We start from the raw sequence: 57,064 nt of genomic DNA, 5'->3' as shown, positions 1-57,064 counted from the left end.
CGGACCGCTCGACGAAGACCTTCTTCACCTGCCGTTCGGCCTCGGCGACGCCGTCGAGACGACGCAGCTCGTCGATCTCCCGCTCGAGATCCGGCACCGTGGCCACGACGGCAGGTCGCACGTCGCCGGCGTCCTTGTCGAACTGCGCGAGGAACCTCTGGACGAATCGCTCCTCCAACGTCAGGGCCATGCCGTCGTCGTCGGCGGCGGTGATCCTCCCGCCGCGGTTGCGCGAGAACTTCCACAGGAACTCCTCGCCCGACTTCAGGGCGTAGTGGTGCAGGGCCGCGTGCCCGGTGGTCGGGCGGTCCGACTGCGCCTGCTGGAGGTGCGGTGCGAGGTCCGAGGTGAACCAGGTGTGGGCCTCCCCGGTCGCCTCCCGGAACGCGAGCCGCTCCCGCTCGGTCGTGTACGGGAAGTGGGGCTGCGAACCCAGGATGCGCCCCGGCCGGGAGATCGACTTGACGTGTGCGTCGACGGCGGCGATGCGGGCCGGGAAGCGTCGCGTGACCAGGTCGTCGTCCCAGCGCGTCAGGCCGCTGGGGCCGACAATCACCCAGTTGACGCCGATCACGTCCGTCTGGCGTCTCGCGTGCCAGTCGAGGAAGTCAGGGAGGCCGTCGAAGGTCACCGAGTCGAGCACCAGGAACTCGTCGAGGTCGACGGTCATCGCCCACTCGAAGTCGAGCACGTCCGGCAGCACCGAGTATGCGTGGGCGTAGGCCTTGGCCTGCGCCTTCGTCCGCGGGCCCACCGTGCTGTCCAGCCAGCGGATCGCCCCGGCGTCGGCCAGGGCCCGGAGCAGCGCGTCTGACCCGTCCTCGTTGTTGTTGCTGTAGACGAAGAACTCGTCGACGCCGAGCGCCCGGTAGTAGGCCAGCCACTCCAGGAGGTAGACCCCCTCGTTCCGCGCGGTCGCCACCACGCAGACGCGCCGGTGTGGCCGTACCGTGGCGCGCGCGGCGAAGGCGACGACCTCGCTCGACGACGCGGCCACGTCTCCTGGGCCCGCACGCCACAGCACGTCGAGGTCGGTGCCGACCTGGCGCGTGTGCCAGCGGGTGTCCCGGTGCTCCAGCCACTCGCGCAGCTCCGGCATCGACCGGGACGCCCACGGGTCGGACGGGAAGAGCGCGGCGAGGGCCGAGGTGCGGTCTGCGCCCGCCAGGATCGCGCGGGCGACCTCGGCCAGTGAGTCGTACGAGAGCAGCGGGAGCAGGGTCGAGAACCGCACCCGCGCCCGGGCCAGGTCCGGGTCATCGAGGGCGGCCAGGACGTCGTCGGCGTGCGCGCCGCCCGTGCCGTGCAGGCGCCGGGCCTCCGCGTAGGCGGCGGCGGCGGTCTCCAGGAGCGGGTCCGCGGCCGCCGTGCTCCGCGATTCCGGGGTGAGCGTCTCCTCCGGGCCGACCGTCGTGACCCCGGTGCGAAGCCGCGGGGACCCGGGCTCGACGTCGTCGACGGGGGCCGGTGACAGCCAGGTTCGCGACCACAGGTCGGCGATCGCCACGGTCGTCTCCGACGGCCATGTCAGGCGTACGAGATGCCCGAGCGCGCGGGGAGTGCTCGGGCCCAGCCCGAACTCGCGGTCGAGGTCGTCGCCGACCAGCAGCCCGAGGTCGGCGCCCGGCTCCCACAGGAGCCGCGCGCGGGACCGTCCCCGTCGCGCCTGATCGAGCTGGCTTCCCTTCACGGCGAGGAACGTGTCGTGCGCCGTCGCGAGGGTGGCGACGCGGATCCCCGCGGGATCGATGTCGGGCGGGGCCGGAACCCGTGCCGGAGCAGTCGGTGTCGGGCTGTTCGGCGTGGTTGTCTCGGGCTTCCGGCGGCGCCACCGGTCGAGCGTGCTCATGCGATCCGCTCCTCGGGCGACTTGCCGATCCCGTGCGCCTCCGCCAGGTCGCGGACGTGCTCCACCACTCGCGCGGAGCTCTGGTCGTCGACGTGGTCGAAGAAGAGGCGGCGCCGGAACTCGTAAGCCTCGTCCAGGGTCCGGGAGAAGAGCCCGTCGAGCGCGGTCTGGAGCTCGTCGTAGGTCGTGCAGATCGGGCCCGGGAAGGCGAGGTCGAGGTCGTAGAAGCCCCCGCGTTCGAGCTGGTAGGCCTCGTAGTCGTACGCGAAGCTCACCGCCGGCTTGCCCGTCAGCATGTAGTCGATGAAGGCGCTCGAGTAGTCGGTGATCAGTGCCGCGGACACGCGATACAGCATCTCGACGTCCGGGAACTCGTCGTCGGACAGGTTGAGGGTCGGTAGGCCGGAGAGCTGCGTGCCGTACATGCCGCCCGCGTCGGCCATGTGCTCGCGCACGCCGAGCACCGACCCGGTGCTCTCCAGCCACGCGCCGAGCCGGGCGAGCTCCTCGGGCGCGAACCGGTAGGCGCCCCCGTCGTGGGCGTTGCGGAAGGTGGGCATGAAAAGCACGAGCCGGCGCCCGTCGACGAGGGTGCGGAGCCTCGCGAGCTCGTCCCGGAGGTCAGCCGGCAGCCGCTCCTCGTCGCGCAGGATGAAGTCGTTGCGGGGCAGGCCCGTGTTCCACACCTGGTGGAACGTGAGCGGGTAGAAGGCGGCCGTCATCGCCAGCGCGTCGACCTTCGACGAGGCGATCACCGCGCGGTACTGCGACTGCTCGAGGTCGACCCGGTCGAGCCGGCCGAGATAGTCCGCCGAGGCATAGCCGATCCGCTTGAACGGGATGCCGTGCCACACCTGGATCAGGTTGTGCAGCGAGCTCGACACGGGGTACCCGACGTTGCGGTACCGCGTGTGCTTGATGAAGATCGTGCCGGCACGCATCAGCCTGTGCTGACCCTCCGGGCTCTCCAGCGGCAGCACCTCGACGTTCACACCGTCGACGACGACCTCCTTGTCGCGGGTCAGGACGATCTTGCGGATCGTCGGGTCGTCCTTCACCTCCTCGAAGACCGCGCGCTCGTTGCCTGAGAACACGTGCGTGTACCCGCACACGGGGAAGGCCCACCAGGAGGCGTGCTTGGGGCTCAGGCGGTCGCCCTCGGCGAACTCGTCCGCGGTGAGGAGCTCTTCGGGCACGGGCCCGTCCACCGTTCCGGCCTCGCTGCCGAGGGAGAGGTTGCGGCGCAGCGTCTCCGGGTCGGCGACGCGGGCGAGGTTGCGCTCGAAGGTGGCGATGTCGGCGTCCGGCACCTTCTCCCGGACGCGGTCCGCCCAGTCGGCGAGGTGCGGCACCTGGTAGTGGTTGCTGGTGAGGAAGTACCGCTTGAACAGCGGGAACCCCTCGTCGAGGAGCCGGAAGTACCACGGCGTGTACACCGGGTGCAGCGGGTACAGCTTCGTGACGAACGTGTCGAAGGGGTGGCCGAGCTGGATGAGCCACCGGGTGAGCCCGACCTCGTACTTCTGGACGATCGCGTGCTTCTTCTCCTGGCGCGCCACGGAGGCTAGGTAGCGCCGGAACTCGGGGTCCTCGATGACGGGCCCGCGGTAGGCGAGGAAGTAGGAGCCGACCAGGAAGTCGTAGGTGTAGTCCTGCTCGAAGCGGTCGAGCAGGGGGCCGCGGACCGATTCCATGGGGATCGGTTCGTGGAACCGGTTGACCGGCACGTTGCGGGTCCGGTAGATGCCCTTCGTCGCCTGCAGACCCCACCAGTCGCAGGCCTTGGCGTCCATGCGCGCGAAGACGTCGTCGAGCGGGCGTAGCAGGTAGCCGCTGTCGTTGACGAGCAAAAGCTCGTCGTACTCCTCGATGGCGGACCAGCCGACGCGGTCGATCAGCCGGGAGTAGGAGCCGAAGTCGTACTCCCCGTGCCGCTGGGCCCACGCGCCTTGGGTGTGGTCGGCAAGCTTGGCGAGCTCGGCGGGCGACATGTCGCCGTCGGCCATGTAGTAGACGTCGGCGTGCCGGGCCAGCTCGCGCACGTAGTCCACGACGTAGTCGTCGACGATCCCCTCCGGGTCGTAGCCCGCGAACAGGCACACGCGCCGCACGGGCTGCCCGGCGGCGAAGCGGTGGCCGGTGCCCAGACGGCGGGATGGCGACGGCAGCGGCCGGGTCGAGAGGCCCTCGCGGCGGCCGGTCGTGCGGTAGTGGGTCAGCGGGTTGACGCTGTCGTCACCGGGGTCGAGATGCTTCGACCAGTACCACCACGTGTCGAAGTCCGGGGACGGGTTGCGCAGCTCCCGCCAGCCGTGCTCGCAGTAGTGCGCCAGCGGGTTGCGGCGCACCGCCGGGTTCATCCGCTGGTAGTAGCGGGTGTCGAACATGGGCGACGGGTCGAGGCCTAGGGCGGCGCCCTTGGCGACGTAGTGCTCGATCGGGTCCATGTCCGCGGGCAGCTCGTCCACACCGGCCCCCCCCGCGAGCTGCCCGCGGTAGTGGTCGACGTCGAAGGCGCCCGACTCGGCGATCGCCTCCGCCGCCTTCTGGCGTCGCAGGCTGACGTTGCCCTCGACCGTGCTGTACCAGCGGCGCGGCGAGCCGGGCGCGGAGGACGGCTCCAGGTCCACCCCGGAGGCGATCCGCCGGCGCCGGTTCGAGCTGCCGCCGGCCGGCGCGAGGTAGAGGTCGACCGTCTCTCCCTCGAGCACGTCGAGGTCGGCGTCCACGACATGCGCGGTCCACCCCTGCGGGTCGCCGGCCACCGGGAGGCGCACCTCGAGGCCGGTCGTGCGGCCCACCAGAAGTACCACCGGCATGCCCTCGTCGTCGCGTGCGGAGATCGTCAGGCGCGCGTCGGAGGCGTCGCCGTCGAAGCCGACGAGCGTCGGGGGATGGGCTAATTTTCCGGGCACGACACGACGGGCGATCCGGCCGACGATTCGCTTGATCGGTACCACGGGGCCACCCAGAGGACGTCGGGACAGGGAACGGACCCTTGATGATGGCGCAGTTTTCGTCCGGATGTGAAGTGAGTCACCCTGGCGTGTCCTGCGTCTCCGGGACCTGGGGTGGGCTCTCCGAGGTGCGCGAAGGTGCATGGGTGCTCGATTTCGGTGATGCGATCATGACAGCGCTTTGAGAAAGCTCGGGGGAGCCAACGGTGGCTCCCGCGCAACGACGGCCGAGCGGACCGGACGAATCGGTAGGCGCCGACCGCCGACCTCGGCATCGCCAACCTCGCTCAGGCCTGCCCGAGCTCTGCGCGCCGCCGCACGACGGCCGCGGCGACGTCCGGGTCGACGCCGTCCAGGGCCACGTCGTACCGGGCGTGGTATCCGATGCGCGACTCGCGCACGTGCGCGGCCATGAGAGACCCGGCGCGTTCGCCGTCCCCGGCGTCGATGGCCGCGACGATGATCCGGTGCTCGGGCCAGAGGCGCTTGCCGCGCGGCAGCTCGCCGGCCGCGTAGAGCCACTCGATCTTCCAGGAGAGCTGGCGCAACAGCCGGAGCAGCGTGGCGCTGCCGGCGAGGCGGGCGATGCCGAGATGGAAGAGGTCGTTGAGCTCCACCAGGGGCTCCAGGTCGTCGCGCGCGACGCACGCGTCGCCCTCGTCGAGGAGCGCCGCGATCTGGCGGCGCTGCTCCCACCACTCGGCCGGGCTCTCGTCGGAGGACCACAGCGCCGCGGCGCGCCGGGCGGCCCGGCGCGACGTCGCGACCTCGAGGGTCTCGCGGACCGCGAACAGGTCGTCCGCGTCGTCGACCGGGATGGCCGCCACGCGGGAGCCGGCGTGCGGGCGCGACTCGACGAAGCCCTCGCTCTCCAGGCCCCGCAACGCCTCGCGCACCGGCACCCGGGAGACGCCGTACCGGTCGGCCAGCATGGTCTCGGTGATCCGCGACCCGGGGACCAGGCCACCGGTGATGATGTCGCGACGCACCGCGTCCTGCACGGACGAGGAGACCCCGCCCGAGGGATACGTCGGGGTGCGCGGCGGCTGGGGTTCGGCGGGTACGGCGGGATCGAGCGGTTCATCAGAGGGCAGCGGCACCGGGGATGGCTCCTAGCAGCTCGCGGGTGTACTCGGCCCGCGGGTTGCGGAAGACCTCGTCGACCGGACCGGTCTCCTCGACGCGCCCGTGGCGCAGGACGACGACATTATCCGCGACCTCACGCACGACGGCGAGGTCGTGCGTGATGAAGAGGTAGGAGACCGCGAGGCGGTCGCGCAGGTCGGCGAGCAGCTGCAGCACCTGTTCCTGGACCAGCACGTCGAGCGCCGACACGGCCTCGTCCAGCACCAGCACCTCCGGCCCCGGGGCCAGCGCCCGCGCGATCGCCACGCGCTGGCGCTGCCCGCCCGAGAGCTCGCCGGGTCGCCGGTGGGCCGTGTCGGCCGGCATCGCGACCTGCTCCAGGAGCTCGGCGACGCGGGCGCGGCGGCTCGCGCGGTCCCCGATGCCGAACACGCGCAGGGGCTCGTCGATGATCCGTTCGACCGTGTGGGTCGGGTCGAGCGAGCCGTAGGGATCCTGGAAGACCGGCTGCACCCGTCGGCGCAGCGCGCGTCGCCCGGCCCGCGTGGACCCGACGATGCTGGCGCCGTCGACCAGCGCGGCGCCGCTCGTCGGGGTCTCCAGGCCGAGCAGGATGCGCGAGATCGTCGTCTTCCCGGAGCCCGACTCGCCGACCAGCGCGGTCGCCGTGCCGCGGGGGACGCCGAACGACACGCCGTCCAGGGCGCGGAGCACGCCCCCGTGGCGCCCGCGCACCCGGAACTCCTTGACGAGGTCGCGCACGGTGACGACGTCGTCGGCCGGGGCGGGTGCGTCGGCGACGGGCTGGTCTGGGCCGGACGCTGGGCCGGATGCTGGGCCGGACGTCAGGACGGCCGCGGCGGCCACGCCGGGCGCGGCCGCGACGAGCCTGCGGGTGTACTCGTGCTCGGGCTGGCGCAGCACCTGGGCCGGCCGGCCGGCCTCGACGATCCGGCCGTCGAGCATGACGACGACGCGGTCGGCGCGGTCGGCCGCGATGCCGAGGTCGTGGGTGACGAGCAGGAGGGTGGTGCCGTGCGCCCGCGCCAGCTCCTCGAGATGGTCGAGGATCCGGCGCTGCACGGTGACGTCCAGGGCGGAGGTCGGCTCGTCGGCGACGAGCAGCTCGGGCTCGCGGGCCAGAGCACGGGCGATGAGCACGCGCTGGCGCATGCCGCCCGAGAACTCGTGCGGGTACTGCTTGGCGCGCTTCGCGGCGTCGGGGATCCCCGCCTCGTCGAGCAGCTCCACGACCCGGCGCTGCACGTCCGCGCCCCGGCAGCCGTCCCGGCGCAGGGCGTCGGCGACGTGGTCGCCGACCCGCATCGTCGGGTTGAGGTTGGTCAGCGGGTCCTGCGGGACCAGCCCGATCAGGCTGCCGCGCACGTCGCTCGGGTCGTCGGCGACGAGGTCGCGCCCGTCGAGCAGGATCTGGCCACCGGTGACCCGCCCGGCGCCGGGCAGCAGCCCGAGCAGGGCGTTCACCAGCGTCGACTTGCCGGAGCCGGACTGGCCGACGACGGCGACGCGCTCGCCGCGGCGGATCTCGAGGTCGATCTGGTGCAGCACCGGGGTCGAGCCGTACGACACCTCGAGCCCACGCACCGCGAGCAGCGGCGCGGCCTCGTCGGTGGCCGGCGGCACCGTGGCGGGGTCAGCGACCGGCCGCATAGCCCTGCGCCCCCCTCGGGTTGGCGGCGGCGCCGAGGACGCCGGTGGCGGGGTCGCGGGTGACGGCGGACAGCCGTCCGAGCGCCCAGTCGCCGGCCCGGGTGAGCACGTGGCCGCGCTCGGCGAGTCCGCGCAGCACGTCCTCGCCGAGCCGGTCCTCGACGACCGCCCCGCCCGGCGTCCAGGTGCGCGGCCAGAACGACCCCGGGAACGACGTGGTGTGCAGCGCGGGCGCGTCGACCGCCTCCTGCGGCGTGTACCCGCCGACGAGGACGCGCAGGATCATGAGGAGCTGCCACTGGTCCTGCTGGTCGCCGCCGGGGGAGCCGAGCGCCATGACGGGCTCGCCGTCCCGCAGCACCAGCGTCGGGGTGAGGGTCGTGCGCGGCCGGCGACCCGGCTCGAGCCGCGACGGGGAGGCCTCGTCGAGCCACGTCATCTGCAGTCGGGTGCCGAGGCAGAACCCGAGCCCGGGGATCGTCGGGGACGACTGCAGCCAGCCGCCGGACGGCGTCGCCGAGACGATGTTGCCCCAGCGGTCGACGACGTCGAGATGGCAGGTGTCGCCGCGGGTGCTTCCCAGCGCGTCCGGGACCGGCTCGACCTCCACGGTGGGCTCGCCCACCCCCGCGCTGCCCGGCGCGCCGGGCAGGGAGCCCGCCGGGGCCGAGCTGGCGTAGGTCGTGCGCAGCGGCGGCGCCGCGGGCGTCGTCCGCCCGGGCACGTCGCCGGGGCGCACGTCGTGCGACGCGTGCTCGGTGATCAGCTGCCGGCGGGCCGCCGCGTACTGCGGCGACAGCAGGTACGCGAGCGTCTCGGCGTCGGCGGCACCCTCGGAGTCCCCGTACCAGGTGTCCCGGTCGGCGAGCGCGAGCTTGAGGGTCTCGAGCACGGTGTGGGCGCCCAGCTCGGTGCTCGGGTCGAGCCGCTCGTCGGGGAGGCCGTCGAGGACGGCGAGCGCCTGCAGCAGCGCCGGGCCCTGCCCCCACGGGCCGGTCTTCGCGACGACGTGGCCGCGGAACGCCACTGTCGTGGGCTCCTCGTAGCCGGCATCGAAGGCGGACACGTCGGCGGCCGTCATGACGCCCGCGTGGTCGGCGCCGTCGGCGTGCCGGTGCGGCGTGGCGACGAACTCCTCGACGGCGGGGCCCACGACGTCGCGCCACGCGGCGCGGGCGGCGTCGACCTGGGCGGCCCTGTCGGCGCCGGCGGCGGCGGCCTCCTCGGCCGCCCTCGAGACCCGGTCCAGCACGTCGGCGTACGCGGGGTTGCGCACCAGTGCACCGGGCGCGGGCGCCTCGCCCGCGGGCAGCCAGTGCGCGGCGGAGGTGGGCCAGTGCTCGCGGAAGAGGTCCGCGATCCCGGCGATGGTGCGGCTCACGCGCTCCAGGACCGGGTGCCCGTCGCGGGCGTAGCCGACGGCGGTGGCGAGCACGTCGGGCACGCTCCACGTCCCGTGATCGCGCAGCAGCAGGAGCCACGCGTCGACGGCGCCGGGCACCGCCGCGGCGAGCGCGCCCGAGCCGGGGACGAGGTCCAGGCCCTCGACGTCGCGGTAGTGCGCGATCGTCGCGGCCGCGGGCGCGGGCCCCTGGCCCATGAGCACCCGGGGGCGTCCCGGCTCGGCGGCGGTGGCGAAGACGCCGGTCATGTCGCCGCCCGGCCCGTTGAGATGCGGCTCGACGAGGTGCAGCACGAACGCGCCCGCCACGGCGGCGTCGAACGCGTTGCCGCCGCGCTCGAGCACGGCCTGGGCGCTCGCGGACGCCAGCCAGTGCGTCGAGGCGACCATGCCGAAGGTGCCCTGCAGGTCGGGGCGGGTGCGGACGGGGGACGGCGGGACGAAGGCGGGGTGGCCCATGAGACGACTCACTTGCTGTCGGAGGTGGTGGGGTCGACGGCGTCGCGCAGGGCGTCGCCGAGCAGGTTGAACCCGAGGCAGATCACCACGATGGCCAGGCCGGGGAACAGCGCGGGCCAGGGGGTGCGGGACAGGTACTGCTGGGCGTCGGAGAGCATGATGCCCAGGCTCGGGGTGGGCGGCTGGATGCCCAGGCCGAGGAACGAGAGCACGGCCTCGCCGAGCACGGCGACCGGCATGATGACCGTGGCCTGGATGATCACGGCGGACAGGCAGTTGGGCAGGATGTGCTGCGCGAGGATCCGGGCCCCGGAGGCATCCATCGCGGTCGCGGCCTGCACGAACTCGCTCCCGCGCAGCCGCAGGGTCTCGCCCCGCACCACGCGGATCATCGTCGGGATCTGCGCGATGCCGAGGGCCAGGGCGGCGTTGGTGAGGCTCGGCCCGCTGATGGCTGCCAGGCCGACGGCGAGCACGAGGAACGGGAACGCCAGGGTGACGTCCGTGAGCCGGGAGATCGGGCCGTCCAGCGCCCGCCACCACCCGGCCGCGAGGCCGAGCGGGGTGCCGACCACGACGGCCAGCACCACCGACAGCACGCCGACGACGAGGGAGACGCGGATGCCGTAGAGCATCCGCGACAGGATGTCGCGGCCGAGGTCGTCGGTGCCCAGGGGGAAGCCGATCGTGCCGGGGAGCTGGAACGGCGCGTCGAAGTGCACCTGGGTGGGCGGGTACGGGGCGAGCACCGGGGCGAGCACGCCGGCCAGCACGGAGACGACCAGCATGATCAGGCCGGTCATGCCGAGCGGGGAGCGCGCGAACTGCGCCAGCACGCGGAACCGGGGTCGCTCGAGGGTGGGGCCCGCGCCCGCCGGCGCACCGGGGCTGTCGGTCGAGACGACGAGGGTCATGAGCGGCCTCCCACGCGGATCCGCGGGTTGACGACGGAGTACAGGGCGTCGACCGCCAGGTTGATGAGGACGTAGCCCACGGTGGTGAGCAGCACGACGGCCTGGATCACGGGGTAGTCGCGGGTGAACACGGCGTCGAGGGTGAGCTTGCCGAAGCCGGGCAGCGCGAAGATCTGCTCGGTCACGACGGCCCCGGAGATGAGGCCGCCCAGCTGGAGCCCCGCGATGGTGACCACCACGATGAGCGAGTTGCGCAGCCCGTAGCGCATCAGCACGCGGCCCCGGCCGAGGCCGGTGGCACGGGCGCTGCGGACGTAGTCGGCACGCATGGACTCGATCATGGACGCGCGCGTCTGTCGCATGATGACGGCGGCGAGCCCCGTGCCGAGCACGAGCGCCGGCAGGATCAGGTGCAGCAGCCACCCGGCCGGGTCCGCGGACAGCTCCACGTAGCCCGACGCCGGGAAGAGGCCCAGGCCGATGCAGAGCCACAGGATGGCGAGCATGCCGAGCCAGAAGTTCGGCACGGAGAGGCTCGTCAGGGCGACGGCGTTGGCGATCCACTCGGGCCACCGGCCCTTGAAGCGCTCGGCGAGCACACCGAGCGCGACCCCGACGACGACCGCGACGATGATTGCGAGGAGCGCCAGCCAGAGCGTCACGGGCAGGGTGGTCGCGATCATGCTGGTGACGGGCGCCCCGGTCCGGGTGGACTCGCCGAGGTCGCCGGTGACGACCTGGCGCAGGAACTCGAGGTACTGGACCGGGAGCGGCTCGTCGAGGCCCAGATCCGAGCGGATCGCGGCGACCCGTTCGGGGCTGGCCTCCTCACCCGCCATCGCGAGCGCGGGGTCGCCCGGGAGCAGGCGTACGCCGACGAAGATCACGATCGAGGCGAGCAGGAGCGTGACGACCGACTGGCCGAGACGGGTGAGGAGGAAGCGACCCACCGCCGATCAGCCCGCCTCGACGAACGCGGCCTGGCCCAGGTGCACGACGCCGTCGGCGTACGTCGCGACCCCGGCGACCTCGTCCGCGTACCCGGTGAGGTTGCGCTGCCGGTACAGGTAGATGATCGGGTTGTCCTGGAGCACCTGGGTGATGGCCTGCCCGTAGAGCTCGGCCCGCTCGGCGGCGTCGCCGGCGCTCGCGGCGTCCGTGAGCAGGGCGTCCACGTCCGGGTTGGCGTAGCCCGAGTAGTTGTTGCCGGCGCCCGTGGTGAGGAAGTTGGAGGTGTTCCCGTGCGGGTCCACGCGCCCCGACCAGCCGAGCTGCAGCAGGTCGAAGTCGCCCGCGGTCTGCGTGTCGAGCAGGGTCGAGTACTCGACCGGGGTGATCTCGATCTCGAAGCCCGCGTCGGCGACGGCGGCCTGGAGGGCCTGGGCGAGCCGGAGGGTGTCGGGGTTGTTCGAGACCTTCATCTCCACCTGGTACGGGGCCTCGACGCCGGCCTCCTCGAGCAGGGCCTTGGCGCCCTCGGGGTCGTACTCGGGGCAGGTCTCGCTGGCGGGGCTCGTGAACGGGCTCGACGGGGCGATCGGGGAGCAGGCCGGGTCGTAGGCGTCGTTGAACACCGACTTCACGAGCTGCTCGCGGTCGACCGCCATCGACAGCGCCTGGCGGACCCGCGGGTCCTGCGCGAGCGGGGTGTCGATCGTGCCGGGCTTCGCCCCCACGCCGTCGGTGTTGCCGACGTTGACCGTCATGGCCTGGTAGCCCAGCGACCCGGTCTGCAGGATCCCGACGCCCTCGGTCTCCTCGAGCTCGGCGAGGTCCTGTGGCGAGATCGAGTCCGCGACCTGGACGTCGCCGGAGCGGAGGTTGGCGGCGCGGATGGAGGCGTCGGTGATGATCCGGTACGTGATCGTGTCGAGGTGGACGTCGTCGGCGTCGTAGTACTCCGGGTCCCGCTCGACGGTGATGGACGTCTGCGGCACGCGCTCGACGAACTTGAACGGGCCGACGCAGACGGGGTGCTCGGCGAAGTCGTCGCCCAGCTCGTCCAGGGCCTGCGGGGACATGATCATCCCGGCCCGGTCGGCCAGGACGGCGGCCAGGGGAGCGAAGGGCTCGGAGTACGTGATCTCGACGGTGAGATCTTCGGCGGCGGTCACGTCGGTGATCGGGCCCAGCTCGCTGGCCCGCGACGAGTCCTCCTTGGTGAGGTGGCGCTCGAGGGTCGTGACGACGGCCTCGGCGTCGAACGGCGTGCCGTCGGCGAAGACGACGTCCTCGCGCAGCGGGATCGTCACCGTGAGGCCGTCGTCGGAGACCGTCGGGAGCTCGGTCGCGAGCATGGGGACGACGGTGCCGTCGGCGTCGAGGTCGTAGAGCTTCTCGCACATCGTCTGCATGACGTAGCGCGTGTAGAGCGAGGAGGACGTCGTCGGGTCGAGCAGGTCGGGCTCGGCCGAGAGCGCCATGACGAGGTCGCCGCCCTCGACGACGGTCTTGCCGTCGAGGGAGACGGAGGTGACGTCCGAGGGCGTCGCGGACGACGCGGCGTCGCCGCCCGTCGACTGGACCTCCTGGCAGCCCGAGAGCGCGAGCGCGGCGCTCAGGGCGAGAGCTGAGCCGATGGCGGGGCCGCTGCGGTGCGGCCAGTTCGAGATGCGCACAGTGATGTGTCCAATCCGGTGTCAATAGGGACGGATTGCATGCAATCACGACACAGGATGGCGGAAGGTAGGCGATGTGTCACTAGTGCGTGAAATATCCGTGACATCCCCGGTGCAGTCTCGACAGGTGGTCAGATGCCGGTCAGGCGCGCCGTCAGGCACGCGCGTCAGGCACGCGCGTCAGGCGCGCCGCCACGGGGGTGCCCGAGGAGGGCGACGACGAGCGTGAGGACGGCGCTTACGCCGACGCCCCAGGCCAGGTGGGCCTGCAGCAGCAGGGCGCCCGTGGCGGCGCCGGCGCAGATGAGGGCGATCGCGGCGATGCGTCTCCCGGCATACTTGCCCGAGCCGCCCGCGAGCCGGGAGTCGGCGGCCAGGCCGGTGATGGTCGAGGTGACGACCACGGTGGTGACGTCCTTGACCGACAGGTGCCGCGCCGTCGCGGCCTGCGCCCCCATCGCGAGGGCCAGCAGCCCGGTCACGACGAGCCGCACGGCGGTCGGCAGGTCGTCGTCGGACACGCCGAGCAGCACGGCGATCGCCGCCAGCACCAGACCCACCGCCGAGATCAGGCCCGTGGTGCGCGGGGTCCAGCCCACCTGCACCGGCCGCAGCACCATCCCGGCGATCGCCGCCCCGACCATGAACGTGCCGAGCGCGAGCAGCGGCCCGACGACGGGCAGGTCGTCGCCGCCCGCCAGCGCCATCCCGAGGATGACGACGTTGCCGGTCATGTTGCCGGTGAACACGCGGTCCAGGCCGAGGTAGCCCACGGCGTCGGCGATGCCGGTCGAGAACGTGAGGGCGAGCATGAGGACGAGGTGCAGCCGGTCGCGGTCGCGGCGGAGTGGTCCGAGGAGGGAGCGAGGCACCAGGTCACCGTACCGACCCCGCCGAGATAGAGAACCCCGGACGCCGAGATAGAGAAGGCGGACCCGCGAGATAGAGAGGTCCGGACGAGGCCCCAGCCTGCTGGGGTCCCGTCCGGACCTCTCTATNNNNCCCCCCCCAAACCCCATCCCCCCCCCCCCCCCCCCCCCCCCCCCCCCCCCCCCCCCCCCCCCCCCCCCCCCCGGGTCCGCCTTCTCTATCTCGGCGAGGGGTCGGTCACTCGGTGGAGCTGCCGCCGGTCACCTGGTCGATGAAGTCGGGGTTCGCCTCGAGCCACGCGTCGGCGGCGGCCTCCGGGTCGTCCGCGTACTGCTCGTCGTTGAACATGAGGTTCTCCAGGGAGAACAGCTGCTCGTCGTCGAGGGTGAAGTTCTTCAGCCAGCCCGCCAGCTCCGGGTAGCGGTCGGCGAAGTCGGCGGTGCCGTAGGTGTGGATCTCCTCGGCGTCGCCCATCACGCCCTCGGGGTCCTCGAGGTCGCGGACCGGGTACTCGTCGTAGGCCCAGTGCGGGCGCCACAGCGTGACGGCGATGTTGTCGCCGCTCTCGACGGCGCCCTTCAGCTCGGCGAGCATGGCGGGCGTCGAGGAGATCGTGTAGTCCAGACCCTCCAGACCGTAGGTCGGGATGGCCTCCTCCGTCGTCACCTTGGTGAGGCCCGCGCCCGCCTCGATGCCGACCAGCTTGTTGCCGTAGTCGTCGGCCATCGTGGCCAGGTCGCCGATGGTCTGGGCCGGCGAGTCCTCGTTCACCGCGATGGTGAGCTTGGCGTCGTCGTACCAGGTGCCCAGGTCGGAGATGTCGTCGCCGAACTTCTCGACGTACGAGGCGTGCGTGAGCGGCAGCCAGGTGTCGAACAGCACGTCCATGTCGCCGCCCGCGAGGCCGGTGAAGACCACGCCGATGTCGGCGGTCTTGGTCTCGACGTCGTAGCCCTTCTCCTCGAGCACGGCGGCCCAGAGGTTGGAGACGGCGATGCCTTCGTCCCAACCGGTCGGGATGCCGATCGTGATCTCCTTCTCGTCACCCGAGGCGTTGCTGCCACCGCCGTCGTCGTCGCCCGACGCGCAGGCGGCGAGAGAGACGGCGAGGGCGAGGGTGCCGCCGGCGGCGGCGAATCGACGGGTGTTGCGTCCGAGATTCATAGGGATGTCCTTCCTGAGGGGGTCGTGCGGTGGCCGGGGCCGCAGCACGGAAGCGTGAGAGTCAGCGAGCGGCCCTGAGGGCCCTTGCCACGGGGGAGCGGTCGGCAAGGGCCGACGTGACCCGGTCGAGATAGATCGCGAGGAACACGACCGCGAGGCCGGCCTCGAAACCGAGCGAGATGTTGACGCTCGACAGGGCGCCTACGACGTCGCCACCGAGACCGCCGGCGCCGACCATGCCCGAGATCACGACCATCGACAGCGCGAGCATGATCACCTGGTTGACGCCCGCCATGAGAGTGGGCATCGCCAGCGGGATCTGGATCTGCCGCAGGATGCGTCGGTCGGTGGCGCCGAACGCGCGCCCGGCCTCGACCACCTCGGCGTCGACCTGCCGGATGCCCAGCTCGGTGAAGCGCACGCCCGGGGCGAGCGCGAAGACGATGGTCGCGATGATGCCGGGCACGGGCCCGGTAAGGAAGATGACGACCGTCGGGATCAGGTAGACGAAGGCTGGCATCGTCTGCATGAAGTCGAGGATCGGGCGGACGACGCGCGACACGTGCTCGTTGCGCGCCGACCAGATCCCGAGCGGGATGCCGATCACCAGCGCAACCACCGAGGCCAGCAGCACGAGTGCCAGCGAGTCCATGGCATTGGTCCACTGGTCCATCGCGGCGATGATGACGAAGCCGGCCAGCGTGCCGAGAGCGAGCTTCCAGCCCTTGGCCCAGAAGGCGATCGCGGCGAGCACGAGGGCGACGACCCAGAACGGCGGGGTGCTGAGCGCCCAGTCGAGACTGTCGTAGATCGCCTCGAAGAAGGCCTTGACCCCGTCGAAGAAGGGATCGAACGTGTCGGTGACCCAGTCGATCGCGGTCTCGATCCAGTCACCGACCGCGACGCGGGGGACCAGCGTGTCGGTATCCGTGGCGGCGGAGATCATGCCGAGGCTCCTTCCGTCGTCGCGGCGGGGCCGGCGTCGATGTGGTCGCCCTCGAGGGGCGTGTCCGAGTTGCCGTTGGTGACCGTCTCGCCGGGAACCATCGCCTCCAGCAGGGTCACGCGGGGGATCACGCCGACGAGGCGCCCCTCGTCGTCGACCACGGCCATCGGGACGGCGGACTCGGTGGCCGGCGCGAACAGCTCGGCGAGCGGGGTGTCCTGGTGCACGGAGGTCACGTCGGTCACGACGATGCCTTCGAGCTTCTCGACGCCCTCCTTCGCGGCCCGTACGGCGTCGTCCGCGCGGACGAGCCCCTTGAGCCGGCGCCCGCGGTCCACCACGTAGGCGCCCGACGCCTCGGCGTCGCGCATCTCGCGTGCGGCCAGGCGCGGCCCGCCGCCGATCGCGACCGTGACGTGCGGGCGCTGCATGACGGCTGAGGCCGTGAGGACCCGGGAGCGGTCGACGTCGGCGACGAACTTCTCGACGTACTCGTTCGCCGGGTCGGACAGGATCTGCTCGGACGTGCCGATCTGCACGATCTCGCCGTCACGCATGACGGCGATCCGGTCGCCGAGGTGCATGGCCTCGTTGAGGTCGTGCGTGATGAAGATGATCGTCTTGCCCAGCTTCTCCTGGAGCTCCAGGAGCTGCTCCTGCATCTCCGAGCGGATCAGCGGGTCGAGGGCGCTGAACGCCTCGTCCATGAGCAGCACGTCGGTGTCGGCGGCGAGCGCGCGGGCGAGGCCGACGCGCTGGCGCATTCCGCCCGACAGCTGGGACGGCAGGGAGTTCTCCCAGCCGCTGAGCCCGACCATGTCGAGCGCGTGGCCGGCCTTCTCCTGCCGTTCGATCTTGCCGATGCCCTGGATCTCCAGCGGGTACGCGGCGTTGTCGAGCACCGTGCGGTGCGGCAGCAGCGCGAAGTGTTGGAACACCATGCTCACGCGGGTGCGGCGCAGTTCGCGCAGTCGTTTGCCGTCGACCGTGGCCAGGTTGGCGTCACCGAGGAGGACGTCGCCCGCGCTCGGAGTCCACAGACCGTTGAGCATGCGGATCAGCGTCGACTTGCCCGAGCCGGAGAGGCCCATGACGACGAAGGTCTCGCCGGGGGCGACGTCGAAGTTCGCGTCGATGACTGCGGCGGTGCCGAGGTCCTTGACGTCGTCGCGGGTCGCGCCGGCCTTGAGCCGGCGGACCGCCTCGGTGGGCTTGGGGCCGAAAACCTTGTAGACGCCGCGCACCGACACCGCGGGGGTCACCGCGGGGCTGTCGGCGGGCGTTGTGGTGGTACTGCTGTCTCCCGTCATTCGGGCAGGGCTCGCCACCTTCCATCAAAGTCGGATGCACCCACGGTTCACCGTGCCGTCGTCGAGCGTCGGTCACGGGTTGCCGTGCTACCGGGAACCGGTGGGCACAAGGGCGTCTTTCACCATGCCTTGGTCGAGGGGCACATGGCGAACCGGGAACCTGGGTCCGTTCCGCGGCTTCAATCCCCGTTGTCCTGGGGATTTGACAAGAAACGGGGGTCGAACTTGCCCGTTCGATCGTTATTCGACTGTGATCTACGGCGTGATCCGGCTCACGACCTGCGCCTTCGCTGCCATCCGCCGCCCCCCGCCCGGACGGCGCTAGGTGGGGTGAGGGTCAAGGCCGGATCTACGGGTGTTCAGCAAGCGGCTCTCCGGATGTTCAGCGAGCGGGTGAAAACGCGGCCTTCTGCCCGCACGGCCTGACACGATCCCCGGAGGTTCCGTGGAACCTGTCCCGTCGCCGCGCCCGCGTCACCGCGGGCGGGTCACGGCGCTCGTCGCCACCCTGTCGTTGGTCCTCACGCCCTTGCCGGTCGTGCCCGCGGCCGCGTCCACCGAGCCGGGTGCGGAATCGGCGGTCTCCGTCCAACCGACCGCCGACCCGACCTCCGCCGTGGTGGTGGTCGTCGTCGCGCCGGCCGCCGAGCTGCTCGCCGCCACGGGGACCGCCCGGGTGGGGGAGCTCGCGGTCGACCCGCAGCCGGCCCTGTGGGCCCCGGCCGACGTCGCGCTCACCTTCACCTACCGGTGGCTCGCCGACTGCGCCGAGATAGAGGGAGCCCACGACGCCTCGCTCGTCGTGGCTGCTGCGACCGCGGCCGCTCGGTGAGTGTGGAGATCGCGGGGACCGCACCTGACGGCTACGAGTTCGCGGTGGTGGAAGCCGTCACCGCTCGCTGCTGCTCCCGGGTCTGACCGTCCGGCTCCGACCTGGCGTTCCGGCGGTCCGTCTCGGGAGAGCACGGCTCGTTCGCGGCGATCCCGAAGCGGCTCCACGCTCACGGTGAGCAGCGTGGGGACGTGGAGCCCGAAGCCGTCGTCGTGGCGCGGCGACGTTCGGGGTAAAGATCACCCCGAACAGCGGGTGAAGTCGGCCATCGGCAGGCCGTTCGCGGCCGATCGCGCCGCATGCTTGTCGGGCGACATCGGTGCACCGCCCGGGGGAGGGGCGCGTCCGCAGGGTGGTCGCGGACCTTCGACCTCGCTGTCGGGCCTACCACCCTGGAGAATCCTGTGACCTTCACCCTGCCCGCGCGCCGCCCCGGCCGCCTCGTCGCCCTCGTGACGGCCGCGACGCTGCTGGCCGCACCGCTCGCCGTCGTCCCGGCGACCGCGGCCGCCCCGACGGCCGCCGCCGCGACGTCCGCGACCTCACTGACGATCAAGAAGATCGGCACGAAGACCGCCCCCTACGCGAAGAAGGCGACGGTCAAGCCGAGCGTCACCGCCAAGGGCAAGATCTCGGTGAGGTCCAAGACCCTCACGGTGAAGAAGTCGGGCAAGACGGTCGCGAAGAACAAGAAGAAGGTCAGCCTCAAGGCGGGCACCTACCAGGTGACGACGAAGGTCACCTACAAGACCCACAAGCTCACGTCGGTCAAGAAGAAGGTCTGGTCCGCCCCGAAGGTGAAGACCAAGTCGCAGACGCTCGTCGTCAAGCAGGGCAAGAAGCCCTCGCGCACGACTCCGGTCAGCAAGTACAACTGCCCGAGCTGGGCGCCCGTGAAGGGCAACCAGTCCGGCATCTACCACGTGCCCGGCGGCCGGTACTACAAGGTCACCACGCCGGAGGAGTGCTTCACCACCGCGGCCGCTGCCCGCAAGGCCGGCTACCGAGCCTCCAAGAACGGCTGACCTGACCGACCACGACGAGGCCGGCACCCCCACTGGGTGCCGGCCTCCCTGCGTCTCCGGCACCCTGCGGGCTACCCTGGGTGCTGGCCCGCGCCGGCGACGGCGCGCCACGCGCAGACGGGAGCCCCCAGCGCACTCGGCTCAAACCGCAGACACCCAGGAGGCGACCATGTCCACGACCGTTGAGGCACCCGGGACCACCGGATTCGACGAGGCCCCAGACCGCTACAAGGTGCGCTCGCTCGCGCTGGCGGAGGCCGGGCGCCACCAGATCCGGCTCGCCGAGCACGAGATGCCGGGCCTTATGACGCTGCGTTCCGAGTTCGGCGAGTCGCAGCCGCTCGCGGGCGCCCGCATCGCCGGCTCCCTGCACATGACGGTGCAGACCGCCGTCCTGATCGAGACGCTCGTGGCGCTCGGCGCCGAGGTCCGCTGGGCGAGCTGCAACATCTTCAGCACGCAGGACGAGGCGGCGGCCGCGATCGTCGTCGGCCCGCACGGCACCCCCGCCGACCCGCAGGGCGTGCCCGTATTCGCCTGGAAGGGCGAGAGCCTCGAGGAGTACTGGGACTGCGCCGAGCAGATCCTCGTGTGGCCGGGTGCCGGCGAGAACGGTCAGGGCGGCCCCAACCTCATCCTCGACGACGGCGGCGACGCCACGATGCTCGTGCACCTGGGGCTGCAGTACGAGCGGGCGGGCGTGGTGCCGCCCGACACGCTGCCCGGCGAGCCGGACCACGCCCATGAGATGAACGTCGTGCGGGGCTTGCTGCGCCGGGCGCTGGAGTCCGACCCGCTGCGCTGGACCACGGTCGCGCAGGGCATCGGGGGCGTCACCGAGGAGACGACGACTGGCGTGCACCGCCTGTACCACCTCGCCGAGGCGGGCGAGCTGATCTTCCCGGCGATCAACGTCAACGACTCCGTCACCAAGTCGAAGTTCGACAACAAGTACGGCATCCGGCACTCGCTGCCCGACGGCATCAACCGCGCCACCGACATCCTCATCGGCGGCAAGGTCGCGTTCGTCGCGGGCTACGGCGACGTCGGCAAGGGCGCCGCCGAGGCGTTCCGCGGCCAGGGCGCGCGCGTCATCGTCTCCGAGGTGGACCCCATCTGCGCGCTGCAGGCCGCGATGGACGGCTTCCAGGTGGCGACGCTCGAGGACGCGATCGGCGCCGCCGACTTCGTCATCACCACGACCGGCAACAAGGACGTCGTGCGCGTCGAGCACATGCTCGCGCTCAAGGACAAGGCCGTCGTCGGCAACATCGGACACTTCGACAACGAGATCGACATGGACGGCCTCGCCGCCGTGCCGGGCGTCGTCAAGACCGAGATCAAGCCGCAGGTGCACGAGTGGACGCTGCCCGCGGACGGCGACCGCCGCGAGAGGTCGATCATCGTGCTGTCCGAGGGCCGCCTGCTCAACCTGGGCAACGCGACCGGACACCCGTCGTTCGTCATGTCGAACTCGTTCGCCAACCAGGTGATCGGGCAGATCGAGCTGTTCGTGGACATGGCCCGGCCGGCCGAGGAGCGGCAGTACGAGCGCCAGGTCTACCGCCTGCCCAAGGTGCTCGACGAGAAGGTCGCGCGCCTGCACCTTGACGCCCTCGGCGTCCGGCTCACCGAGCTGAGCAAGGATCAGGCCGAGTACCTCGGCGTGCCCGTCGAGGGCCCGTACAAGCCGGAGCACTACCGCTACTGAGAAACGCCGCCGGTTGAGCGCAGGCTCGACCGGCGACAACGGGGGATGTCCCCCCGCCGGTCCGGGCGGCGGGCCGGGTACCGGGGGGGACGTCCGGGCGGCCAGGCTGGGAGCATGTCCCGCATGACCTCCACCGACGGCCCGCGGCTCGCCGCCCGCCCGCCGTTCCTCCTCGCACCTTTCCACCGCGACACCTGGCGCGCGTACGGGTTCCTGTGGCTCGCGCTGCTGCTGGCACCGTTCGCGCTCGCGTACGCGCTGTTCACGATCTCGTTCATGGCCGGCGTCGCGGTCACGGTGGTCGGCCTGTTCGTGGCGGGCGGCATCCTGGTCGGCGCACGGGGCTGGGGCTCGATGTACCGGCGGATGGCGGTGCGGTACCTCGGCGTGGAGATCGCGGAGCCGATGCCGCGGATACCACGGAAGGGTTTCTGGCGCCGCCTCGGCGGGATGCTCGGCGACGCGACGGCCTGGCGTGCACTGCTCTACATGTTCGTCACGTTCCCGCTGGCGATCGCGGGGTTCGTCGTAAGCACGGTCTCCCTCGCCGTGGCCCTCGGGGGCATGACGCACTGGTTCTGGACGCGCTGGTTGCCGCTGCAGCAGGCGTCCGACGGCACGTGGCACCGGGGCGCGGCGGTCGGCACCGACTGGTTCGTCGACACCCCGCCGCGCCAGCTGCTGCTCGTCGCCGTCGGCGTGATCCTGCTGTACCTGTGGCCGCAGCTGCAGGCCCTGTTCGCTGGGCTGTTCCGCCTGCTGGCAGTCGGGCTGCTCAGCCCGACGCGCGCCAGCATGCGGGTGGCGTACGCGGAGCGGGCCCGCGCCGTCACGGTCAAGGACGCCGACGCGCGCCTGCGCCGCATCGAGCGCGACCTGCACGACGGCACCCAGGCGCACCTGGTGGCCGTCGCCATGCAGATCGGCGAGGCGCGCGAGCTGCTGCGCGACGGCGCCGACACGGACGAGCTGGGGTCGGTGCTGGAGACGGCGCACTCGAGCACCAAGGACACGCTGGCCGAGCTGCGCGAGCTGGCCCGCGGCATCCGGCCGCCCGCGCTCGACGCCGGCCTCGCCGTCGCCCTGGAGACCCTCGCGGCGCGTGCCGCCCTGCCCGTGCGGGTGCACGCCGTCGGGCTGGACTCGGCCGACCTGCCGTCCAGCGTCACCGCGATCTCCTACTTCGCCGTCGCGGAGCTCGTCGCCAACGCCACCAAGCACGCGCGCGCGACCGGTATGGACGTCGTCGCCGGCGTCGAGCCCGTCCCTGACGCCGCCACGGGCACGGCCCTGCGCGCCCTCGTGCTGCGCGTGCACGACGACGGCGTGGGCGGGGCCGCCGTGCGCGCGCCCGACGCCTCCGGCCGGGGCAGCGGGCTGGCCGGGCTCACGGACCGCCTCTCCGGCGTCGAGGGCGCCCTGCGGGTGGTCAGCCCTCCGGGAGGGCCTACGGTGATCACCGTGACGATCCCGCTGCCCACCGCCAAGGACACTGCCAAGGAGACGGCCAAGGGCACTGCGAGGGACGCCCGCTGATGCCCGTTGAACCGACGCCGGGCCTGCGCGTCGTGGTCGCCGAGGACTCCGCGATCCTGCGGGACGGACTCGTCGCGCTCCTCGCCCGCCGTGGCCACGACGTCGTCGCTGCGGTGCCCGACGGCGAGGCCCTGGTGCGCGAGGTCACGAGGCTCGCGGCCGCGGACGCCCTGCCCGACGTGCTCGTCGCCGACATCCGCATGCCGCCCACGCACACCGACGAGGGCCTGCGCGCCGCTGAGGCCCTGCGGGCCGCCTACCCGGGCCTGCCCGTGCTGGTGTTCTCGCAGTGGGTCGAAACGCGGTACGCGTCGCGGTTGCTCGAGGGCGACCCGCGCGGCGTCGGCTATCTGCTCAAGGACCGTGTGGCCGACGTCGGGGACTTCATCGCCGCCCTCGCCCGCGTCGCGGCGGGGGAGACCGTCCTCGACCCGGAGGTGGTGCGCCAGCTCATGGGCGCGCACCGCTCGCCCGAGGACGGCGTCGCCCGCCTGACCCCCCGCGAGCGCGAAGTGCTCGAGCTCATGGCACAGGGGCGCTCCAACGGGGCGATCGCCGAGGGGCTGTACCTGTCCTACGGGGCGGTGGAGAAGAACGTGGCCTCGATCTTCACCAAGCTCGATCTGGCGCAGGACTCCGCCGACCACCGCCGCGTCCGCGCCGTCCTGCGCTACCTGGGCGTCGACGCCTGACGGCCGTCGCACCACCCTGCCGGTCGAGCCTGTCGAGATCCGCTGGTTGAGCCTGTCGAGATCCGCTGGTTGAGCCTGTCGAGATCCGCTGGTTGAGCCTGTCGAAACCCGGTGAGGTCTCGACAGGCTCAACCGACGACATCTCACGGCCACCAAGGGGGAGGTCCCCCGCATCGGCACGGGGGGGAAGCCGCCGGGAGAGCGGGGGGTCAGGCCCCTGTCCGGCAACGCTGCAGGTCACGAGGCTGTAGGGGTCCTCATCGACCTCTCCCAGGAGTAATCATCGTGGCCGTCATCGACGCCCCTTCACCGACTGCCGTCCGACCCCGCTCCGGCGCGCCGGATCGCACCGCACCGGACCGCAGCACCGCTCCGCGCCGAGCACCCGCTTCCCCGGCCCGGCCGCGACCGCCGCGCGACGGCTTCGTCGACGTCGTGCGGGCGGTAGGGACCGTCGGGGTCGTGCTGCTGCACTGGCTGATGGCCGAGGCCGCGTGGGACGGCAGCACCCTGCAGGTCGGCAACGCCCTCGGACACGGCGCCGGGTGGGTCGCCACCTGGCTGCAGCCGCTGGCCCTGCTGTTCTTCGCCGCCGGGGCGTCCGCGGGTTACCAGCGCACGATCACGTCGGCTGCCGGTCGGGGCTGGGCCGGGGTCGTCGGGTCCCGGCTGGGCGCGACGGCGCGGCCGGTCGCGGCGTTCGCCGGCGCGTGGGCCCTGGCGGTCGCGGCGCTCCTCGCGCTCGGCGTGCCCGACGAGGCGGTGTGGCGCCTGGCCAGGATGGCGCCGCAGCTCCTGTGGTTCCTCGGCGTGTGGGTGCTGCTCATGGTCGCCGCGCCTGCGCTGCAGGCGGCCTGGCGGCGCTGGCGTTGGGGCGCGCTCGGCGTCGTCGTCGCGCTGCCGCTGGCGCTCGACGCGCTGCGGTTCGGACTCCCGGGCGACTTCACCGCCGGGCTCGCGGGCGCCAACGTGGTGCTCGCGTGGGCCGTGCCGTTCCTCGCGGGGATCGCATACGCCGCCGAGCGCAGCGCGCCGCGCCGTCCGGCGTCGTCCGGGTCGGCGGGGCACGGGCGGACCGGGCGCCTGCTGCTCGCGGCCGGCGCCGTCGCGGCGTTGGTGACCATGGCCGTGCTCGTCGCGGTCGGCCCGTACCCGCTGAGCATGATCGGCATGCCGGGCGACGAGATCTCCAACCTCGGCCCGCCGACGGCCCCGGTCGTCGCGCTGGCGGTGGCGCAGGTGTGCCTGGTGCTGCTGGCCCGCGAGACCCTGGTCCGCGCCGCCGCGACCGAGGTGGGCTCCCACGTGGTCGGCGCCCTGGCCCGCCGGTCGATGACCGTCTACCTCTGGCACCTCACCGCGATGTTCGCCGTCGTCGGCGTGGCCCTGCTCGGCTTCGGGCAGGAGCTGCCCGCCGCGTGGGGCGCGGACTGGTGGGCCTCGCGGCCCGTGTGGTTCGCCGCCTACCTGCTGGTGTTGCTCGGCCTGGTGCGCGCCTTCGGCCGGTTCGAGGTCCGCCGCCGACGATGACCCGTCGCCGCTGTGAGCATGCTTCCGCGCGAAACAGGGCCAGAAGCATGCTCACGGCGAACGCCGTGCTCAGCGCGGCGGGTCGGGGATGGCGTAGGGCAGCCGGTGCAGCGTCGCGGCGCGGGCCTCGGCCCGCTCCTGCTCGGCCCGGCCGCGGGTCAGCTCGCGGTCGCGGCGCTCGTGCAGGACGGCGTGCAGGAACGCCTCGGCGGGCGTGCCGGGCGGCGGGCCGGGCGCGACGTACGGCTCGATCCGGCCGGCCAGCTCGTCGGCCAGGCCGGCCCGCGAGGCGGGCGCGAGCCGCGGGGCGCGGTCGAGCAGCTGGCGGGCGGACAGCGCCAGCCCGTCAGGGAGGCGCCGGATGTCGGCCGTGCGTGCCCACCCGGCCAGCTCGGGCGGCATCGCGAGCGGCACCGACCAGCCGCGCCCGCCCCGTACCCGGATCACGTAGGTGCCGGCCAGGATGTCGCCGAGCCGCTTGCCGCGCGAGTTCGCCAGCGACGTGACGAGCGCGACGCTGCCGAACGTCAGCCACAGCTCGCCGACACCCACCAGCGCACGGACGAACGCGTGCCGGAACCGCACCGGCCCGCCGTCGTCGCGCACCACGCGCAGGCCCGTGGCGAGCTTGCCCACCGAGCGGCCGCGGCTGAGCGTCTCGACCGTCACCGGCACCACGACCATCACCACGACCGCCGCGACCACGGACAGCACCCGCAGCCACTGCTCGTCGATCGAGACGTCCTGCGCGGCGGCCACCACGAGGAGGGCGAGCACCACGATCCCGATCACGGCGAGGTCCAGCAGCGCCGCCAGCGCACGGCTCACGAACGACGCGGGGCGGGCGTCGAGCACCACGCCCTCGCCGATCAGGATCCCGTCGTGCATGTGCATCCCCCGCTCGTCGCACCGGTGTCGTGTGGAAGGCTATCGGCCGTGGACCTTGACGCCTTCTCCGCCGTGCACAGCCCCCAGTGGGACCGGCTGCAGCAGCTCACGCGGCGCCGGCGGCTCGACGGGGCGGAGGCCGACGAGCTGGTGCGGCTGTACCAGGCGGTGGCCACCCACCTGTCCACCGTGCGGTCCGCCGCGCCCGACCCGGTGCTCGTCACCCGCCTGTCGGACCTGCTGACCCGCGCGCGCGTGCGCATCGCCGGCACCCACGAGCCCGCGTGGGCCGACGTCGCGCGGTTCGTCGTGGTGACCGTCCCGGCCGCCCTGTACCGGGTGCGGTGGTGGACCCTCGGCGTCGTCGTCGTGTGCCTGGCGCTCGCGGTGGTGGCGGGGGTCCGCGTCGCCACCGACCCGGACGTGCTCGCCCTCATGGGCACGCCGTCCCAGCGCGAGGCGTACGTCGAGGACGCGTTCGCCTCGTACTACGACCCCGGGGCGTCGTTCGCCGCGATGGTGTGGACCAACAACGCGTGGATCGCGGCGCAGTGCGTGGGTCTCGGCATCACCGGCGTGTGGCCCGTGTACATGCTGGTGCAGAACGCGGTCGGGGTCGGCGCCACCGGAGGCATGATGGCGGCCTACGGTGAGCTGGACCTGTTCCTGCAGCTCATCGCGCCGCACGGGCTGCTCGAGCTCACCGCGGTCTTCGTCGCCGGCGCGGCCGGGCTCAAGATCTTCTGGACCGTGATCGACCCCGGGCCGCGCACCCGCTCCGTCGCCCTGGCGCAGGAGGGCCGCGCTCTGATCACAGTCGCCATCGGGCTCGCGGGCGCGCTGGCGCTGTCCGGGCTCGTCGAGGGCTTCGTCACCGGCTCCGCGCTGCCGTGGTGGCTCAAGATCGTCATCGGCGCCCTCGCGCTCGCCGCGTTCTGGGCCTACGTCCTCGTCCTGGGCCGCCGGGCCACCGACGCCGGGCTCACCGGCGACCTCGACGCCGACCGCGCCGGCGAGGTCGTGCCGACCGCCGGCTGACGCTGTCGATACCGCTCCGCTGGTCGAGCTTGTCGAAACCGCTCCGCTGGTCGAGCTTGTCGATACCGTTCCGCTGGTTGAGCTTGTCGATACCGCTCCGCTGGTTGAGCTTGTCGAAACCCGGTTCGTGGTCTCGACGGGCTCGACCGACGAGGTGTCGTCGAGCTTGTCGAAACCCGGTTCGTGGTCTCGAAGGCTCGACCGACGCGGATTCGTCAGAGCCGGCCGGCGGCCTTGAGGGCGAGGTAGGTGTCGGCGAGCCGGGGGGCGAGGTCGTCGGGTAGGGCCTCGACGACCTCTGCGCCATGCTGGCGCAGGACGGTGGAGACGGCGGAGCGCTCCAGGTCCGCGCGGGCCGCCGCGGCGGCGTCGTAGACGGCGGCCGACGACGAGCGGTCGGAACGCAGCCGCGCGGCGTCCGCGTCGGCCACCGCCGCGACGACCACCTGGTGCGTGCCGGACAGACGGTCGATCACGGGCAGCAGGCCCGTCTCGACGGCCGCCGGGTCGAGAGCGGTCAGCAGCACGACGAGCGACCGCTGCGAGACGCGGCTGCGCACCTGGCCCACCAGCCCCGGCCAGTCCGTCTCCAGCAGCGCGGGCTCGACGACCGCGAGCGACTCGGCGAGGGCCGGGAGCAGGCGCGGCCCCGACGCCCCGGCGACGCGGGCACGCAGCACGCGGTCGTAGGCGAGCACCTGGACGCGGTCGCCCGCACGGTCGGCCAGTGCTCCCAGCAGCAGGGCTGCCTCGATGCTCGCCTCCAGCCGGGTGCCGCCGAGCGTGGACTCCGGGGACTCGGCTTCCGCGGTGCCGTCGGTGCCGGCGCCGGTGGCCGGGTCGAGGGCGCCCGGGGTGCCGGTGCCGATCCGCGCAGCGGACGTACGCCCGGTGTCGAGCACGATCACCACCCGCCGGTCGCGCTCGGGCCGCCACGTGCGCACGACGACGTCGCCGCGGCGCGCGGTGGCCCGCCAGTCGATCGAGCGCACGTCGTCGCCCACCACGTACTCGCGCAGCGAGTCGAACTCCGTGCCCTCGCCGCGTACCTGCACCGTGGCCCGCCCGTCCATCTCCCGCAGCCGGGCCAGCCGCGACGGCAGGTGCCGCCGGCTGGCGAACTCGGGCAGCACCCGCAGGTGGCCGGGGACGGGGATCGAGGCCTGGCGACCGGCGACGCGCAGGGGCCCGAACGACCGGATCGTCACGGGCCCGGAGGTGCGGTCGCCGCGCCGGGTGGGTCGCAGCGGCGTCCGGACGCGGACGGACTCGCCCGCGGGCAGGTCGACGTCGTGCCGGGCCGAGCGGGCCACGAGCGGCTCGCCGGCCGCGGCGCCGTCGGTGCGAACGGGGGCATCGACCACGAACGACGGCGGCCATGCGTCGCGCACGACAGCGCGCAGCCGCCGGCGGGCCGTGTTCGTGAGCACCAGCTCGGAGCGGGCGGTGGTCCCCAGCCGCACCGACCGGGGCACCCGGCGCTGGATCGCGACCTCGCGCGGGGACGCGGCGAGGGCGACGTCCACGGCACACACCGCCCCCACGACCAGCGCCCACAGCACGACCGTCCCCGGCACCGGGAACAGCGCCACCGGCACCACCCCGAGCGCCGCCAGGACGACGGCACGCCACGTCAGCGCCATCTCACCACCCCGTCAACGCCGGCTGTCGGCATCCTTGTCGCCGGCCGCTCAGCGGGGGACGGGAACGGTCGCGAGGACGGTGGTCAGCACGCTCTCCGCCGTGACGCCCTCCAGCTCGGCCTCCGGCCGCAGCTGGACGCGGTGCCGCAGTGTCGGGTGCGCCAGGGCCTTGACGTCGTCGGGGGTGACGTACGGCCGCCCGGAAAGCCACGCCCACGCGCGGGACGTCGCCAGCAGCGCGGTCGCGCCGCGCGGGGAGACGCCGAGCGACAGCGAGGGCGAGCGGCGGGTGGCGCGGCACAGGTCCACGGTGTACCCGAGCACCTCGGGCGCCACCTGGACGCGCCGCACCTCGGCGCGGGCCGCGGCGAGCTCCGCGGCCCCGGCGACCGCGCGCACGCCGGCGGCCTCCAGGTCGCGCGGGTCGAACCCCGCGGCGTGGCGGGCCAGCACCTCGATCTCCTTGTCGCGCTCCGGCACGGGCAGCACCACCTTGAGCAGGAAGCGGTCGAGCTGGGCTTCCGGCAGGGGATACGTGCCCTCGTGCTCCACGGGGTTCTGCGTCGCGATGACCACGAACGGCTCCGGCAGGGGGCGCGGGGTACCGTCCACCGACACCTGCCGCTCCTCCATAGCCTCCAGGAGCGACGCCTGCGTCTTGGGCGGCGTTCGGTTGATCTCGTCCGCGAGCAGCAGGTTCGTGAAGACCGGGCCCTCGCGGAACGAGAACTCCGCCGTCCGGGCGTCGTAGACCAGGGAGCCGGTGACATCGCCCGGCATGAGGTCCGGGGTGAACTGGACGCGCTTGGTGGACAGGTCGAGCGACGCCCCGAGCGCCCGCACCAGCAGCGTCTTCGCGACGCCGGGCACGCCCTCGAGCAGCACGTGCCCGGAGCACAGCAGCGCGATGAGCAGGCTCGTGACCGCCGAGTCCTGGCCGACCACGGCCTTGCCGACCTCGGTGCGCACGGCCGCGAGCGAGCCGCGCAGCGCGCGCGACGGGGCGTCGTCCGATCCGCCGGTCGAGCTGGTCGAGACCCGATGCTCGTTGCTCGGCGCGGTGTCGACAGACTCAACCACCGGGGTGGGTGGGACCTGCGGGTTCTCGTCGGGGGTCGTCACGATCGGTGGACCTCGCTCTCCAGGATGTCGAGCCGGCGCGCGAGCTGGGCCAGCGCGTCGTCGTCGGTGGGTGGTGGGCCGTACAGCAGGTCGGCCACGTCGTGCGGGCCGCGGCCGGTGGCGCGCGAGACGGCGTCGGTGAGGGTCGTCGGGTCCGCGGAGCGGGGGACGCCGAGCCGGCGCGCGACGTTCTCCGCCGTGGTGGCGCGCAGACCGGCGGCCGCGTGGCCCCGGGATCGCGCCCGCCGGTAGAGGCGCCCGCGGCCGCGGGTGGTCTCGGCGGCGCGGACCACCACGGGCAGGTCCTCGGCCATCAGCGGGCCGAGCCGTCGGGCCCGCCACATCGCGGCGACCACCACGACGAGCAACGCCCAGAGCCCGACGACGCCGGCCCACGGGGGCAGTACCGCCCCGGCCGGCGCGGGGGCGTCGCCGCCCGAGACGCTGGTGTCCAGCGGATCCTGCACCAGCCACACGAGCCTCTCGTGCGCGCCGAGCAGCCCCAGCGCGAGGGCGGCGTTCCCGTCGTCGAGCACGGTGTCGTTGACGACGAACGAGGTGTCGTCGACGGCGGTCACCCGTCGTCCCGACTCCGTGCCCGGCGTGCCCGGCGTGTCCGTCACCTGCGCGAGCGCCGCGCCCTCCTGCCCCGTCCAGCAGAGCGTGACGTCGCGCCCGGCGCCGGCGTCCGGCTCGGCGCTCAGGCCGGCGGCGAGCCGCAGCGGGCCCGCCGCCCGCGCCACGGGCAGGTCGCAGCCGGGCTCGACCGGGCTCGCGGCGTCCGCGCCCACGGGGGAGCGGCCCACGGCGCCGTCGGTCGCGGTGCCGACCAGGTAGTCGTCCGCGCTCAGGAGCACCAGGTCGGCGTCCGACGCCGCCAGCGCGTCCGCCTGCTCGGGGAGCAGGTACGGTGCCGGCGTCACGAGCAGGGTGGTGCCGGGCCCGGCGGCGGCGAGGGCGTCGTCCACCCGCGTGACGTGGTCGACGACCACCCCCTGCCGCTCGAGTACCTGCGCGACGGCGCGGGCGCCGTCGGGGCCGGCGTTGTCAGGGGCGTACGGCGTGCTCGACGACGTGGGTCGGAACACGGCGAGGATCGCCACCACGAGCACGATCGCGCCGATCACCAGCACCGCCCATCGGGCGCGGCGCCAGCGGCTCGCCGCCCGGCCGCCCGCGGTGGTGCCGTCGCCCATGACTCCGGACAGCGTGACCGTGTCGCGGGACGGGTCCACGCCGGGGGAGACGGGGGCGGGGGCGCCGGGCGGCGTCTCGACGCTCATGCGCCCGCCCCCCCGCCCGGCCGTCCCGCCGCCGCGAGGGGCTCGGGCCGCGTGCCCTGCATGCGCTCGTCGAGGGCGCGCAGCTGGCGGTCGTCCTCGGGGCGAGCCGGCAGCGTGCCGTAGCAGACGTCGTCGAACAGTCCGGCCGCCCGGTGGAGGTCCGCGGCGACGGCCGGGAGCCGCAGGGCCGCGTCCGTCGAGGCCTCCTGCGCGGTCCGCCCCGGGCGCTCGTCGAGCACGGCGCGTTCCTCGAGCGACCGCACGAGGGCGCGGAAGCGGTCGAGCACCGCCGCGGACCAGTCTCCCCGGGCGGACGCCGCGTCGGCGGCGGCGCGCAGCTCGGCGGCGGAGCGCTCGTCGTCCTCGAGCACGACGGCCGACCGCCGCCCCCGCCGGGTGAGCCGGACGGGACCGGCCACCCACCACGCCACGGCCGCCACGACCACCAGGACGACGACGATCACCAGCGCGAGCGGGAACCGGCCCTCGCCGAGCGTCAGACCGTCGAAGAGGCCGCCGAACCACCGCAGCAGGCGCTCCAGCAGGGTCGGGGACGTGGAGTACTCCGGCCGGGAGAGCTCCTCGAGGAGCCAGCGGTGCGCCGTCTCCCGATCGGGGTCCACGGGCACGCCGACGGGCAGGACCGCCAGGGCCCTGTGCAGCGCCGTCGACGCGCCGATCACGCGAGCGTGCCGGGGCGGGCCCCGGGCTGCCCACCCTCCGGCGCCTGGGCCGCGGCGGCGAGCTGCACGTCGAGGCCCTCACGGCGCATGCGCACGTCCACGTACAGCAGCGCGACGACGCTCGCGAGGAAGATCGTGGTGATCGCCGTGGCGATGATGGTGGTGAGCACCGTGGCGATCACCATCGACAGCCCCATGGTCTGCGAGTTCCCGCCCGCCCCGCCCGCAAGGCCGGCGATGATGGCGATCGGGTACGTGATGATGTTGGAGGCGATGCCGACGATGACGGACGCGAGCAGGTAGATGCCGAAGAGGCGCCAGAACGACCCGCGGGTCAGGCGCCAGGCCCGGGCGAGCGTGGTGCCGAGGCGACGCCCCTCGAGCGCGAGCGCGGGGGCGACCAGCCCGACACGCACGCCCAGCCACACCAGCGCGGCGAAGAACGCCGCGAAGAGGAGCACGCTGACTCCTGCCGCGGCGCCCGCGGAGAAGTCGCCGAGCAGCACCAGGACCATCACGAACAGCGTGATCCACACGGCGAAGACCGCGAGGGCGCCCAGCGTGCGCAGCACGGCCCAGCCGATCAGCACCCCGACGCGGGGGCGCAGGCGGGACCAGACCTCGCCCACGCTCAGCTTGCGCCCGATCACCGACTGGCTGACCGACACGGTGAGGATGCCCTCCACCACCGGCTGGGCGAGCAGCATCGTCGCCGTCGTGCCGAGCGAGGTCGCGAGGAGCTGGGCGTACAGGGAGTCGAGGCCGAGCTCGCTGATCTCGGGGTCCACGTCGGCCAGCGAGGCGAACGTCGACGAGAGCGACGGGACCAGGAGCTGGGCGACGAGCACGCCGAGCACGGTCGCGACGAGCAGCACCAGCGTGGCGGTGCCGAGCATCACCTTGGGGTTGTGCCGGATCGCGGTGAACGCGCCGTCGTAGATCTCGCCGAGCGTGAGCGGGCGCAGCGGCACGATACCGGGCTTGCTCGTCGCGGGGCCGTAGGGCGACTGCCCGTAGGGGGTGGGCCCGCCCTGCCCGTACTGCTGCCCGTACTGCTGCCCGTACTGCGGATCGCCGGGCTGCGGGGCGCCGCCGGGGGCGTACTGGCCGTACCGCGGGGGCTCAGGGGCTTCGCCCCAGCCGGACGGAGGCTGGGGCTGGTCGGGCGGGGTCATCGCGGCCTCCCGGGCTGCTGGGCGGTCGGGTCGTGTCGGCGCGGCGTCGACGGACGGGGTGGGGTGGGGTGGAGGGAGTGAATGGTGGCGGCTGGGCGGTGGCCGACGTGACGCCGGTCGCACCGACCCTAGTACGCCGGTGGCGGTCCCTCACGTGGCGATCCACAGAACGACCCGCCCGGCCTGGCAGACTGTGCCCATGAAGTCCCGTGTCCTGGTGGTCGACGATGACACCGCCCTGTCCGAGATGATCGGCATCGTCCTGCGTTCGGAGGGCTTCGAGCCGACCTTCGTCGCGGACGGCGACGGTGCGCTGGCGGCCTTCCGCGACGAGCAGCCCGACCTCGTCCTGCTCGACCTGATGCTCCCGGGCAAGGACGGTATCGAGGTCGCCCGCGAGATCCGCGGCGAGTCCGGCGTGCCGATCATCATGCTCACCGCCAAGACGGACACGGTCGACATCGTGCTCGGCCTCGAGTCCGGCGCCGACGACTACGTCACCAAGCCGTTCAAGCCCAAGGAGCTGGTCGCCCGCATCCGGGCGCGCCTGCGCCGCACCGACGAGCCCGGGCCCGAGCGGCTGCGCGTGGGTGACGTCGAGATCGACGTCACCGGGCACAACGTGGTGCGCGACGGCGAGCGCATCAGCCTCACCCCGCTGGAGTTCGACCTCCTGGTGGCCCTGGCCCGCAAGCCCTGGCAGGTCTTCACCCGCGAGGTGCTCCTGGAGAAGGTCTGGGGCTACCGGCACAGCGCCGACACCCGCCTGGTCAACGTGCACGTCCAGCGGCTGCGCTCGAAGGTGGAGCGCGACCCCGAGAACCCCACGGTCGTGCTGACCGTGCGGGGCGTGGGTTACAAGGCCGGTGCCCCCCGCTGAGCCCGCCGCGCGTCGCGTCCGCAGGGCGTGGCGCCGGTGGCGCGCCCGGGCCGTCGCGCGGGTCCGCTACCTCGTCCGCCGCTGGCGGTCGTCTTTGCAGCTGCGGGTGGTCACGTCGGCCCTCGCCCTGGGCGTGGTGGCGGTGGCGCTGCTCGGGCTGTACCTGTCGATCTCGATCCGTGACGGTCTCTTCGAGCAGCGGCTCGACCGCATCGAGCGCGAGAACGCGGCGATGACCGAGCAGGTGCGCACGGCGTTCGCGTCCTCGCCCGCGACGTCGCGCTCGGACCTGCAGCTGCTGCTGACCTCCATGGTGCAGACGTTGGCCGCCGGCGCGTCCAGCGCTCAGGACTTCCTGCTGCTCAGTGCCCCCGACCAGCCGCAGCGCCTGCTGGACCCCGGCACGCAGATCGGGCTCCGGAGCATCATCAGCCCCGAGCTGCGCACCGCCACGCGCGCCTCCGACGGGCAGGTGCTGCAGTCGGTGCAGATCCCCGCCGAGTACACGGACTCCGAGTCGCCGGAGCCGGGCGTCATCGTCGGCTCCACCGTCGAGGTCCCGTCGATCGGCACGTACGAGCTGTACGCGGTCTACTCCCTCCAGGCGGAGCAGGAGACGCTGTCGTTCGTGCAGCGCACCCTCGCCATCGGGGCGCTGGCGATCCTCGCGCTGCTGGGGGTGCTCACCTGGGTGGTCACCCGCCAGACGGTCGCGCCCGTACGCCGCGCGGCGACCGTCGCGTCGCGGCTGGCCGACGGCCACCTCGACGAGCGCATGCCGGTGGCCAAGGGGCATGACGAGATGGCGACGCTGACCCGCACGTTCAACGAGATGGCCGCCAACCTCGAGGACCAGATCGCGCGGATGGAGGAGCTATCGGCCGCGCAGCGCCGCTTCGTCTCCGACGTCTCCCACGAGCTGCGCACGCCGCTGACCACGATCCGCATGGCGGGCGAGGTGATCCATGCGTCGCGGGACGAGCTGGACCCCGCCGCGCGCCGCTCCGCCGAGCTGCTTCAGACGCAGCTGGACCGCTTCGAGATCCTGCTCACCGACCTGCTGGAGATCAGCCGGTTCGATGCCGGGGCCGCGGTGCTCGACGTCGAGCAGCGGGACCTGCGCGGCCTCGTGGCCACGGTCGCGGAGACCTCGCTGCCGCTCGCCGAGAGCAGGCACGTCTTTCTGTCCGTGACGCTCCCGGACGAGCCCGCGACGGCCGACGTCGACCCGCGCCGGGTCGAGCGCATCGTGCGCAACCTCATCGTCAACGCGATCGAGCACGCGGAGGGCCAGCCGGTGGAGGTCACGGTCGGTCTCGACGCGGGCGCCGTGGCCGTCGTCGTGCGTGACCACGGCGTCGGGCTGGCGCACGACGAGATCGAGCGGGTATTCCGCCGGTTCTGGCGCGCCGACCCGGCCCGCGCCCGCACCACCGGGGGCACCGGCCTCGGCCTCGCGATCTCGCTCGAGGACGCGCGGCTGCACGCGGGCTGGCTCGAGGCCTGGGGCCGTCCGGGGGAGGGCGCGAGCTTCCGCCTCACGCTGCCGCGGCGTGCGGGGATCCGGCTGGAGCGCTCCCCGTTGCCGATCGAGGGCCCGTCGAAGGGCGTCGCCGCGCCGCCGACGGGGCAGCTCCCGGTGGTCAACCCGCCGACAGGGCCGACGCCCACCGCCATCCCGGAGCTCGGCGTCGTCGACGACCTCGAGCCGGCGCCGCCCGCCGTCCCCGGGGCCGAGACCGGTACGAGGACGGACGCCGATACCGACACCGAGACCGACATCGACGAGGAGGCGCGATGACGACGACGGCGAAGAACCCGGCCGGCCGCCGCCGCGCCCGCCCGACCGCCGCGCTGCTGGCGGTGCTGCTGGTGCTCGGCGGGTCGGCCGCGTGCGCGCGGATCCCGATGACCGGCGCGGTGCGCGACGGGGACGCGGAGCTCGAGAACGTGAGCGAGATCGGGTACATCCCGGCCGGCCCGACCGCGGGCGCCAGCCCCGACCAGATCGTCCAGGGATTCCTCAGCACCGCCCAGGTGGGCCCCACGGACGCCGCGTCGTTCAACGTCGCGAAGGAGTACCTGACGGAGCAGGCGTGGGAGGGCTGGGACCGGTACACGCGCGTGCTCGTGCTCGACGAGGACCCGCAGCTGGACCCCGGTGACGTGCCGGACGACGCGACGGAGACGACCGTCACGGCCTCCGCGACCGTCGTCGCGACGCTCGACGAGCGCGGCATGTACACGGAGGAGGCCAATCCCAGCACCATCGAGATCCCCTTCGGCCTGACACGGCAGACGGGCGGCGAGTGGCGCGTCGCGCAGCTCGACGACGGCCTGATGCTCTCGACGGCGTTCTTCGGGCAGGCGTTCCACCCCACCCGGCTGTACTTCCCGACGCCGGACCTCACCTGGTGGGTGCCCGACCGGCGCTGGTTCCCGCGCCAGACGTGGCGCACCGACGCGACGAGCGAGATCCTCGCGGGCCCGCCCGAGTGGCTGGAGGACTCGACCACCACCGTCATCCCCGAGGGCACCAGCCTCGCGATCGACGCCGTGACCGTCGCCGACGACGGCACCATCGACGTGAGCCTGACGTCCGCGATCACGCAGGCCACGGCCGAGCAGCGGGCGCTCGCCGTCGCCCAGCTCCAGGAGACCCTCGCCGAGGGGGAGGGGCGCACCGTCGTGCTGTCCGACCGGACCACGCCGCTGACGACGACGGCCGCGGACACCGTGTCCATGCCGCACACCTCGGGCGACGCGCTCGCGGTGGCGGGCGGCCAGGTGCAGCGGGTCGTGGGCCGCGCCCTGGCCGAGCTCGAGGAGCCGGTGTCGCTCGCCGGTCTCGACCCGACCGCCATCGCCTCGGGGCCCGGGAACCAGCCCGTCGTGGTGCGGGACGGGTCGGACCGGATCGTGCGCGTCTCGGGCGACGGCGCGCCCCAGGTCCTCCTGTCGGGCGAGGACCTCGTCGCCCCGTCGGTGGACCGGTTCGGCGCGGCCTGGAGCGCGCGCGGATCGACGCTGCTCGTGGCGCTCGCCTCGGGCGAGGTGCTGTCGCTCGACATCGACTGGCTGTCGTCTCGCACGATCCGGTCGGTGCGGGTGTCGCCGGAGGGGGCGCGGGTGGCGATCGTCAGCTCCGGTCCGAGCGGGCGGCTCGTGCACGTGGCAGGCGTCGTGCGCGACGCCGACCGTGCCCCGACCGGTCTGTCGGCGCCGGTGCAGGTGGCCGCCTCCGTGCGCCAGGTGACACAGGCGGTGTGGGAGGAGGACGCGGCCCTCGCGATGGTGGGGCAGGAGGACGACGGTGACGCTGCCGTGTTCCTCGCCGGCGTCGGTGGCCTGGCCGGGCAGGGCGGGCTGTCCCGTGCGCTGGCCGGCGTCCCCGACCCGATCTGGGTGACGGCCTCCGTGGCCGCCGGCACGGGCGCGCTGCTCGCCCTCGACGATGGCGGCACCCTGTACTCCCGGCAGGGCTCCGCCCTGTGGTCGGTCGTCTCCGAGAACGTGGACCTCGCCGCCTTCCCGGGCTGACGCCGCTGGTCTGGTCGTGCGGGGCTGGTCGCGCGGGATCTGCCCGGGCCGAGGCTGCCCCCAGGGTGGCGCCGTCCACACCCCGGGCGGCGCGCGCGACGCGGCGGGACCTCCTGCGGCACCCTGCGGGCATGACGACACGCGCCCTCACCCCCGCCATGGCCGCGATCGGTGTGGCGGCCCAGGTGGTCGGGGGGTGGCTCCGCGACCTCGGCCGCCTCGTCGTGCCGGTCTCCTGCCCCGGCTGCGGGCTGCCCGACGTGCGCTGGTGTGGGCGGTGCGCCGCGCTCCTGTCGTCGGCACCTCGGCGGGTCGAGGGGTCGGCGCCCCGCCTCGACCGGCTCGACGGTGTGCCGCCCCTGCCCGTGTGGGCGCTGGCGACGTACGCCGGCGCGGTGCGGGAGGTAGTGGTCGCGTGGAAGGACCGCGGCCGTGTCGACCTGGACGGGCTGCTCGGCCCGCCGGCGCGGAGTGCCGCCCGGAGCATGGCCGGCCCGGTCGCGGCGGCGTGCCGTGCCGGGCCCGTGCTGGTCGTGCCGGCGCCGTCCACGGCGGCGGCGACCCGGGCGCGGGGTCGCGAGCACGTGCGGGTGCTCGCGCGCGCTGTCGCCCACGGCCTGCGGGACGGCGGCGTCCCTGCCGTCGTGGCGCCCGCCCTCGCCCGCCGCGGCCGCGGTCGCGACCAGGTGGGGCTCGGCGCGCGCGACAGGGCCCGGAACCTCTCCGGCGCTGTGGTCGTGCGACCCCGGGTCCTGGCCCGGGCGACCCCCGCAGGGGCCGGTCCGGCGTGCGTCCTGGTGGACGACGTGGTGACCACCGGCGCCACGCTCGCGGCCGCCGAACGCGCGCTCGAGGCGGCCGGTGCCGACGTCGTCGGCGCGCTGGTGGTGGCCGCGACACCACCGCCCGGAACCGTCACGAGACCTGCGCGAGAACTCACGTCACCGCGCACCTCGTCATCGGTGTCCCAGGGGGGCGCGCGGGGTTAACCTGGGGGTTCCCACGCGGGCGAGGTGCCTCGGCGGAGATCCGGGGCGAGGAGTCCGTACGACCCATGAGCGGTCCGGACCGAGGGTCCGGCGACCCGGGAGGTGGTGCCGTACAAGGCGCCCCACGGGGTGCCCCGACCAGAACTCGGGCCGCTCGCGAGGGTGGCCTCACGACGAAGTGGAGCAAACACGATGGAGATCGTCGTCGTCGGCAGGCACACGGAGGTGGCGGACCGGTTCCGCCGTCACGTGGAGGACAAGCTGAGCAAGGTCACCCAGCTCGCACCGGCCGCCCGTCGGGTGGATGTGGAGGTGACGCGCGAGAACAACCCGCGGCTCTCCGAGGTCCGGGAGCGGGTGGAGCTCACCGTCCGTGACAAGGGGCCGGTGATCCGTGCGGAGGCCGCAGCGGACGACCGGTTCGGAGCCCTCGACATGGCGTTGGACAAGCTCACGGAACGGTTGCGCCGAGCGCGCGACCGCCGCAAGGACCACCGCCGCCGCGCGAACGGCGTCCTCCCGTCCGTCGACGTCCGCCCCTACGACGCGGTCGCGGCCGAGCCCGCCACGCAGGCGGCGCCCGTCGCTCTCGCCGAGCCCGGCGACGCGGTCGAGCAGCAGCTCGGCGACTCGCCGGTGGTCATCCGGCGCAAGCTCCACCACGCGGAGCCGATGACCGTCGACGACGCGGTCTACCAGATGGAGATGGTGGGTCACGACTTCTTCCTCTTCATCGACAAGGAGACCGCGCGCCCCTCGGCCGTCTACCGGCGCAGGGGCTGGACGTACGGCGTGATCGAGCTGGACTCGACCGTCGGGGGAGTGGAGCCGGTGACCGAGCTGACGTGACGTCATAGCTCGCTGGTCGAGCATGTCGAGACCTTCGTCGGTCGAGCTTGTCGAGACCACGGTGCGGCCGAGCTGGTCGGGACTTTCTCCGCGGGGACGCGTTCACGGGCGCCCTCCACTTCGGGAGTGATACGTCCCCGCGGAGCAAGTCCTCATCGGGTCTCGGCAGGCTCGACCCGCGAGGAGCTGTCGGTGGTGGCGGGCACGATGCTCGGGTGGACTCCCTCTCGCTCGCGCAGGCCCGCCGCGTCGCACTCGGGGCCCAGGGCCTGCATCGGCCGCGGCCCGGTACTCCGAGGGGCTTGGCCGACGGCGCCGCTGCTGCTGGTGCTGCTGCCGGTGCTGACGGCGGCGTGACGATGCGGCGCGCGATGGCGGCCGTGGAGCGGCTGAACCTGCTGCAGATCGACTCGGTCAACGTGCTGGCGCGCGCTCACCTCGTGCCGCTGTACTCGCGGCTCGGGCCGTACGACGTGGGCCTGCTCGACCGGGCGTCCGGGCGTGCGCCCCGGCGGATCGTCGAGACGTGGGCGCACGTCGCGTCGTTCGTGCCCGCCCAGACGTACCCGCTGCTCGAGTGGCGTCGGCGCAACTACCTGGACGAGGCCTGGGGCACGATCGCCGGCGCGGCTCTCGCGCACGCCGCCGAGCTCGACGTCGTGCGCCACCTCGTCGCCGAGCGCGGGCCCGTGACCGCCCGGGAGATCCACGACGAGCTCGTGGCGGCCGGGCATTCCGGGCCGCGCTCCCGCGAGGAGTGGGGCTGGAACTGGACGATGGCCAAGCGTTGCCTCGAGTTCCTGTTCTTCACGGGCGAGGTCATGTCGGCGCGCCGCAACTCCGCGTTCGAGCGCTGCTACGACCTGCCCGAGCGGGTGCTGCCGCCCGCCGTCCGGGCCCAGGCGCCCGTGCCCGACGACGACGCCGTGCGCCGGCTGCTCGAGCTCGGCGCCCGCGCGCACGGCGTGGGCACCCTGCGCTGCTTCGCCGACTACTTCCGCCTGCGCGGCCCGGCGGTCCGCCGCGCCCACGCCGAGCTGGTCGAGGAGGGCACGCTGGTGCCCGTCGAGGTCCGTGGCTGGGACGAGCGCACCTACCGGCACCGGGACGCGTCGCTCCCGCGCCGGGCCGAGGCGTGCACGCTGCTCAGCCCGTTCGACCCGCTCGTGTGGGAGCGGCGGCGCCTCGAGGCGCTCTTCGACGTCTACTACCGGATCGAGATCTACGTGCCGGCGCCGAAGCGGGTGCTCGGCTACTACGCGCTGCCGTTCCTCGAGGGGGACGCGATCACGGCGTTCGTCGACCTCAAGGCGGACCGCCAGGCCGGCGTGCTGCGCGTCCAGGCGGCCCACCCCACCGCCCACGCGGGCCCGGACACCGCCGCCGCCCTCGGCGCGGAGCTCGACGTCCTCGCGGGCTGGCTCGGCCTGGAGGCCACGGCGGTGGCTCCCTTCGGGGTGCTGGCGCCCGCCCTGGAAGGCGCGCTGCGTGCCGCCTGAACCTGCTGGGCGCCCGGCGCCCTCGTAGGATCGCCGCGACACCCGTCCAGAGCAGGTCGGGCCCGAGCCCGTCAGGAAGCAGATCAGGAGCGCCGATGCCCACGGCAGTGCTGTACCTTGCCGCCGCGCTGGTCGGCGGCCTGGGGGCGACGCTCGTGCGGCTGCCGCCGCTGGTCGGCTTCCTCGCCGCCGGCTTCGTGCTCGGGGCGTCGGGTGCCGCCGAGCTGCCCGGGCTGGAGATGGTCGCTGAGCTCGGGGTGGCGCTGCTGCTGTTCGCGATCGGGCTGAAGCTCGACGCCCGGTCCCTGCTGCGCCCGGAGGTCTGGCTCACCACGGTGGTGCACCTGGTCCTGAGCGTCGCGGTGGCGGTCGGGTTCCTCGGGCTGCTGGCCGTGGTGGGGCTCGGCATGCTCGCCGACGAGTCGCTCGGGTCGTTGGCGCTGGTCGGCCTCGCGCTGTCGTTCTCGTCGACGGTGTTCGTCGTCAAGGTGCTCGAGGACCGGTCGGACACCACGGCGCTCTACGGGCGCATCGCCGTGGGCGTGCTCGTGGTGCAGGACGTCGTCGCGGTGGTCTTCCTCGCGGTGTCGACGGGGGAGCCGCCCAGCCCGTGGGCGCTCGCGCTGGTCGCGCTCGTGCCCGCCGCATGGCTGCTGCGCCGGGTGTGGGACCGTGCCGGGCACGGCGAGCTGCAGGCGCTGTTCGGGGCGTTCGTCGCCCTGGTGCCCGGCTTCTGGCTGTTCGAGGTCGTCGGACTGTCGGGGGACCTGGGGGCGCTGGTCATGGGGGCGCTGCTCGCCGGGCACCCGCGGGCCACGGAGCTCTCCCGCTCCCTGTTGACGGTCAAGGACCTCGCGCTGGTGGCGTTCTTCCTCCAGATCGGGCTGCACGGCATCCCCGGCGGCTTCGACGTCGCCCTCGCGGCGCTGCTCCTGCTGATGCTGCCGCTACAGGTCGCGGTGTACGCCATGCTCTTGTGGCTCATGCGCCTGCGGCGGCGTACGTCGTTCCTCGCCGGCCTCGCGCTGGGCAACTTCTCCGAGTTCGGCATCATCGTGGTCGCGTTCGGCGCCTCCGCCGGGCTGCTCGACGAGGAGTGGACCGTGATCGTGTCGCTGGCCGTCGCGGGGAGCTTCGTCATCTCCTCGGTGGTCAACCGTCGCGGCGTCGAGCTCGCCTCCCGGCTGACCGGTCTGCTGCCCCGACGCGACGTCGCGCGGCTGCATCCCGACGACCGGCCCGTGGACGTGGGCGAGGCGGACGCCGTGGTGCTGGGCCTCGGCCGGGTCGGCTCGGCGACCTACCGCCGGTTGCGCGACGCGTACGGGCTCACGGTGATCGGCGTGGAGCACGACCGGACCCGCGTGCAGACGCTGCGCGCGGAGGACGTCGACGTGATCTCCGCGGATGCGACGGACACCGAGTTCTGGGCGCGGGTCAAGCACGCCGGCCGGGTGCGGCTGGCCGTGCTCGCGATGCCGTTCCACAACGCGAACCTCATCGCCCTCTCGCGCCTGCGTGCGGCGGGGTTCGACGGCCGGGTGGCGGCGATCGCCCGGTTCGACGAGGACGTGGCCGAGCTGCGCCGGCACGGCGCGGACGCCGTGTTCCACCTGTACGGCGCTGCGGGGGCGGAGCTGGCCGACCGGGCGGTGAGCGATCTCGCCCCCGGGCGCGGGGCCGGGCCGGCGGCCGGGACCGGGGCCGACCCGGGCCCTTGACCGTTCGTCCGTCGCGAACCCGCGCCGGGATCTCATGTACTCGGCCTAGGATGGACCGGGTGTGACCGTGTGACCCAGGCGACGGCGCGGACGAGTGATGATCAGTGCGCCAGCCGTTGTTCGTCGCTGCACGTCGCACCGCTCGGTCCCGGCCATCCCCGGGGCGCCACCGACCCTGGAGTACTGCGTGCCTGCGATCCTCGAGAAGGTCCTGCGTTTCGGCGAGGGCCGGATCCTCAAGAAGCTCATCAGCCTGGCCGAGCAGGTCAACCGCCTCGAGCCCAGCTTCACGGAGCTCAGCGACGCCGAGCTGCACGAGGAGACGGACCGTTTCAAGGAGCGGCTCGAGCATGGCGCGACGCTCGACGAGCTGCTTCCCGAGGTGTTCGCGGCCGTGCGGGAGGCCGCCCGGCGCACGCTCGGGCAGCGGCACTTCGACGTGCAGCTCATGGGCGGCGCGGCCCTGCACCTCGGCAACATCGCCGAGATGAAGACCGGTGAGGGCAAGACCCTGGTCGCGACGACGGCGGCCTACCTCAACGCCCTCGAGGGCAAGGGCGTGCACGTCATCACCACCAACGACTTCCTCGCCAAGTACCAGGGCGACCTCATGGGCCGCGTCTTCCGATTCCTCGGACTGACCACAGGCGTCATCCTGTCCGGCCAGACGCCCGACGAGCGTCGTCAGCAGTACGCCGCGGACATCACCTACGGCACGAACAACGAGTTCGGCTTCGACTACCTGCGCGACAACATGGCCTGGTCGCCGGACGACCTGGTGCAGCGCGGGCACCACTTCGCCATCGTCGACGAGGTGGACTCCATCCTCATCGACGAGGCCCGCACGCCGCTGATCATCTCCGGCCCGGCGTCGGGCGACGCCAACCGCTGGTACACGGAGTTCGCCAAGGTCGTGCGGCGGCTGACCGTCGACACCGACTACGAGGTGGACGAGAAGAAGAAGACCGTCGGCGTGCTCGAGCCGGGCATCGAGAAGATCGAGGACTACCTCGGCATCGACAACCTGTACGAGTCGCTCAACACCCCGCTCATCGGCTTCCTCAACAACGCCATCAAGGCCAAGGAGCTGTTCAAGCGCGACAAGGACTATGTCGTGCTCAACGGCGAGGTCATGATCGTGGACGAGCACACCGGCCGAATCCTGGCCGGCCGCCGCTACAACGAGGGCATGCACCAGGCCATCGAGGCCAAGGAGGGCGTGCAGATCAAGGCGGAGAATCAGACGCTCGCCACGATCACCCTCCAGAACTACTTCCGGCTGTACGACAAGCTCGCCGGCATGACCGGTACGGCCGAGACCGAGGCCGCGGAGTTCCTGGGCACCTACAAGCTGGGCGTCGTGCCGATCCCGACGAACAAGCCGATGATCCGCATGGACCAGGCCGACCTGGTCTACAAGAACGAGGACGGCAAGTTCGGCGCCGTCGTCGCCGACATCGTCGAGCGGCACGCCAAGGGCCAGCCCGTCCTGGTCGGCACCACGAGCGTCGAGAAGTCCGAGCTGCTGTCGGACCTGCTCAAGCGTGCGGGGGTGCCGCACAGCGTGCTCAACGCGAAGGAGCACGAGCGTGAGGCCGCGGTCGTGGCCCAGGCGGGCCGCAAGGGTGCCGTCACCGTCGCGACCAACATGGCCGGCCGAGGCACCGACATCATGCTCGGCGGCAACGCCGAGTTCACCGCGGTGGCCGCGATGTCCGACCAGGGGCTCGACGCCGCCGAGGACGCGGACGCCTACGAGGCCGCGTGGCCCGACGTCCTGGCCAAGGCCGAGGAGTCGGTGGCGGCCGAGCACATGGAGGTCGTCGAGCTCGGCGGGCTGTACGTGCTGGGCACGGAGCGGCACGAGTCGCGCCGCATCGACAACCAGCTGCGCGGCCGCTCCGGCCGTCAGGGCGACCCCGGCGAGTCGCGGTTCTACCTGTCGATGCAGGACGACCTGATGCGCCTGTTCAACTCCGGCCTGGCGTCCTCGATGATGGACCGCGCCGGGTTCCCGGACGACATGCCGCTCGAGTCGAAGATGGTGACGCGCGGCATCCAGAGCGCGCAGTCGCAGGTCGAGGCACGCAACTTCGAGATCCGCAAGAACGTGCTCAAGTACGACGACGTCCTGGCCCGCCAGCGCTCCGTCATCTACGCCGAGCGCAAGCGCGTGCTCGAGGGCGAGGACCTGCAGGAGCAGGTGCAGCACTTCCTCACCGACGTCATCACGGCCTACGTCGAGGGCGCCACCACCGTGGGCAACCCCGAGTCCTGGGACCTCGACGCGCTGTGGACGGCGCTGAAGTCCGTGTACCCGGTGTCGATCACGCCCGAGGACGTCGTCGAGGAGGCTGGCGGCGTCGGCCGGCTGACCCACGAGATGATCCTCGAGGAGCTGCTGTCGGACGCGCGCGTGGCGTACGAGGCGCGCGAGGAGTCGCTCGGCGAGTCCGCCCTGCGTCAGCTCGAGCGGCGAGTCGTGCTCTCGGTGCTGGACCGCAAGTGGCGCGAGCACCTGTATGAGATGGACTACCTCAAGGAGGGCATCGGGCTGCGCGCGATGGCGCAGCGCGACCCCCTGGTCGAGTACCAGCGCGAGGGTTTCCAGCTCTTCCAGGCCATGACCGAGGCCATCAAGGAGGAGTCGGTCGGCTTCCTGTTCAACCTCGAGGTCCAGGTGCAGCAGCCGGGCGCGGACAACAGCGGCCCGGTGATCTCCGCCGCGAGCGCCGCCGCCGTCGCCCAGTCCGGCGCCGGCCAGGTGACGGCTGGGGGCGCCGCGGAGGGCGAGCGCCCGGCGACAGGGCCCGTCCCGACTGAGCCGGTCGTCGCCGAGTCCGAGCCCGAGGCGGCGGAGCCCGCCGCAGCTCAGGCGGAGCCGGCGGCGTCCCGGGCCGCTTCCCGGGACGAGGAGCCCGTGCTGCTGGCGAAGGGGCTGGACGCCCCCGCGCCCCAGCGCCTCCAGTACTCGGCGCCGAGCGAGGACGGCTCGGCGTCGGTGGCCGGCGGCGGCACGCGCCGGTCCCGCCGAGACCTGCACGGCGAGGCCACGGCGGCCACCAGCGACGGCCGCACCTTCCCCGGCACGCCGCGCAACGCCCAGTGCCCCTGCGGCTCGGGCAAGAAGTACAAGGTGTGCCACGGCGTCAACGAGTGACCTGATGCCGAGCGAGAGAACCCCCGATCGGGGTCCTCTCGCTCGGCATCAGCCGATCTCGAGGACGGCGACGCGCCAGGCCCCACGGCGCGCCTCCAGCCGGACGGCGGCGGCCCGCACGCGGCCGTCGTCGTCGAGCACCACGGTGGCCTCGGCGACGTCGTCGCCCAGCCGGACGAGGCGCACGCGCCGCACCTGGACCGGGAGGTTGTGCCCGCGAGCGTGCCCGGTGCCGTGCGCGAGCCCGATCCTGGCCCGCTCGGCGAGCTGGTCGCGCACCTGCGGCGTGACCCAGCGGGCGAGGTGCGCGGCAGGGCGCTCACCCCGCAGCACCTCGACGGCGGCACGCACCACCGCGCAGCACTGCGCGGTCGGGTCGGGCAGCAGCTCCGGGGCCTGCTCCCGCAACGGGCGAGGCTCCGCGTCCTCGTCGTCGCCCACGGGCCGCCGCACCCCCGGGGCGCCGACCCGCACGCGCCGCACGCCCGGCCCCGGCCGGGTGTCCGCTGCGGGGTAGCCGGCCGGGCCCTGCGGACGAGGGGTCCCCGTGACGCGCAGTGGCCGAAGCACCCGCGTCTTGTCGCGTCCCACGTCGTCGCGGGCGTCGACGTGCCCGTCCCGGTCGAGGTCGTCGCGCGCGGGGTCCGCGCCAGAGGGCGACGGGGCGTTGCCGGGTGTCGTGGCGATCGGTGTGGTGGCGATCGGTGTGGTGGCGATCGGTGTGGTGGCGATCGGTGTGGTGGCGGTCGGTGCAGGGGTGCTCGTCGCGGTCGTCGTCGTCGCGGTCATGGTGCCCTCCGGTGGGTGCAAGTTCTCGTGGGTCGCGCGCCGTCAGGTGGGGGTGTGCAGGATCTGGCCGGGCAGGAGGCGGTCGGGGTCCGCGCCGATGACGTCGCGGTTGGCCTCGTGCCATCGGGTCACCTCGCGCAGGATCTCGGCGTCGGTGGGATCTCCCCCGAGGGCTCGGGACGCGATCTCCCACAGCGTGTCGCCGCGCAGGACGACGTGCGTGTCGTCGTCGGCGCCCTCGGACGTGCCCTCGGACGCGCCGGCGGCGGTGCGCGTGACCGGAGAGACGGCCACGTCCTCCGCGACGTTCGTCTCGGCGGGCTCGATGGCGGGCGTCGGCTGTTCTGTCGACGTCACCACGGGCTCGGCCGCCGCCGCCGCCGGCACGTCCGCGGCATTCCCGTCGCCGGCATTCCCGTCGCCGGCATTCCCGTCGCCGGCATTCCCGTCGCCGGTCGTCCCGGTATCCGTCGCTGCGGGGCCGGAGGACGTGGACTGCCACCCGAGGTCCAGCACCACGGAGGCGTCGTCGGTGGCGGGCTGGGTGGGGGAGACGTCGGCCGCGAGCGCGACCGTCGGGGCGAGAGCGAGGCCCGTTCCCACGCCCACCCCGACGGCGGAGCGCACGAGGCGCCGGACGGCGGCGGGGGCGATGCGCTCGACGGCGGCCTCGCCCGCCCGCCACCGGCGTCCGAGCCGCGACGCGACGACGCATCCGAGCGCGATCGCCCCGCTCAGCGCGAGCCATGCCGCGGCGACGAGCCCCGCGGCGAGCACCGCGAGCTCGACCCAGAGATCGACCGGCACCGCGGTGACGCCCCACGCCGAGCGGGGGGCGACGGCGCCGACCCGCAGCAGCAGCGCGGCCGCGGCGACGCCGCCGGTCAGGGTCAGGAGGGCCAGGCGGCCGAGCCCGCTGTGGGGTCGGGGACTGGCACCGCGAGGGATCGCGGAGTGTCGCGCGCCGCGCCGCCGTCGCTCGATGCTGCCGGACATCAGGTCTCCTTCGTCCCCGGCCATCCGCCGTCGATCACTCTCGATGATGTCGTTTGATGGCTGTTGATGTGCTCTGGTCACGTTATTGAAGCGGACTGGTGCCGGGTCTGTCTACCTGGGCATCCTGTGGGCACTGACGTACGTGACGAGGGGGCTGCATGACGGGCATGGGTCCGGCCAGGTGGGAGCTGCTGTTCGCCGATCTCGAGGCGCGGTTCGAGGCGGAGGAGGCCGTGGCGCGGGAGGGCACCGTCGCCGAGCTGACGCGCGCCGAGCAGGCATCGATCCCGCTGGTGGACCGCCTGCGCGCGGCGACCGGCGCGGCGGTGCGGCTCGAGCTGCTGGACGGCGAGGGCGTGGAGGGCCGGCTCGCCCGGGTGGCGCACGCCTGGGTGCTGCTCGACGGGCACGGCGCGCGGGGACGGGTGCAGCACCTTGTGCCGCTGCCGGCCCTGGCGGCCGTCGTCGGGCTGGGGCGCCATGCGACGCCCTCGCGCGCCAGGACCGACGGCCTCGGGCTGGGGCACGTGCTGCGCGGGCTGCAGCGTGACCGGGCCCGCGTGCTGGTGCGCACCGCGGCGGGCGGGGTGACGGGCCGTATCGCCCGGGTCGGGGCCGACCACCTCGACGTCGAGGAGGCCGAGCGGGCGCGGCCCGTCGTGCGGACCGTGCCGTTCACCGCGCTGCTGCGCGTCAGCGAGGCGTGAGGCTCACGCGAGACGGGGGCGGCTCGGGGGTCGGACGGTTCAGAGGTCGCCCGACGAGATCCGCTCGCGGGTGCGGGCGTACTGGTGCTCGATGTACTCCTCGAGCTTGCTGGTCTCGACCCGCCACACCTTCTTGGGCCCCACCTGGATGGCGGGCAGCTCGCCCGAGCGCACCAGGGAGTACGCCTGCGTGCTGGAGATGTTGAGCATCTCCTGCACGTCTGCGAGGGAAAGGAACCGGCTGGTCATACGGGCATTCTGACACAGCGATGACCGCTGATGCCCCGGTTTGTCCACAGGGGTGGTCGGAAGCACACGAGGGATCCCGGATGATAGGTTCCGGCGCGACGCTGCGCCCTCGAAATTCGAACCTCCGGAGGATGTCCGTGAGCACCGACCCTCTGCCGGCACCCGTGGCCGCCCGGCTGCGCCGCCCCACCTGGCGCGACCCGCGCCTCGTCGTCGGCGTCGTCATCGTCGCGGCCTCCGTGGCCCTCGGTTCCTGGGCGGTCTCGTCCGCCGGGCGCACCGTGCCCGTGTACGCGGCCGACGGCACCCTCACGCCGGGGGAGCCGGTGGACCCGGCGCAGCTGCGCACCGTCGACCTGCGGATCGACTCCGGCACCGAGATGTACCTGCGAGCCGATCAGGAGCTGCCCGACGAGCTCGTGGCGCTGCGTGTGGTCGACGACGGCGAGCTCGTGGCGCGGTCGGCGCTGGGCGACGCCGCGGACGTCGACGTCCGGTCGGTCGCCGTGCCGGTGGACCAGGCGATGTCGGCCCGCGTGGCGGCCGGCGCCGTCGTGGACCTGTGGTCGGCACCCGAGGCGGCCGCGGGCAGGGGGGTCGCGGCAGCGGAGCCGGCGCCGATCGTGAGCGGCGTCGTCGTGGAGCAGGTCGACGAGGCGGGCACGGGGCTCGTGGTGGCGGACGGCGCCACCCTGCACGTGCTGGTCGGCACCGAAGACCTGCCCGCCGTCCTGAGCGCGCTGGCGAGACCCGGGACCGTCACGGTGGTGCCGCGGGCCGGGACCGGCGTCTGATGGGCGCGAGCGTCACCGTGCTGTGCGCGGTGCGCGGGGCGGCCGAGAGCGACGTCGTCGTCGCGCTGGGGACGCCCGGGTCCGGGGCCACCGTCACGCGCCGCTGCGGTGACGTCGCGGAGCTCCTGGCCGCGGCCGCCGCGGGTGCCGGTGCGGTCGCGCTGATCTCGGCCGACCTGCCGGGACTGGACCGCGAGGTCGTGGGGAGGCTGCACGCGGCCGGGGTGCGCGTGGTCGCGCTCGGCGACGGCGTGCTGCCGACCGCCCGGCTGCACGCCCTCGACGTCGACTCGGTGGTCGAGCGGTACGACGAGGCCGTCGTGCTGGCGGCGGTACGGGACGCCGCACCCGTGCGCGCGCCCGCGGGAGCGGCAGGGAGCCCGGCAGCTGCCGACCTCGTGCTGGGCCACGGCGCTGCGCCCGAGCTCGACGGCGACCCGGGCCTCGCCGACGCCCGGATGCTCGACGATGCCGACGATGCCGACGATGCTGCGCCCCGCCGTGGCCGCGTGATCGTGGTGTGGGGCCCCGTCGGCGCACCGGGGCGGACGACGACGGCGATCGAGCTCGCCGCCGCGCTCGGCGGGCTCGGTCCCCGTGCCGGCCGGCGGCACGGCCGGGGGCGCCGCGCCGCCGCCGGGGTGCGGCCGGCGGAGAACGTGCTGCTCGTCGACGCGGACACGTACGGCGCCTCTGTGGCGCCCCGCCTGGGCCTGCTCGACGACGCGCCGGGCCTCGCGGCCGTGTCCCGGGCGGCCGGGCAAGGGATGCTCGACCTGCCCACGCTGGCCAGGCACAGCCCGGTGGTGAGCGGCGGGGTGCGCGTGCTGACCGGGATCACGCGGGCGTCACGGTGGCCCGAGCTGCCCTCGAGCGCCGTCGAGGTGGTGCTGGAGCGCGCCCGTGAGCTCGCGGACTGGACGGTCGTCGACTGCGGCCCGGTGCTCGAGACCGACGAGCTGCTGATGTACGACACGCACGCGCCGCAGCGGAACGCGGCCACCCTGGCCGCGCTGCAGGCGGCGGACGTCGTCGTGGCGGTCGGTGCGGCCGACCCCGTGGGCATCCAGCGGCTCGTGCGTGGCCTCGAGGATCTGCGCGAGGTGCCGGTGCCCGTCGCCGCCGAGCGGGTCGTGGTCGCGAACCGGGTGCGGTCGTCGGCCGTGGGCGCGCAGCCGGAGGCGGCTGTGCGCGACGCGCTCTCCCGCTACGCGGGGGTCGACCACGCGCACCTCGTGCCGGATGACGGCGCGGCGCTCGACGCGGCGTCGCTGGCAGGGCGCACCCTCGCGGAGCACTCGCCCGCCTCGCCGGCCCGCCTCGCGTTCGAGGCGCTCGCCGACTTCGTGCGGGAGTCGGTGGCCGTGCCGGCCACGGCGTCGGCCATGGCGTCGGCCATGGCGCCGGTCGCGGCGACCTCCTGAGCGAGGCGCCGCGCGCGGCGGCGCCGCCCGCGGCCGTATGGCGGCAGACTGTGCCCATGCGCATCTACGTACCCGCCACCCTGGACGAGCTCGAGCAGGCCGTCGTCGGCGCCAGGGGAGCGCGCTGGGACGTCCCCGCCCGCCGGGCGCACGCCGTCACGCCGGCGCTCGTGCGGGAGCTGAGCGACGAGGACGAGGAGAGCCGCGAGTACGAGGCGTTCCTCGCCGCCGCGGACGACTCGCTGGCCCTGGTGGCCGCGCGGCGCGACGTGCCGCCGCTGCGCGTCGTCGTTTCGCTGGAGGTGTCGGACGATGCCGTGACGGCGGCGGACGCCGAGGAGCCGAGCGCGGTCGACGTCGCCGCACTCCCGGACGTCGTGATCGTCGCCGTGCACGTCGACGAGCCCGAAGCCGCCGCGGACCTGCGCGCGGTGCTCACCGCCGCCGACGAGGAGAACGACGCCGAGCGTGTCGGCGACGTGGGTGTGGCGTCCGACGAGGCACTGGACGCGGCCCTGCAGCGCGTCACCGACCGCGACCTGCTCTGGTACGACCCGACCGAGATCTCCCAGATCCCCCGCCCGTAGCTCACAACAAGGCGGTCAGCCGAGGTAGACCATCGCCGCGTCGTGGAGGTGGCCGTTGGTGGCCATGCCGTTGCCGCCCCAGGGGCCCGGTGCGCCGTCGAGCGAGGTGAAGCGGCCGCCGGCCTCGGTGACGATGGGCACCAGCGCGGCCATGTCGTAGACCTCCAGCTCGGGCTCGGCGGCGATGTCCGCCGCGCCCTCGGCCACGAGCATGTACGACCAGAAGTCGCCGAAGCCGCGCGTGCGCGCGCACTGGCGGGTGAGGTCGAGGAAGCCGTCGAGCTTGCCGTGCTCCTCCCAGCCGGACAGGGAGGAGTACGAGAAGGAGGCGTCGGCGAGCGAGCTCACGCCGGAGACCGACATGCGCGACGCCGACGCGAGGGACTTGCCCGTCCAGGCGCCGGAGCCCTTGGCCGCCCACCAGCGCCGGCCCAGCGCTGGCGCGGAGACGAGGCCCATGACGACGTCCTCGCCGTCGGCCAGCGCGATCAGCGTGGCCCACACGGGGACGCCGCGCACGAAGTTCTTGGTGCCGTCGATGGGGTCGATGATCCACCGCCGGGCGCCGCTCCCGGCGGAGCCGTACTCCTCGCCGACGATGGCGTCGCGCGTCCGCGCGCGGTGCAGCTGGGCGCGGATGAACTCCTCCGCCGAGCGGTCCGCGTCCGAGACGGGCGTGTCGTCGGGCTTGCGCTCCACGTGCAGGTCCAGGGCCTTGAACCGGGACATCGTGATCGCGTCCACCTGGTCGGCGATCACGTGGGCCAGGCGCAGGTCGTCCTCGTACGTGCGCGCGGGCCCGCTGGTGGGGCTGCGAGACGGCTGGGTGTGCGACACGCCTCACACCGTAGCGGTCCGGCCCCGCCCCGGTGACCAGGCGCGCGGACGGGGACGGATGGAGCGCGAACCGCTCAGTCGGCGGTGGACCGGGCGGTGAGGAGCCGGCGGAACGACGCCACGCGCGCCTCGCGCGCGGGGCGTGCGTGCTCGGGCGACGCCGCCAGCCACTCGTCGAGCGCGCAGTCCGGGGCGTCCGCCAGGTGCGTGCAGCCGCGCGGGCACTCCGCGGCGACCTCGGCGAGGTCCTCGAACGCCTGCAGCAGATGGTCCGTCTCGACGTGGGCGAGCCCGAACGAGCGCACGCCGGGTGTGTCCACCACCCAGCCGTCGCGGGCGTCGTCCTCCCCGGGCGGGACGGGCAGCCGGAGGGCCACCGCCGACGTCGAGGTGTGCCGGCCGCGGCCGGTGACGTCGTTGACGACGCCGATGGCGCGGTCGGCGTCGGGTACCAGCGCGTTGATGAGCGTCGACTTCCCGACCCCCGAGTGCCCGACGAAGACCGAGGTCCGACCGGCCAGGCGCGCGCGCACGGCCTCGACGCTCGCCGCGTCGTCCTGCTGCGTGACCACGACCTCGACGCCGATCGGCACGTACAGGTCCCGCAGGGGGCCGGGATCGGCGAGGTCGGCCTTGGTGAGGCACAGCAGCACGTCCATGCCGGCGTCGTACGCGGCCACGACGCACCGGTCGATCATCCCTGTGCGCGGCTCGGGCTGGGCGAGCGCGGTGACGATCACGAGCTGGTCGGCGTTCGCGACGACGATCCGCTCGTACGGGTCGGTGTCGTCGGCCGTGCGCCGAAGCACCGAGGAGCGGTCCTGGATGCGGACGATCCGCGACAGGGTGCCCTCGCCCCCCGACGTGTCGCCCACGACGTCCACGCGGTCGCCGATGACGACGCGGGTGCGGGTGAGCTCGCGTGCCTTCATCGCGTGCACGATGCGCTCGTCGGGCGAGCCGTCATCGACCACGAGCGTGTATCGCCCGCGGTCGACGCCGATGACCATCCCGGTGACGGCGTCCGCGTGTTCGGGCCGCTGCTTGGTGCGGGGGCGTGAACCGCGCTTCGAGGGCCGCTCGTACTGCGCGTGCTCGTCGACGGTGCGGCGCGGCATCAGTCCCCGACCCCCGTGCCGGCGGCGGGCCCGAGCAGCTGCAGCCACATCGCGTCGAAGCCGGGCAGCGTCTTGGCCGTGGTCGCGACGTTCTCGACCCGCACGCCGGGCACCCGCAGCCCGAGGACGGCACCCGAGGTGGCCATGCGGTGGTCGGCGTAGGTGCGGAACAGCCCGCCGTGCAGGGGCCGCGGCGTGATGACCAGGCCGTCGCGCGTCTCCTCGGCCTGCCCGCCGAGCCGTGTGATCTCGGTGGCGAGCGCGGACAGCCGGTCCGTCTCGTGCCCGCGCAGGTGCGCGATGCCCCGCAGGCGGCTGGGGGAGTCGGCGAGGGCGGCGAGCGCGGCGAAGGTCGGGGCGAGCTCGCCGGCCGTGTGCAGGTCGACGTCGACACCGCGGATCTCGCCGGTGCCGGTGACGGTCAGGACGCCGTCGCGCAGGTCCGCGTGGCCGCCCAGCCGCTCGAGCAGCTCGGGCACCATCGCGCCCGGCTGCGTGGTCGACGTCGGCCAGCCGGGCACACGCACGGTGCCACCGGCCACGAGCGCGGCGGCCAGGAACGGTGCCGCGTTGGAGAGGTCGGGCTCCACGCGTACGTCGCGCGCCGCGATCGGGCCGGGCGCCACCTCCCAGATGCCGTCGCGGGAGTCGTCGACCTCGACGCCGACGTCGCGCAGCGTGGCCACGGTCATCGCGATGTGCGGGAGGCTCGGCAGGGTGGTGCCGATGTGGCGCAACGTCAGGCCGCGCTCGAAGCGTGCGCCGGCGAGCAGCAGGGCGGAGACGAACTGGGAGGACGCGGACGCGTCGACGTCGACCGCCCCGCCCGCGACCCGGCCCTTGCCGTGGATGGTGAAGGGTAGGTGCGTCGGGGTGCCGCCGTCGGGGGCTGTCACCCGGACGTCGAGGGCGCGCAGCGCCGCGAGGACGGGCAGCATCGGCCGCACCCGTGCCTCGGGGTCCCCGTCGAAGCGGACCGGGCCGCCACCCAGCGCCGCCACCGGGGGAAGGAACCGCATCACGGTGCCGGCCAGGCCGGTGTCGACATCCACGTCGCCGCGCAGCGGGCCGGGGGTGACGCGCAGCGTGCTGGGCTGGTCGCCCTCGGCGACGTCGGCGCCGAGGGTGCGCAGCGCCCCGATCATGAGGTCGGTGTCGCGCGAGCGGAGCGCGCCGCGCAGGGTGCCCGGGCCGTCGGCGAGGGCCGCGAGCACGAGCAGCCGGTTGGTCAACGACTTGCTGCCGGGTACCTCGACCGTCGCGTCGAGCGGCCCGGGGGCCACGGGGGCCGCCCAGCCGTCGGCGACGTCGGGTTCGGCCGTGGCGGCGGGCGGCGGGGCTGCGGTCATGGCATCGAGGCTAGTTCACCGGCCGTGGCGCGGACGGAGGCGTCTCGGCTGCTCGTCGGCGGCGGCCGCTCAGACGGCCTCGGCGAGCTTCGCCCGGGCCTTCGCCCCCGCGGCCTTGCCCGCTTCCTTGGCGGTCCCGGCCTTCGCCTTGGCGGTCTCCGTCTTCGCCTCGGCCACCCGGGCGGCGTGCCCGCGCGCCTGCCGCACGCGGTAGGAGACGCCCGGCTGCCCCTCGAGGTCGATCCCGGCGATCACCGCGGCGCCGATCTTGCCGACGTCCTTGACGAAGGCGGCGGTGCGCAGGGAGCGTTCGGCGCCCTTGCTGGTGAACGGCTGGTGGACGACGGCGAGCGGCGCGGTCAGCGCGGCGAGCGCCAGGGCGGCAGTCCGAGGGGTCCGGCCGACGGCGAGCAGGAGACCGGCGAGGGCGGTGGCGGCGCCGTGCGCCCGGACCAGCAGGGATGCCTGGCGGTCGCTCAGGGGCTCGGCGCCGACGGCCCGCGTCACGAGGGCGGATCCGTCGCGGGCGGCCTCCATGTGTTCGGCCGGGTGGAGCACGGCTTGGATGCCGTCGTAGACGAACGGGGCGGCCAGCAGGGGGCGGGCGATACGGCGCAACAGCATGGAGCCACTGTGGCAGAGCACGCACGCTCCTGCGCGTCGACGGTTGGGCGCCGTCAGGCGAGGGGCGTGCCCTCCCACCACTCGGGGTGCGAGCGCGGGGGGCAGCGGTTGCCGAGCCCGTCCCGACGCACCAGTCGTACGAGGCGCGCGGTGTAGGCGATCAGCAGGAGGGCGACGAGAATCAGCAGGAACGTGGTCATGGCAGCAATACTTCGCGCACCGTGTTCCTGCCACGAGTGGCAGCAATGCCATCCCGCATCGATTTTCTGCCAAGGTCGTGGGACGCTGGTGCCATGATCCGGAAGGTCGCGGCCGTCGTCGTTCCCGGCGTGGCGCCGTTCGAGCTGGGCGTCGCGTACGAGGTGTTCGGCATCGATCGCACGGACACCGGCGGCCCGGCGTTCGATTTCACCCTGTGCACCCCCGAGCCGGGCCCCGTCATGACCAAGGGCGGCTTCCCGGTGGTCGTCGAGGCCGGTCTCGAGGCGCTGGACGACGCGGACCTCGTCGTCGCCGTCGCCTACGGCATCGACGAGGACGGCGCCGACGCGCTCCCGCACGCGTACCTGGAGGGCCTGCGGCGTGCGCACGACCGGGGAGCCTGGCTGTTCGCCATCTGCTCGGGCGCGTTCGCCCTCGCCCGCGCTGGACTGCTCGACGGCCGCCGCTGCACCACGCACTGGATGTACACCGAGCGGCTCGCCGCGCAGGTCCCGAGCGCCGACGTCGACCCGGGCGCCCTCTACGTCGTGGACGGGAAGGTCCTCACCAGCGCGGGGACGGCGGCGGGCATCGACGCCGCGCTGCACCTCGTGCGCGCCGAGCTCGGGGCCGAGGCGGCCCGCGCTGTCGCCCGGCGGATGGTGGTGGCACCCCAGCGGGAGGGCGGGCAGGCCCAGTTCGTCGTCGACCCGCTGCCCCGCGAGGGCGAGTCCCTCGCCGGCCTGCTCGCGTGGATGCGAGAGCACCTGGCGCAGGAGCACACGGTGCCCCGCCTGGCGCGGCGCGCGGCCCTGTCGGAGCGCACCTTCGCGCGGCGCTTCCGGCAGGAGACGGGGGCCACCCCCGGGGCCTGGCTGGCGCGTCAGCGCGTGGCCCGCGCGCAGGAGCTGCTGGAGTCGACCCAGGCACCGGTGGACGAGATCGCCCGGCTCTGCGGGTTCGGCGGCGCCGCCGCGCTGCGGCACCACTTCGCGCGGCAGCTGGGCACGAGCCCGGTCGCGTACCGCCGCCGGTTCGCGGCGCCGCTGGCGTCGTAGGCCCGACGGCGCACGGCCGGGAATGCGAGGGCCCTTCTGGCGGTTGCACCGCAACGTGAACACCCGCAACTCGCCGACGGCTCTCGCAGCCGCCCCTGCCGCCGGACCGGAGTCCGTGCGGCTGTTCGCCGTCCCGGCGGACGCCGTGGCGGCGGGTGCGGCCGGCGGACCGACGGCCGACAGCACGACCAGCCTGCACAGCTCGTGGATCGGAGGACCCCACCCAGTGCCTGGACTAGGCTCGACCGTGATGACCCAGCACCTGGACCCGGCGAGCGAGGCCCCGCGCGGGAGCACGGGGAACGTCCCGGACGACGAGGAGATCCCCGAGGACACCGAGCGTGCCCCCGAGGACGAGACGAGCGCTGCCCGCGCCACCCGCTTCGAGCGGGACGCGCTGCAGTACCTGGACCAGCTCTACTCGGCCGCGCTGCGCATGACGCGCAACCCCGCGGACGCCGAGGACCTGGTGCAGGAGACGTTCGCCAAGGCCTTCGCCGCGTTCCACCAGTACAAGCCCGGCACCAACCTCAAGGCCTGGCTGTACCGGATCCTCACGAACACGTTCATCAACACCTACCGCAAGAAGCAGCGCGAGCCGCAGCAGTCCCAGGCCGAGGACATCGAGGACTGGCAGATCGCGCGCGCGGCGTCGCACACGTCGCGGGGGCTGCGCTCGGCCGAGGCGGAGGCGCTCGACCGGCTGCCGGACTCCGACGTCAAGCGCGCGCTGCAGGAGCTGCCCGAGGACCGTCGCATGGTCGTCTACTACGCCGACGTCGAGGGCTTCCCCTACAAGGAGATCGCCGAGATCATGGGTACGCCGATCGGGACGGTGATGTCCCGGTTGCACCGCGGTCGTCGGCAGCTGCGCGAGCTGCTGTCCGACTACGCGGCGCAGCGAGGACTGGCGGGCGCCCGTGGAGGAACGTCATGACTGAACCCATCACCCCGATCCCGCACGAGCCGGCGGCAGGGGAGAACGAGTGCGAGCACGCGCTCGTGCACCTGTCCGAGTATCTCGACTCCGAGATGACGGTCGAGGACGAGACGCGGATGCGCGCCCACGTGGCGCACTGCGCGCCCTGCCTGGCCGAGCTGAGCGTCGAGGAGCTGGTCAAGCAGCTCGTGCGGCGCTCGTGCGCCGAGCGCGCGCCCGAGACCTTGCGGGTGCGCATCCACGAGCAGATCACGATCCTCGCGCGCTGACGCACCGCTGGCGTCGCGCAGAGGCAGCAAGACAGAGAGGGGCGGACCGAACGTTGGGGGGCTTCTCTCGTTCTTTTTTT

Annotated in this window: 48 protein-coding genes (1 of these 48 cut by a window edge); 22 read left to right on the top strand and 26 right to left on the bottom strand. The window is 73.6% G+C overall.

The genetic code is table 11. The features are described from left to right. The 12 genes from AC1C2V_RS02095 to AC1C2V_RS02040 form a co-directional block, all read right to left on the bottom strand. A protein-coding gene (locus AC1C2V_RS02095) for a glycosyltransferase family 92 protein (protein ID WP_495387907.1) crosses the window boundary here: on the bottom strand, positions 1-1,849 show its 5' portion. It extends 140 nt beyond the left edge of the window; 1,849 of the gene's 1,989 nt are visible here — the first part of the coding sequence; it begins with the start codon at positions 1,847-1,849; the stop codon falls past the left edge of the window. Continuing rightward, complete coding sequence (locus AC1C2V_RS02090; RefSeq protein ID WP_495387906.1) at positions 1,846-4,809, bottom strand: CDP-glycerol glycerophosphotransferase family protein; 2,964 nt, start codon at positions 4,807-4,809, stop codon at positions 1,846-1,848. The genes AC1C2V_RS02095 and AC1C2V_RS02090 overlap by 4 nt, the downstream gene beginning before the upstream one ends. A 284-nt stretch (positions 4,810-5,093) precedes the next feature. Further along, entirely contained in the window at positions 5,094-5,906 is an 813-nt protein-coding gene (locus AC1C2V_RS02085) for a GntR family transcriptional regulator (RefSeq protein WP_495387905.1), read from the bottom strand. Continuing rightward, on the bottom strand, positions 5,890-7,563 hold the full coding sequence (locus AC1C2V_RS02080; RefSeq protein ID WP_495387904.1) for a dipeptide ABC transporter ATP-binding protein: 1,674 nt from the start codon (positions 7,561-7,563) through the stop codon (positions 5,890-5,892). The genes AC1C2V_RS02085 and AC1C2V_RS02080 overlap by 17 nt, the downstream gene beginning before the upstream one ends. Beyond that, positions 7,547-9,424, bottom strand: coding sequence for a gamma-glutamyltransferase family protein (locus AC1C2V_RS02075; protein WP_495387903.1), 1,878 nt, complete (start codon positions 9,422-9,424; stop codon positions 7,547-7,549). The genes AC1C2V_RS02080 and AC1C2V_RS02075 overlap by 17 nt, the downstream gene beginning before the upstream one ends. Before the next feature lie 8 nt (positions 9,425-9,432). Continuing rightward, positions 9,433-10,338 (bottom strand): ABC transporter permease, encoded by a 906-nt coding sequence (locus AC1C2V_RS02070; protein ID WP_495387902.1) that lies wholly within the window; start codon positions 10,336-10,338, stop codon positions 9,433-9,435. Then, positions 10,335-11,288, bottom strand: a complete 954-nt coding sequence (locus tag AC1C2V_RS02065) for an ABC transporter permease (RefSeq protein ID WP_495387901.1) — start codon at positions 11,286-11,288, stop codon at positions 10,335-10,337. Before AC1C2V_RS02065 ends, AC1C2V_RS02070 begins: the two co-directional genes overlap by 4 nt. A 6-nt stretch (positions 11,289-11,294) precedes the next feature. After that, entirely contained in the window at positions 11,295-12,956 is a 1,662-nt protein-coding gene (locus AC1C2V_RS02060; protein WP_495387900.1) for an ABC transporter substrate-binding protein, read from the bottom strand. 167 nt (positions 12,957-13,123) lie between these two features. Then, positions 13,124-13,828 carry a YoaK family protein gene (locus AC1C2V_RS02055; protein ID WP_495387899.1) on the bottom strand — a complete coding sequence of 235 codons (705 nt, stop codon included), beginning with the start codon at positions 13,826-13,828 and terminating at the stop codon, positions 13,124-13,126. A 235-nt stretch (positions 13,829-14,063) separates the two neighbouring features. Then, positions 14,064-14,990, bottom strand: a complete 927-nt coding sequence (locus AC1C2V_RS02050; RefSeq protein ID WP_495387898.1) for a glycine betaine ABC transporter substrate-binding protein — start codon at positions 14,988-14,990, stop codon at positions 14,064-14,066. 61 nt (positions 14,991-15,051) lie between these two features. Then, entirely contained in the window at positions 15,052-15,936 is an 885-nt protein-coding gene (locus tag AC1C2V_RS02045; protein WP_495387897.1) for an ABC transporter permease, read from the bottom strand. After that, positions 15,933-17,246: a quaternary amine ABC transporter ATP-binding protein gene (locus AC1C2V_RS02040; protein ID WP_495387896.1), complete on the bottom strand. Its 1,314-nt coding sequence runs from the start codon at positions 17,244-17,246 to the stop codon at positions 15,933-15,935. The genes AC1C2V_RS02045 and AC1C2V_RS02040 overlap by 4 nt, the downstream gene beginning before the upstream one ends. Before the next feature lie 445 nt (positions 17,247-17,691). Between AC1C2V_RS02040 and AC1C2V_RS02035 the strand changes: the two genes are divergently transcribed. The 6 genes from AC1C2V_RS02035 to AC1C2V_RS02010 all read left to right on the top strand — a co-directional run bounded on the left by AC1C2V_RS02035 (position 17,692) and on the right by AC1C2V_RS02010 (position 24,572). After that, positions 17,692-18,078, top strand: a complete 387-nt coding sequence (locus tag AC1C2V_RS02035; protein ID WP_495387895.1) for a hypothetical protein — start codon at positions 17,692-17,694, stop codon at positions 18,076-18,078. 404 nt (positions 18,079-18,482) lie between these two features. Beyond that, positions 18,483-19,103 (top strand): sunset domain-containing protein, encoded by a 621-nt coding sequence (locus AC1C2V_RS02030; RefSeq protein ID WP_495387894.1) that lies wholly within the window; start codon positions 18,483-18,485, stop codon positions 19,101-19,103. 169 nt (positions 19,104-19,272) lie between these two features. After that, positions 19,273-20,814: an adenosylhomocysteinase gene (gene ahcY, locus AC1C2V_RS02025; RefSeq protein ID WP_495387893.1), complete on the top strand. Its 1,542-nt coding sequence runs from the start codon at positions 19,273-19,275 to the stop codon at positions 20,812-20,814. Positions 20,815-20,937: 123 nt separating this feature from the next. Continuing rightward, complete coding sequence (locus tag AC1C2V_RS02020; RefSeq protein ID WP_495387892.1) at positions 20,938-22,350, top strand: sensor histidine kinase; 1,413 nt, start codon at positions 20,938-20,940, stop codon at positions 22,348-22,350. Next, on the top strand, positions 22,350-23,042 hold the full coding sequence (locus AC1C2V_RS02015) for a response regulator (RefSeq protein WP_495387891.1): 693 nt from the start codon (positions 22,350-22,352) through the stop codon (positions 23,040-23,042). The genes AC1C2V_RS02020 and AC1C2V_RS02015 overlap by 1 nt, the downstream gene beginning before the upstream one ends. 285 nt (positions 23,043-23,327) lie before the next feature. After that, the gene (locus AC1C2V_RS02010; protein WP_495387890.1) at positions 23,328-24,572 is read left to right on the top strand and encodes an acyltransferase family protein; all 1,245 of its coding nucleotides are present in this window, start codon (positions 23,328-23,330) and stop codon (positions 24,570-24,572) included. Between the two features lie 69 nt (positions 24,573-24,641). Here AC1C2V_RS02010 and AC1C2V_RS02005 read toward each other — a convergent pair whose 3' ends face one another. Further along, positions 24,642-25,460 (bottom strand): RDD family protein, encoded by an 819-nt coding sequence (locus tag AC1C2V_RS02005; protein ID WP_495388434.1) that lies wholly within the window; start codon positions 25,458-25,460, stop codon positions 24,642-24,644. Positions 25,461-25,508: 48 nt separating this feature from the next. Between AC1C2V_RS02005 and AC1C2V_RS02000 the strand changes: the two genes are divergently transcribed. Beyond that, positions 25,509-26,498 carry a stage II sporulation protein M gene (locus AC1C2V_RS02000; RefSeq protein ID WP_495387889.1) on the top strand — a complete coding sequence of 330 codons (990 nt, stop codon included), beginning with the start codon at positions 25,509-25,511 and terminating at the stop codon, positions 26,496-26,498. A gap of 215 nt (positions 26,499-26,713) precedes the next feature. On the opposite strand, the gene AC1C2V_RS01995 is transcribed toward AC1C2V_RS02000, so the two are convergent. From AC1C2V_RS01995 to AC1C2V_RS01975, 5 genes are read right to left on the bottom strand one after another with little or no spacing between them, the layout of a single operon-like run. Further along, on the bottom strand, positions 26,714-28,141 hold the full coding sequence (locus tag AC1C2V_RS01995) for a DUF58 domain-containing protein (RefSeq protein ID WP_495387888.1): 1,428 nt from the start codon (positions 28,139-28,141) through the stop codon (positions 26,714-26,716). A 48-nt stretch (positions 28,142-28,189) separates the two neighbouring features. Next, a complete protein-coding gene (locus AC1C2V_RS01990) occupies positions 28,190-29,266 on the bottom strand; it encodes an AAA family ATPase (RefSeq protein ID WP_495388433.1) in 1,077 nt (358 codons plus the stop codon). Then, complete coding sequence (locus tag AC1C2V_RS01985; protein WP_495387887.1) at positions 29,260-30,546, bottom strand: DUF4350 domain-containing protein; 1,287 nt, start codon at positions 30,544-30,546, stop codon at positions 29,260-29,262. Before AC1C2V_RS01985 ends, AC1C2V_RS01990 begins: the two co-directional genes overlap by 7 nt. Beyond that, positions 30,543-31,229 carry a DUF4129 domain-containing protein gene (locus tag AC1C2V_RS01980; protein WP_495387886.1) on the bottom strand — a complete coding sequence of 229 codons (687 nt, stop codon included), beginning with the start codon at positions 31,227-31,229 and terminating at the stop codon, positions 30,543-30,545. Before AC1C2V_RS01980 ends, AC1C2V_RS01985 begins: the two co-directional genes overlap by 4 nt. After that, a complete protein-coding gene (locus AC1C2V_RS01975) occupies positions 31,226-32,404 on the bottom strand; it encodes a glycerophosphoryl diester phosphodiesterase membrane domain-containing protein (protein ID WP_495387885.1) in 1,179 nt (392 codons plus the stop codon). Before AC1C2V_RS01975 ends, AC1C2V_RS01980 begins: the two co-directional genes overlap by 4 nt. A gap of 199 nt (positions 32,405-32,603) precedes the next feature. Here AC1C2V_RS01975 and mtrA point away from each other — a divergent pair, with 199 nt between their 5' ends. The 8 genes from mtrA (at position 32,604) to secA (ending at position 45,042) form a co-directional block, all read left to right on the top strand. Then, positions 32,604-33,284: an MtrAB system response regulator MtrA gene (mtrA, locus tag AC1C2V_RS01970; RefSeq protein ID WP_495387884.1), complete on the top strand. Its 681-nt coding sequence runs from the start codon at positions 32,604-32,606 to the stop codon at positions 33,282-33,284. Beyond that, the gene (gene mtrB, locus AC1C2V_RS01965) at positions 33,271-35,085 is read left to right on the top strand and encodes an MtrAB system histidine kinase MtrB (protein ID WP_495387883.1); all 1,815 of its coding nucleotides are present in this window, start codon (positions 33,271-33,273) and stop codon (positions 35,083-35,085) included. Before mtrA ends, mtrB begins: the two co-directional genes overlap by 14 nt. Beyond that, positions 35,082-36,824, top strand: a complete 1,743-nt coding sequence (locus tag AC1C2V_RS01960; protein WP_495387882.1) for an LpqB family beta-propeller domain-containing protein — start codon at positions 35,082-35,084, stop codon at positions 36,822-36,824. Before mtrB ends, AC1C2V_RS01960 begins: the two co-directional genes overlap by 4 nt. A 131-nt stretch (positions 36,825-36,955) precedes the next feature. Beyond that, positions 36,956-37,813: a ComF family protein gene (locus AC1C2V_RS01955; RefSeq protein ID WP_495387881.1), complete on the top strand. Its 858-nt coding sequence runs from the start codon at positions 36,956-36,958 to the stop codon at positions 37,811-37,813. Between the two features lie 192 nt (positions 37,814-38,005). Then, positions 38,006-38,662, top strand: coding sequence for a ribosome hibernation-promoting factor, HPF/YfiA family (gene hpf / locus AC1C2V_RS01950; RefSeq protein WP_495387880.1), 657 nt, complete (start codon positions 38,006-38,008; stop codon positions 38,660-38,662). Between the two features lie 215 nt (positions 38,663-38,877). Further along, the gene (locus AC1C2V_RS01945; protein ID WP_495387879.1) at positions 38,878-40,161 is read left to right on the top strand and encodes a winged helix-turn-helix domain-containing protein; all 1,284 of its coding nucleotides are present in this window, start codon (positions 38,878-38,880) and stop codon (positions 40,159-40,161) included. Between the two features lie 95 nt (positions 40,162-40,256). After that, positions 40,257-41,882 (top strand): cation:proton antiporter domain-containing protein, encoded by a 1,626-nt coding sequence (locus AC1C2V_RS01940; protein WP_495387878.1) that lies wholly within the window; start codon positions 40,257-40,259, stop codon positions 41,880-41,882. Between the two features lie 187 nt (positions 41,883-42,069). Next, on the top strand, positions 42,070-45,042 hold the full coding sequence (gene secA, locus AC1C2V_RS01935) for a preprotein translocase subunit SecA (protein WP_495387877.1): 2,973 nt from the start codon (positions 42,070-42,072) through the stop codon (positions 45,040-45,042). A 48-nt stretch (positions 45,043-45,090) separates the two neighbouring features. Here secA and AC1C2V_RS01930 read toward each other — a convergent pair whose 3' ends face one another. Next, entirely contained in the window at positions 45,091-45,831 is a 741-nt protein-coding gene (locus AC1C2V_RS01930; protein ID WP_495387876.1) for an Rv3235 family protein, read from the bottom strand. A 42-nt stretch (positions 45,832-45,873) separates the two neighbouring features. Continuing rightward, positions 45,874-46,827, bottom strand: coding sequence for a LysM peptidoglycan-binding domain-containing protein (locus tag AC1C2V_RS01925; protein WP_495387875.1), 954 nt, complete (start codon positions 46,825-46,827; stop codon positions 45,874-45,876). 158 nt (positions 46,828-46,985) lie between these two features. Between AC1C2V_RS01925 and AC1C2V_RS01920 the strand changes: the two genes are divergently transcribed. Continuing rightward, positions 46,986-47,534, top strand: a complete 549-nt coding sequence (locus AC1C2V_RS01920) for a hypothetical protein (RefSeq protein ID WP_495387874.1) — start codon at positions 46,986-46,988, stop codon at positions 47,532-47,534. Positions 47,535-47,573: 39 nt separating this feature from the next. Here AC1C2V_RS01920 and AC1C2V_RS01915 read toward each other — a convergent pair whose 3' ends face one another. Next, entirely contained in the window at positions 47,574-47,783 is a 210-nt protein-coding gene (locus tag AC1C2V_RS01915) for a helix-turn-helix domain-containing protein (protein WP_495387873.1), read from the bottom strand. 131 nt (positions 47,784-47,914) lie between these two features. Between AC1C2V_RS01915 and AC1C2V_RS01910 the strand changes: the two genes are divergently transcribed. The 3 genes from AC1C2V_RS01910 to AC1C2V_RS01900 are packed head-to-tail and all read left to right on the top strand — an operon-like array spanning position 47,915 to position 50,588. After that, positions 47,915-48,577 (top strand): hypothetical protein, encoded by a 663-nt coding sequence (locus AC1C2V_RS01910; protein WP_495387872.1) that lies wholly within the window; start codon positions 47,915-47,917, stop codon positions 48,575-48,577. Further along, complete coding sequence (locus AC1C2V_RS01905) at positions 48,577-50,001, top strand: CpaE/TadZ family protein (RefSeq protein WP_495387871.1); 1,425 nt, start codon at positions 48,577-48,579, stop codon at positions 49,999-50,001. Before AC1C2V_RS01910 ends, AC1C2V_RS01905 begins: the two co-directional genes overlap by 1 nt. 56 nt (positions 50,002-50,057) lie before the next feature. Beyond that, positions 50,058-50,588: a DUF6912 family protein gene (locus AC1C2V_RS01900; RefSeq protein WP_495387870.1), complete on the top strand. Its 531-nt coding sequence runs from the start codon at positions 50,058-50,060 to the stop codon at positions 50,586-50,588. A 15-nt stretch (positions 50,589-50,603) separates the two neighbouring features. Here AC1C2V_RS01900 and hisN read toward each other — a convergent pair whose 3' ends face one another. From hisN to AC1C2V_RS01875, 5 genes are all read right to left on the bottom strand, one after another. Further along, positions 50,604-51,425, bottom strand: coding sequence for a histidinol-phosphatase (gene hisN / locus AC1C2V_RS01895; protein ID WP_495387869.1), 822 nt, complete (start codon positions 51,423-51,425; stop codon positions 50,604-50,606). 74 nt (positions 51,426-51,499) lie between these two features. Continuing rightward, complete coding sequence (gene rsgA / locus AC1C2V_RS01890) at positions 51,500-52,543, bottom strand: ribosome small subunit-dependent GTPase A (RefSeq protein WP_495387868.1); 1,044 nt, start codon at positions 52,541-52,543, stop codon at positions 51,500-51,502. Next, positions 52,543-53,892 (bottom strand): 3-phosphoshikimate 1-carboxyvinyltransferase, encoded by a 1,350-nt coding sequence (aroA, locus tag AC1C2V_RS01885; protein WP_495387867.1) that lies wholly within the window; start codon positions 53,890-53,892, stop codon positions 52,543-52,545. Before aroA ends, rsgA begins: the two co-directional genes overlap by 1 nt. Positions 53,893-53,961: 69 nt before the next feature. After that, the gene (locus tag AC1C2V_RS01880) at positions 53,962-54,516 is read right to left on the bottom strand and encodes a DoxX family membrane protein (RefSeq protein ID WP_495387866.1); all 555 of its coding nucleotides are present in this window, start codon (positions 54,514-54,516) and stop codon (positions 53,962-53,964) included. Positions 54,517-54,569: 53 nt separating this feature from the next. Further along, positions 54,570-54,716, bottom strand: a complete 147-nt coding sequence (locus AC1C2V_RS01875) for a hypothetical protein (RefSeq protein WP_495387865.1) — start codon at positions 54,714-54,716, stop codon at positions 54,570-54,572. A gap of 93 nt (positions 54,717-54,809) precedes the next feature. Between AC1C2V_RS01875 and AC1C2V_RS01870 the strand changes: the two genes are divergently transcribed. The 3 genes from AC1C2V_RS01870 to rsrA all read left to right on the top strand — a co-directional run bounded on the left by AC1C2V_RS01870 (position 54,810) and on the right by rsrA (position 56,984). Further along, entirely contained in the window at positions 54,810-55,775 is a 966-nt protein-coding gene (locus AC1C2V_RS01870; protein WP_495387864.1) for a helix-turn-helix domain-containing protein, read from the top strand. 250 nt (positions 55,776-56,025) lie between these two features. Next, positions 56,026-56,712 (top strand): sigma-70 family RNA polymerase sigma factor, encoded by a 687-nt coding sequence (locus AC1C2V_RS01865; protein WP_495387863.1) that lies wholly within the window; start codon positions 56,026-56,028, stop codon positions 56,710-56,712. Further along, positions 56,709-56,984 (top strand): mycothiol system anti-sigma-R factor, encoded by a 276-nt coding sequence (gene rsrA / locus AC1C2V_RS01860; RefSeq protein ID WP_495387862.1) that lies wholly within the window; start codon positions 56,709-56,711, stop codon positions 56,982-56,984. Before AC1C2V_RS01865 ends, rsrA begins: the two co-directional genes overlap by 4 nt. Positions 56,985-57,064: the final 80 nt, after the last annotated feature.

The organism is Isoptericola sp. Y541 (assembly GCF_059445465.1).
Note: the sequence above shows the minus strand (reverse complement) of the source record. Positions and strands in the feature narration are given on the sequence as shown.

Excerpts from the sequence above, each read along its gene's own strand:
- AC1C2V_RS02080 (WP_495387904.1), bottom strand. The coding sequence starts at position 7,563 with ATGCGGCCGGTCGCTGACCCCGCCACGGTGCCGCCGGCCACCGACGAG.
- AC1C2V_RS02075 (WP_495387903.1), bottom strand. The coding sequence starts at position 9,424 with ATGGGCCACCCCGCCTTCGTCCCGCCGTCCCCCGTCCGCACCCGCCCC.
- AC1C2V_RS02070 (WP_495387902.1), bottom strand. The coding sequence starts at position 10,338 with ATGACCCTCGTCGTCTCGACCGACAGCCCCGGTGCGCCGGCGGGCGCG.
- AC1C2V_RS02050 (WP_495387898.1), bottom strand. The coding sequence starts at position 14,990 with ATGAATCTCGGACGCAACACCCGTCGATTCGCCGCCGCCGGCGGCACC.
- AC1C2V_RS02045 (WP_495387897.1), bottom strand. The coding sequence starts at position 15,936 with ATGATCTCCGCCGCCACGGATACCGACACGCTGGTCCCCCGCGTCGCG.
- AC1C2V_RS02040 (WP_495387896.1), bottom strand. The coding sequence starts at position 17,246 with ATGACGGGAGACAGCAGTACCACCACAACGCCCGCCGACAGCCCCGCG.
- ahcY (WP_495387893.1), top strand. The coding sequence starts at position 19,273 with ATGTCCACGACCGTTGAGGCACCCGGGACCACCGGATTCGACGAGGCC.
- AC1C2V_RS02020 (WP_495387892.1), top strand. The coding sequence starts at position 20,938 with ATGACCTCCACCGACGGCCCGCGGCTCGCCGCCCGCCCGCCGTTCCTC.
- AC1C2V_RS02015 (WP_495387891.1), top strand. The coding sequence starts at position 22,350 with ATGCCCGTTGAACCGACGCCGGGCCTGCGCGTCGTGGTCGCCGAGGAC.
- AC1C2V_RS02005 (WP_495388434.1), bottom strand. The coding sequence starts at position 25,460 with ATGCACGACGGGATCCTGATCGGCGAGGGCGTGGTGCTCGACGCCCGC.
- AC1C2V_RS01995 (WP_495387888.1), bottom strand. The coding sequence starts at position 28,141 with ATGGCGCTGACGTGGCGTGCCGTCGTCCTGGCGGCGCTCGGGGTGGTG.
- AC1C2V_RS01985 (WP_495387887.1), bottom strand. The coding sequence starts at position 30,546 with ATGAGCGTCGAGACGCCGCCCGGCGCCCCCGCCCCCGTCTCCCCCGGC.
- AC1C2V_RS01975 (WP_495387885.1), bottom strand. The coding sequence starts at position 32,404 with ATGACCCCGCCCGACCAGCCCCAGCCTCCGTCCGGCTGGGGCGAAGCC.
- mtrA (WP_495387884.1), top strand. The coding sequence starts at position 32,604 with ATGAAGTCCCGTGTCCTGGTGGTCGACGATGACACCGCCCTGTCCGAG.
- AC1C2V_RS01960 (WP_495387882.1), top strand. The coding sequence starts at position 35,082 with ATGACGACGACGGCGAAGAACCCGGCCGGCCGCCGCCGCGCCCGCCCG.
- AC1C2V_RS01955 (WP_495387881.1), top strand. The coding sequence starts at position 36,956 with ATGACGACACGCGCCCTCACCCCCGCCATGGCCGCGATCGGTGTGGCG.
- hpf (WP_495387880.1), top strand. The coding sequence starts at position 38,006 with ATGGAGATCGTCGTCGTCGGCAGGCACACGGAGGTGGCGGACCGGTTC.
- AC1C2V_RS01940 (WP_495387878.1), top strand. The coding sequence starts at position 40,257 with ATGCCCACGGCAGTGCTGTACCTTGCCGCCGCGCTGGTCGGCGGCCTG.
- AC1C2V_RS01930 (WP_495387876.1), bottom strand. The coding sequence starts at position 45,831 with ATGACCGCGACGACGACGACCGCGACGAGCACCCCTGCACCGACCGCC.
- AC1C2V_RS01925 (WP_495387875.1), bottom strand. The coding sequence starts at position 46,827 with ATGTCCGGCAGCATCGAGCGACGGCGGCGCGGCGCGCGACACTCCGCG.
- AC1C2V_RS01920 (WP_495387874.1), top strand. The coding sequence starts at position 46,986 with ATGACGGGCATGGGTCCGGCCAGGTGGGAGCTGCTGTTCGCCGATCTC.
- AC1C2V_RS01915 (WP_495387873.1), bottom strand. The coding sequence starts at position 47,783 with ATGACCAGCCGGTTCCTTTCCCTCGCAGACGTGCAGGAGATGCTCAAC.
- AC1C2V_RS01910 (WP_495387872.1), top strand. The coding sequence starts at position 47,915 with ATGTCCGTGAGCACCGACCCTCTGCCGGCACCCGTGGCCGCCCGGCTG.
- AC1C2V_RS01905 (WP_495387871.1), top strand. The coding sequence starts at position 48,577 with ATGGGCGCGAGCGTCACCGTGCTGTGCGCGGTGCGCGGGGCGGCCGAG.
- AC1C2V_RS01900 (WP_495387870.1), top strand. The coding sequence starts at position 50,058 with ATGCGCATCTACGTACCCGCCACCCTGGACGAGCTCGAGCAGGCCGTC.
- rsgA (WP_495387868.1), bottom strand. The coding sequence starts at position 52,543 with ATGCCGCGCCGCACCGTCGACGAGCACGCGCAGTACGAGCGGCCCTCG.
- aroA (WP_495387867.1), bottom strand. The coding sequence starts at position 53,892 with ATGACCGCAGCCCCGCCGCCCGCCGCCACGGCCGAACCCGACGTCGCC.
- AC1C2V_RS01880 (WP_495387866.1), bottom strand. The coding sequence starts at position 54,516 with ATGCTGTTGCGCCGTATCGCCCGCCCCCTGCTGGCCGCCCCGTTCGTC.
- AC1C2V_RS01875 (WP_495387865.1), bottom strand. The coding sequence starts at position 54,716 with ATGACCACGTTCCTGCTGATTCTCGTCGCCCTCCTGCTGATCGCCTAC.
- AC1C2V_RS01870 (WP_495387864.1), top strand. The coding sequence starts at position 54,810 with ATGATCCGGAAGGTCGCGGCCGTCGTCGTTCCCGGCGTGGCGCCGTTC.
- AC1C2V_RS01865 (WP_495387863.1), top strand. The coding sequence starts at position 56,026 with ATGACCCAGCACCTGGACCCGGCGAGCGAGGCCCCGCGCGGGAGCACG.
- rsrA (WP_495387862.1), top strand. The coding sequence starts at position 56,709 with ATGACTGAACCCATCACCCCGATCCCGCACGAGCCGGCGGCAGGGGAG.